This is a genomic window from Micromonospora sp. M42 (genome assembly GCF_000568915.1).
Taxonomy (GTDB): Bacteria; Actinomycetota; Actinomycetes; order Mycobacteriales; family Micromonosporaceae; genus Micromonospora; species Micromonospora chalcea.
Map to the genome: position 1 here is coordinate 4,701,274 of NZ_KK037233.1, position 55,389 is coordinate 4,756,662.

The following is a 55,389-nucleotide window of genomic DNA, read 5'->3' on the forward strand; positions in this document are numbered from 1 at the left end:
GCGGCGGGGCGGCGCCACCACCGGCTCGACCGGCGGGGGCGGGGTGGGGGCGGGTCGCCGGACCCGGGGCTGCGCGCCGCCGAAGAGGTCGAGGAAGGGCGAGTCGATGTCGCCGTCGGGGCGTACCGGCTCGCGGGGCGTGATCGGTCGCGGCGGTTGGAAGACACCGACCCGGCTGTGTCCCGGGCTGGTGACGAGCGCGCCGTCCAGGACGACCTCGTCCAGATCCTCGTCCGGTGGGTAGTCGAACGATCGCTGACGGTTACCATTCGGCCCGGCCGGACGCCCGGCCGGGGAACCCGGCGTGGAAGAGCGACTCATGCGACCGCCTCACCCGCGTCGTTCGTCTGCACGGTTGTCGTACGCCCGGTCATGCCAGTTCCTCCCGGATCCTGATCCGGCTCGCGACGAGCCGCGGATCCCGCTGCTCGGTGGCCGGTTCCCGGGTGCGTCGCCAGTCGGTCAGCGCGGTCCGGATCACCATGCGCGCGGGCCGGTCCGGGTCGACGTACCGGAAGATGAACGAGGTCGTCACGATCGCCAGCGAGATCTCCCAGGCGGGGAAGAGCTCGACCTGGAGCGTGAACAGCCAGTGGATGAACATGTAGAGGGGTACGAGCAGCATGAACAGGCCGTACTGGGCGTACGGCAGGTGAACGGGAAGGGTGTACCCGGGCGGCCCCAGGTAGACGAGGCGTGCCCGGTAGATGTCGTCGTCGGTGCGCAGCCGCATCGTCGCCCAGCGTCCTACTCGAAGATCAGGTTGATCAGGTAGTCGCCGACGAAGAAGAGTGTGGCGGCGCCGGCGATGAAGGCCAGGCCGATGATGGCGATGGCCGAGCTGGTCAGCACCTTGGAGATCTCACCCCGGCTGGCCCGGCCGATGAAGATCACCCCGAGGACGGCGAGCAGGATCGGTGCGATCTTGCTGGCGAAGAAGGTGACGACGTTGTCGGTGTCGATGCCCTTCGGAGCCGGCTCGGCGAGTGGAGTCGACGCCAGGGTGTGGAGCGCGTGGTCGACGGCGCTCGACGCCGCTGCCATGAGCTCGATGGCGATCACTGGAAACCTCCCCAAGGTCGCGGCCGGCGGTGCCGCGTTGGTGCAAGTAGGCAAGCCTGGCGGGATGGTGCTCGGCGGACACGGAAGTGGTCAACGCTGTGTCCGTGACCCACCACGCTGGGTGGTGAGTTTTGGGCGGATTCTTCCCGCTTCGGCCCTCCCTCCAGGCTTCGCCATCTCGATGCTGGGCAATTCCAAAGCGTACGGCCCGGCCACCTTTGCGACAAGCCGCGAAGAGTCGACCGTGAATCGCCCGGAAGACCGATCGTACACCTGTTCCAATCCGCATGTCAGGGCTGCTGCGTCGGCGGCTCGCCCGGTCGCCGGAAGCCCCGCCCACGAGCGGTACTGTCGGCTCCGTGACCGATCTGGTACGGGCGGAGACCCCGGTGGTGATGGGCGTCCTGAACGTCACGCCCGACTCCTTCTCCGACGGCGGCAGATACGCCGATTTGGACGCGGCAGTCGCACACGGGGTGCGACTTCGCGCCGACGGCGCCGACCTGATCGACGTGGGCGGCGAGTCCACCCGGCCCGGCGCCGAGCGGGTCGACGCGGAGACGGAGACCGCCCGGGTGCTGCCGGTGGTCCGTGAGCTGAGCGCCGCCGGCATCGTCGTCAGCATCGACACCAGCCGGGCCCGGGTCGCCGAGGCGGTCCTCGCCGCCGGCGCGTACCTGGTGAACGACGTCTCCGGCGGCCTCGCCGACCCGGACATGGCCCGGGTGGTCCGCGACGCCGGCTGTCCGTGGGTGCTCATGCACTGGCGGGGACACTCGCGGGAGATGCGCGAGCTGGCCACGTACACCGACGTGGTGACCGAGGTCCGGGACGAGCTGAGCCGGCGGGTCGACGCCGCGCTCGCCGCCGGAGTGGCCGCCGACCGGATCGTCGTCGACCCAGGTCTGGGCTTCGCGAAGACCGCCGCGCACAACTGGGCGCTCAGCGCCCGCCTGCCCGAGCTGGTCGACCTGGGCTTTCCGGTGCTCTTCGGGGCCAGCCGCAAGTCCTACCTGGGCCGGTTGCTCGCCGACGCGGCGGGCGAGCCGCGGCCCACCGCCGGGCGGGAGGCCGCGACCGTCGCGACGAGCGTGCTCGCCGTCGCGGCCGGCGCCTGGGGGGTACGCGTGCACGACGTCCGCGGCACCGCCGACGCGCTCGCCGTCTGGCAGGCCACCGGCAGCCCCCGTCTCGCCACCGCGACCGGCAGGCGGCCCGCGACCGCGCCGCCGGCCGAAGCGGTCACCCGCAGCCGTCCGGCGGAAGCGGCCACCGGCGCGAGTGGAGGCGACAGGTGACCGACCGGATCGAGCTGACCGGCCTGCGCGCGCACGGCCGGCACGGCGTCTACGACTTCGAGCGCGCCCAGGGGCAGGAGTTCGTGGTCGACGCGGTGCTCGAACTGGACCTGGGCCCGGCCGCCCGCTCCGACGAGGTGACCGACACCGTGCACTACGGGGAACTCGCCGAACGGCTGGTCGCGGTGATCACCGGCGAACCGGTGAACCTCATCGAGACACTCGCCGACCGGCTGCTCGCGGTCTGCCTGGCCGAGCCGCTGGTCGCCGCGGCGACGGTGACCGTGCACAAGCCGGAGGCACCGATCCCGCACGCGTTCCGGGACGTCGCCGTCACGATGAGGCGTACCCGGTGACCCGGGCCGTGCTGTCGATCGGCAGCAACCTGGGCGACCGCCTCGGCCACCTGCGCGGCGCGGTGGCCGCGCTCGGCGACCGGGTCCTGCTGGTCTCCGGTGTCTACGAGACTCCACCGTGGGGGGACGCGGACCAGCCCGCGTACCTGAACGCGGTGGTGATGGTCGCGGACCCGGCGGCGACGCCGGAGGACTGGCTGGCCCGCGCCCGGGCCGCGGAGGCGGCGGCCGGGCGGGCCCGCGACCCGGAGCGGCGGTACGGGCCGCGCACGCTCGACGTGGACGTGATCGCGGTCTGGGACGACGCCGGCCAGCCGGTGCTCCGCGACGACCCCGAGCTGACGGTGCCGCATCCCCGGGCCCACCTGCGCGCGTTCGTGCTGCGCCCGTGGATCGACGTCGAGCCGCACGGCCGGCTGCCCGGGCACGGCTGGCTGACCGATCTGCTCAACGCCGAGCCGCTGGCCGGTGACGCCCTGGAACTGAGCCCACGACCCGATCTGACGCTAGAGTCGGACACATGACCCGCAGGAGCGTGGCCCGGCAGTGGCGAGCTGAGGAGGCGCGGTGAGCACCGACCGCTCCCCGCAGGGGCCCGACCGCTTCCGGATGGGGCCGACCCGGGCCTCCACGCTCGTGGTGGCCGGCCTGGCCGCCGCCGCGGTGGCCTGGCTGCTGATCAGCGGCTTCTACTACGACTTCGCGCCCGACCTGCCCTGGCTGCCGGTGATCACGCTGGCCGGCCTGGCCGTGCTGGAGGGCTACGCGGCGGTGAACACCCGCAGCCGGATCGAGCGGCGGCCCGGCCGCGAGCCGGTGAACCCACTGCTGGTCGCCCGGTTCGTGGTGCTGGCCAAGGCGTCCGCGCTGGCCGGTGCCATCTTCGCCGGCTTCTACGCCGGCCTGACCGGCTGGCTCTTCGTGGAACGGACCAATGCCGCCCAGGGCGATCGGCCCGCCGCGCTCGGCGGTCTGATCGCGTCGCTCGCGCTCGTCGCCGCCGCGCTCTGGCTGGAACGCTCCTGCCGGGTGCCGGAGCAGGAGGACGACGAGGACCGCGAGCCGGGCGACCGCGAGACGCCGCGCGGGCGTCTCTGATCCGGGGTTCCCCACACCCCGGCCCGGCGGTACCGTCCCTGGCGACCGGAGAGCGACGGCCGCCACGGTCCGCCCGCCCGTGGGCCGGACGCGGCCACCTGGGAGGCGCGGGTCTATGGCGTACGACGACGCGGGTCGGACAGCGCCGCCGGAGACATCGTCCGGCGTGCCCGCCGCCGTACTGGAGCACGTCTTCGACGACCCGGCGCACGGCGAGCCCGGCCGGGACCGCATCGCGGTGCACGTGCTCTGGGAGTTCGTGCTGCTCGCCGCGCTGGTCGCGGTGACCTGGCTGCTCTGGCGGGAGAACGCGGACGCGCTGCGCGGCGGCTCCCTGAAGACGCTGCTCGTCGACGTGGCCGCGCTCGGCCTGCTCACCCTGGCCGCCGGCCTGAGCCTGCGGGCCGGCGCGGTGAACCTGGCGGTCGGCCCGGTCGCGCTGGCCGCCGCGCTGCACTTCGCCGAGCAGGGCGACCGCGGCATGCGGGAGGCGCTGCTGCCGGCGCTCGCGGTGGCGGCGGCGGCCGGGCTGGCGCTCGCGCTGGCCGTGGTGGTGCTGCACGTGCCCGGCTGGGCGGCGAGCCTGGCCGGGGCGGCCGGCGTGATCGTCTATCTGGAGCGCCGGAGCGTGCCGGTCGCGGTGCAGAGTGACTACGACCCGCGCCGCAACGCGCTGTACCTCTTCGTGGGCTTCGCCGCGGTGGCCGTCCTCGGTGGCCTGTTCGCCGCGATGATGCCGGTGCGCCGGCTGATCGGCCGGTTCCGGCCGGTCGCCGACCCGGCCCGGCGGCGCGGCGCGGTGGCCGCCACGGTGACCGCGCTGGCGCTGGTCGCGTCCACCGTGCTGGCGGCGCTCGGCGGCGTGCTGATCGCCGCGAACGGGGACGGCGCCGTCGCGCCCGGCACCGGCCTGGACTGGACCGTGCTGGCGGTCGGAACGGTGATGCTCGGCGGCACCAGCGCGTACGGCCGTCGCGGCGGCATCTTCGGCACCCTGCTCGCGGTATGCCTGGTGGTGGTGTTCCTGGCCTGGACCGTGCCGCAGGGCTGGTCGGTCGGCCGGTGGGCGCTGGGCGGCGCCACGCTCGGCGCGGGGCTGCTCGTCACCCGGCTGGTGGAGACGTTCGGCCGGCCCCGCCCGGCGCCGCCGGCGACTGTGGGACCGGTTCCGGTCCGCCCGCTGCGGGACGGCGCGACGAGCGGCGGTTGGGGGATGACCCCGGCGCCCGAGCCCGCCGACACCTGGCCGTCGGTGCTGCCGGTACGCCAGAACGACACCCCGGTGGAGGCCTGGGAGGCCCCGCGCTGGGAGAGTGAGCCCCGGCGCTGGGACGCCGACGAACGCTGACCCGACCGTGGCCGTGCGTCCGGCGCGCCGGAGCTGATCTCGCCGGTTAGGCTCGGCGGCATGAGCGAGACTCCTGCCCCCGGCGGCCGCACCTTCGACGAGCTCGACAAGCTCTCCACCGAGGAGTTGCGCGAGCAGGCGTTCAACCTGGCCCGCGAGCGTCGCGACGTGGGCTTCTTCTGGTCGGTCCTGCGGCACCTGCCCAACGCCGACGAGGCCGCCGCGCTGGACGGCGCGCCGAACTCGATCGGCCCGACCATCGACGAGGCGAACGCGCTCTGGCGCGAGCTGACCGGGCACGGCTACGAGGAGTCCGCGCCGTTGCTGCGCGCCGCCTTCATCGACTACCTGATGAAGCACTGACGTCGATGACGACCCGCCGGCCGGCGACGGCCGGACGGTTGCGCAGGTTTGCCCGGCGCGACCGGCCGGGAACTGACCGTCGCATGGCTCTGGGCAACCGCCCCCGCGCCGTCTCCCGGTACGGCACGGCCGCCGGCACCGGCACCCTCGCCGCGTTCCTGCTGGTCGCCGTCGGCGGCAGTCCGATGTACGTGGACTGGGCGCAGCGCGCCACCGACCCGACCGGGGCGGGCGGCTGGTTCCTGCGGCTGCTGGCCTGGCCGTCCTGGCGGTGGCACGCCGACGAGGGCGTGTTCGCCACCAACCTGCGGGCGATCCTGCTGATCGTGCTGGCCGCTGCGCTGCTCTACCTGCTGCCCGGCCCGCAGGTCGACCGGGTGGCGTCCTCGGGCAGCCAGTTCCTCTCCGGCTGGGGCGCGTACGTGCTCGCCGCCGGGCTCAGCGCCCTGCTCGCCACGCTCCTCGGCCCGCACGGCTCGCTGTTCGCCGCGTTCCAGTCCGCCAGCACCGGCGTCACGTACGGCTTCTTCGCCGGCTGGATCGTCGGGCTGGCCAGCCTGGGCGGCCGGGCCTGAGCTCAGTCCACAGCGCCCAGCGCCAGCACCCGGGTACGGGCGAGCAGGCCCACCGCCCGGCCCTCCTCGGTCACCACGGCGTGCTCCGCGCCGGAGGTGAGCAGCGCGCCGAGCGCGTCGTACGCCGAGTCGCCGAGCGCCACAGTGGGCAGGCCGGCGCCCCCGTCGGCCGGGAGCGGGTCGAGGACGGCGCGGGTCACCGGGGTCACGGCGAGGCGCCGGATGCCCCGGTCGGCGCCGACGAACTCGCGGACGAAGTCCGAGGCGGGTGACCCGAGCAGCGCGGCGGGCGTGTCGTACTGCTCCAGCCGGCCGCCCTCGGAGAGCACCGCGATCCGGTCGCCGAGCCGGACCGCCTCGTCGAGGTCGTGCGTGACCAGCACGATCGTCTTGCGTACCTCGGCCTGCAGGCGCAGGAACTCCTCCTGCAGGCGGGTCCGGACGATCGGGTCCACGGCGGAGAACGGCTCGTCCATCAGCAGCACCACCGGGTCGGCGGCGAGCGCCCGGGCCACCCCGACCCGCTGCCGCTGCCCGCCGGACAGCTCGTGCGGGTACCGCCGGCCGAACTGGGCCGGGTCGAGGCCGACCAGCTCCAGCAACTCGCCGACGCGGGCGCGGGTGCGCTGCTTCGGCCAGCCCAGCAGTCCCGGCACTGTCGCCACGTTCGCCGCGACGGTCTGGTGCGGGAAGAGGCCGACGTTCTGGATGACGTACCCGATGCGGCGGCGCAGCGCCACCGGGTCGACCCGGGTGACGTCGTCGTCGCCGAGCAGGATCCGCCCGCCGGTCGGCTCGATCAGCCGGTTGATCATCCGCAGCACCGTCGACTTGCCGCAGCCGGACGGGCCGATCAGGACCACCAGCTCACCGGCGCCGACCTGCAGGCTCAGCTCGCGTACCGCCTCGGTGCCGTCCGGGTAGCGCTTGCGGATGCGTTCCAGCGTGATCGACGCCGCGCCGTGTCCGGCAGCGTCCCCCGGGGTACCGTCCACCTGTGTCCCTCCACCTGAGCTACCGGGCCGACCCGGGTAATCCGTGGTTCTCCTGGCAGTACGTGCGGGACAACTCTGACACGATCCTGGCCGCGCTGCGTGAGCACACCTGGCTGACCGCCCGGGCCGTGGTGATCGCCGCGCTGGTGGCGCTGCCGCTCGCGGTGCTCGCGTACTGGTTCCGGTCGTTGTCGGCCTCCATCCTTGCGCTGACCGGGGTGCTCTACACCGTCCCGTCGCTGGCGCTGTTCGCCTTCCTCGCGCCCTACCTGGGCATCGGCGCGATCACCGTGCTCACCGTGGTGGCGCTGTACGCGCTGCTGGTCATCGTGCGCAACGCGCTGGCCGGGCTGAACCAGGTGCCGCCGGAGGTGCGGGAGGCCGCCGAGGGCATGGGGTACGGCCGGTGGGGGCGGCTGTTCCGGATCGAGCTGCCGCTGGCGCTGCCCGGCATCCTCACCGGCGTACGGCTGGCGACGGTGTCGACTGTCGCGCTGGTCACGGTGGGTGTGGTGGTCGGCCGGGGCGGGCTCGGCCAGCTCATCTTCGCCGGCTTCCAGAACAACTTCTACAAGGCACAGATCATGACCGGCACGGTGCTGTGCGTGCTGCTGGCGCTGGTGCTGGACCTGGTGCTGGCCGGCGTGGGCCGCCTGCTCACCCCGTGGCTGCGCGGGAGGTCCGCCCGGTGAACCCCGTCGAGCAGGCGGTCGTCTGGCTGAACGACCCGCTGAACTGGACCAATCCCGGCGGCGTGCTGGACCGCCTCGGCGAGCACCTGAGCATGTCCGCCCTGGCGGTGCTGCTCGGATGCCTGGTGGCCTGGCCGATCGGACTCTGGCTCGGGCACAGCGGCCGGGGCGGCGGGCTGGTGCTGCTGGTCTCCAACGTCACGCTGGCGATCCCGACCCTGGCCCTGCTGACCATCCTCCCGCTGACCTTCCTCGGCTTCGGCCGGCCGGCGGTGGTGGTGGCGCTCGCGGTCTTCGCGGTGCCGCCGCTGCTGGCGAACGCGTACACCGGGGTGCGGCAGGCCGACCCGGAGGCGCGGGACGCGGCACATGGGATGGGGCTGTCCGGCGGGCAGGTGCTGCGCCGGGTGGAGCTGCCGCTTGCCGTGCCCTACCTGGCGGCCGGTTTCCGTACCGCGGCCGTGCAGGTGGTGGCCACCGCCGCGCTGGCCTCGTTCGTCAACGGCGGCGGGCTGGGCCAGATCATCCGGGCCGGCTTCGGGCTCGACATCGCCGCCGGCGGCGGCCAGATCATCGCCGGCGGGGTGCTGGTCGCCGGGCTGGCGCTGCTCGTCGAGGGGCTGCTCGCGATCGTGGAGCGGCTCGTCACGCCACGTCCGCTGCGCCCGGTCCGCCGCCGGGCGAACCGCCGCGCGACGGCTGCGACGGCCGGAAGTTGAGCCGCCGGTGACGATCGGGTGACGAAAACCGCTCCGAGTTTGTCGGTCGGGTCCGGAGGATATTGGCTGGAGTCGCGGGTGGCCGTCCGGTTCGCCCGTCGGACACGCGGCCGGCCCGACGGGTCGCGCCGGGACACGGAAGGCGGGCACTCATGCGTGCGCGTACACGACTGGTCGCGGGGGCGTTCGGCGCACTCACCGCGGCCGCTCTCCTCACCGGCTGCGGCGACGCCGGCTCGTCCGGCACCGACGCGCCCGAGCAGGGCGCCTCGGGGGCCGGCTGTGCCCCGGTGGCGGGCGACCAGCTCGTCGTCCTGACCGACGACAAGAAGCTCCAGAACACCGACAACGTCATTCCCGCGATCAACGCGAAGGCGGCCACGCCGCAGCTCGTCGCCGCGCTGGACAAGGTCTCCGCGAAGCTCGACACCCCGAAGCTGATCCAGCTCAACCGGGCGGTCGACGTCGACCGCAAGACGCCGCAGGCGGCGGCGAAGGAGTTCGCGTCCGCCAACGGCGTGACCGACGGGATCGAGAAGGGCCCAGGCGGCCAGATCACCGTCGGCGCCGGCAACTTCAGCGAGAGCCAGACCATCGCCGAGCTCTACAAGATCGCGCTGGAGGCGGCCGGCTACCAGGTCAAGGTGCAGACGATCGGCAACCGGGAGCTGTACGGCCCGGCCCTGGAGAAGGGGCAGATCCAGGTCGTCCCGGAGTACGCCGCCACCATGGCGGAGTTCCTCAACACCAAGGCCAACGGCAAGGACGCCCAGCCCGTCTCCTCACCGGAGCTGGACAAGACGGTCGCCGCGCTGAAGACCGAGGGCGACAAGGCCGGCCTGGTCTTCGGCCAGCCGTCCCAGGCGCAGGACCAGAACGCGTTCGCGGTGACCAAGGCGTTCGCCGACAAGTACGGCGTGTCCACGCTCTCCGAGCTGGCCGCGAAGTGCTCCGGGCAGGCCACCGTGCTCGCCGGTCCGCCGGAGTGCCCGCAGCGGCCGAAGTGCCAGGCCGGTCTGGTCGAGGTCTACGACTTCAAGGCGGGCTCGTTCAGTTCGCTGGACGCGGGCGGCCCGCAGACCAAGAACGCGCTGAAGACCGGCGCCGCGAGCGTCGGCCTGGTCTTCTCCTCCGACGCCGCGCTGGCCACGAGCTGACGCGCCGCGGCCGGCCGGCGCCACTCGCGCCGGCCGGCCGCGCACCCCGGGCGGTTGCCTGCTCAGCAGGCCCGCACATCGAGTCACGCCGACCCGTTCCCCTCAGGTGGAACTCTCGGTACTGTGCTCAGCCATGCCCGCCTCGGTCGCTCCTGCCGACAAGCGCAACCCCACCCCGCTGACAGCCCTGTTCTGGGCCGGTGTGGGGCTGGCGCCGCTGGCCGCGCTCATCCTGCTGATCGCCGACGGCAACGGCTCGCTCCGGTTCGGCGCGGTCCTGGCGATCCTCGCCGTCGTGCTGATCGGCCTGTCCATCGCGCTGCGGCCGGAGGGCGGTTCGGGCGGCGCGGCGTCCGAGGAGTTGCGCGAGGAGCTGGAGCAGCTCCGGCGGGAGCTGCGGGCCGAGATAGTGGCCGCCGCTCAACGCGGCAACCAGGCGCTGGACCAGGCACGCCGGGCGGAGGAGGCGGCCGGGGCGGTGCGGCATCGGCTCGACGCGGCGGCCGCCGGACTGGCCTCCGCGCCCGCCCAGGATCGCCCGAGCGGCGCGGCCCGGGTGCCGGCCGCCGGGGCGTACGAGGCGGATCGGGGTCACCCGGCCGGTCGCGACGAGGACGAACCGGCTCGTCCGGCGTACTCCGGTGGCCGCTACGGCGGCGAGCCCGACGGCGAACCGCCGCGGGCGGGCCGCCACGACGCCGAGCCGGCGCGGGCGGCGGTACGCCCGCCGGACCGGCCCGGGAGCGGCGTGTACGGGTCGGCGCGCGTGTCCGATCCGACCGCCCGGCCGGAGTCCCGCCCGGTGGGCGTGGTCCACCACACCGAGACCGTGCACGTCACCACCCGGCACACCATCGTCGGCGGTGGCGCCGAGCCGACCGGCTCCCGGTACGGCGGATTCCCCGGCGGCTGGTCGGACGAGGACCGCTCCCGGGGCGGCGACCCGGCCGATCACCGGGGCGCGGGGCAGCGTGAGCGGGGCCGCGAGGACCGGGCCGACGCGGGACGGACCGGCACGGACGACAGCGGCTGGGGTGCTCCGGCGGGTGGCGAGCGCTCCGGGTACGGCCGCCGGGTCGGGAGTGCGCGGGACGACGGCTTCGGGCCGGGTGACGGGCACTCGCCTGCCGACGCCGGACGCGCGGGCGCCGAGCATCCGTGGGCGGGCGTCGGCGGGGAGCAGGGCTGGTCCGTGGGTGGCCGTTGGTCGGACGACCAGGGCCGGGCGGCGGCCCAGGAGCAGCGACAGTGGTCGGGCGACGACCGGGCCGGCTGGGCGCCGGGCGGCGCGGCCGACGTTCCGGCCTGGCCACCGGCCGCGCGGCACAGCGAACCCGCCGCGCGGCACAGCGAACCGGCCGTCCGGCACAGCGAACCGGGCGCGTCCGGGGCCCTGGACGCGCGGGAAGGCCGGGACCGGGCGGACGGCGATCACTGGTCCGAGCTGCGTGCGGGTAACCGCTGGGCGGCGGTTCGCGACGACGACGCGGGCCGGGAGATCCGCCTCGGGGAGCGACGGGCCGCGATGCACGCCGACAGCGCCGGCACGGAGTACCGGATCGAGGACCGATGGGCGTCGGTGCGCGGCGGCAGGGCGGACGCGGGTGGGCCGGGTGACGGCCACCCGGCGTTGCCGGCCGGCGGGGTGCCGGTGCCGGACGAGTGGCGGCCGCCGACCCAGCGCAGCGGCCAGCCGGAGTGGCGCCAGCCGCCCCCGGAGTGGCGTCAGCCCGAATCGGCGCGCCGCGAGCCCGAGCCCGAGCCCGAGCCGCAGTGGCGTCAGCCGGAACCGCAGTGGCGTCCGGCCGAGCCGGAGTGGCGTCAGCCGGAACCGCAGTGGCGTCAGCCGGAACCGGAATGGCGAGGCTCGGAGCGCGGCGCCCACGGCCAGCAGCGGGACACCGCCGACCGCTGGCGCTGAGCGTCCGGGACGGCCGTCACTTGTCGATGTCGCCGACCACGAAGAACATCGAGCCGAGGATGGCGATCAGGTCGGGCACCAGGCAACCGGGCAGCAGCGACGACAGCGCCTGCACGTTCGCGTACGAGGCGGTGCGCAGCTTCATCCGCCACGGCGTCTTCTCGCCCCGGGACACCAGGTAGTAGCCGTTGATGCCGAGCGGGTTCTCGGTCCAGGCGTACGTGTGCCCCTCCGGCGCCTTCAGCACCTTCGGCAGCCGCGTGTTCACCGGCCCGCTGATCCGGTCCACCCGGTCCAGGCACTGCTCGGCGAGGTCGAGCGAGACGTACACCTGGTCGAGCAGCACCTCGAAGCGGGCGTGACAGTCCCCGGCGGTCTTCGTCACCACGGGCACGTCGAGCTGGTCGTAGGCCAGGTACGGCTCGTCGCGACGCAGGTCGAGGTCGAGCCCGGAGGCGCGGGCGACCGGCCCGGACGCGCCGAACGCGGCGGCGTCGGCGGCGGAGAGCACGCCGACCCCGACGGTACGGGCCAGGAAGATGTCGTTGCGCCGGATCAGGTTGTCCAGGTCGGGCATCCGGCGGCGTACCTCGGCGACGGCGGCGCGGGCGCGCCCGGTCCAGCCGGACGGCACCTCCTCCTTCAGGCCGCCGACCCGGTTGAACATGTAGTGGATCCGGCCGCCGGAGACCTCCTCCATCACCGCCTGGATGGTCTCCCGTTCCCGGAACGCGTAGAACATCGGCGTGATCGCGCCGATCTCCAGCGGGTACGAGCCGAGGAACATCAGGTGGTTGAGCACCCGGTTCAGCTCGGCCAGCGCCATCCGCAGCCAGGTGGCGCGTTCCGGCACCTCCATGCCCATCAGCCGCTCGACCGCGAGCACCACGCCCAGCTCGTTGGAGAACGCCGACAGCCAGTCGTGCCGGTTCGCCAGCACGATGATCTGCCGGTAGTCGCGTACCTCGAAGAGCTTCTCCGCTCCCCGGTGCATGTAGCCGACGATCGGTTCGGCGGCGACCACCCGCTCGCCGTCGAGCACCAGCTTCAGCCGCAGCACGCCGTGCGTCGAGGGGTGCTGCGGCCCGATGTTGAGCACCATGTCGGTGCCGAGCTGCTCACCGCCCGCGCCGGTGCCGACTGTGAGCTCGCGGAGGTCGGCGGCGTCCGTGGTCATGCCCGTCATCGTGCCACGACCGCGTCGAGCGTGACGCCGACCGGCTGCCGCAGCCACAGGTGCCCGCCGAGCCCGGCCGGGTCGGTCAGCTCGGCCGCCGCCGACGCCGCGGCGAGCGCCCGCAGGTAGCCGGCCGGGTCGCGGGAGGCCAGGCTCAGCGGCGGTCGCCCGCCGTCGGCCCCGAGCGCCCGCAGCGCCTCCCGCTGAGAGACCACTGAGTACGCGCACCGCGCGACCCGCTCACCGGCGGAGGCGACCGAGTCCATGGCGACGTGCGCCGTCACGTCGCACGACCCGTCCGGAACCGGCGGCACCTGCCGCCCACCCCGATACCCGGTCAACGTCCCGTCCAGGGGACGCGAGTCCCGCAGATGCCCGTAGTCCACCGCAAGCGCCAGCCCCCGCGCCACCTTCCCGACGGCCCCCGCCCAGGCCAGATCCCGCCCCACCCCGATCTCCGCCCGCCCACCGCTGCTGCCGCCCCCACCAACGGCGTTGATCAAGGAGTTTGTGTCCTGATCCGAGCTCTCCACGTCCGCAAACTCCTTGATCAACGGGGCGTTGCGCGGGAGGGCCGGGGGCCACCAGTGGGTCAGCCAGGTGGTTTCGGTGGGGGACGGGGGCGGGCCCAGCGTCTCCTCGCCGGTTCTCGGGTTCACCAGGAGGAGGCGCCAGCCTGCCTGGGTGTGGACCGCCACGTCCACCGGGACGTTGTCCAGCCATTCGGTGGCCAGGAGCAGGCCGGTGATGCCGTCGGGGATGTCGGTTCGCCAGTCGATCTCCGGAGGCAGGTCCGGCGGGCGGGTGGCTCGTTCCACTGCCACCGGGTGGATCCGGGCGGACAGCTCGGGTGCGGCCCGGGCCAGCAGGGCCCGGAGCAGTTCGCCCCGGCCCGCGCCCACGTCCACCACGTCCAGCCGGTCCGGGTGGCCCAGCGCCGCGTCCACCGCTTCGAGTTGCCGCAGCAGGCAGGCGGCGAAGACGGGTGAGGCGTGCACGCTCGTGCGGAAGTGCGCGGCTGGGCCGGCGCCGGAGACGAAGAACCCGTCCGGCCCGTACAACGCCTGCTCCATCGCGTCGCGCCAGCGCAGCGGGGTGGTCACCCGCCGACCCTACGGGACGTACCCGAAAGTGCGGTTTGCCCGCCACCGCAGCGGCCTCTTCGGGCGGCCGGTGAAGGTTTTCACACCTTCTTGTTTCCGGTCTGTCACCCGGGCGCATACTTGCCATCGACCGGTACCCCCTTCGAGGACTGGATCGCCGCCATGAGCGCACCGCTGCGCCACCGGGCCACCGCTGCCCCGCTCGTCTTCCCGCGTACCCTCGCCGTCGGCGTGCTCGGCGCCGGCCGGGTCGGCGCCACGCTGGGCGCGGCTCTCGCCGCCGCCGGCCACCGCGTGGTCGCCGCGTCCGGCGCCTCGGGCGCGACAGGGGCCCGGCTGGCGCTGTGCTGCCCGAGACCCCGCACCGCTCCGCGTCCGAGGCGGCGCGTGCCGCCACCCACCTGCTGATCGTCGCCGTCCCCGACGACGCGCTCGCGGGCGTGATCGCCGACCTGGCCGCGAGCGGCGCGCTGCGCCCCGGCCAGGTGGTGGCGCACACGTCCGGCGCGCACGGGCTGGCCGTGCTGGCCCCGGCCGCCGAGGCCGGCGCCCGGCCGCTCGCGCTGCACCCGGCGATGACCTTCACCGGTACGCCGGACGACCTTGTCCCGCCTGCCCGGCATCTCGTACGGCGTGACCGCCCCGGCCGAGCTGCGCGCGTTCGCGGCCCCGGCTGGTGGCCGACCTGGGCGGTGTGCCGGAGTGGGTCGGCGAGACCGACCGGCCGCTCTACCACGCGGCGCTCGCGCACGGCGCGAACCACCTGGTGACGCTGGTCAACGAGGCGTCGGACCGGCTGCGTGACGCCGGCGTGGAGCGGCCGGAGAAAGTGCTCGCCCCGCTGCTGCGGGCCGCGCTGGAGAACGCGCTGCGGTTGGGCGACGACGCGCTGACCGGCCCGGTGTCGCGGGGCGACGCGGGCACCGTACGCCGGCATCTGGACCGGCTGGCGCGGACCGCGCCGGAATCCGTACCCGCGTATCTGGCGTTGGCACGACGGACGGCGGACCGCGCCGTCGCGGTCGGCCGCCTGCGCCCGGCGGACGCGGCCGCCCTCCGGGACGTGCTGGACGGAATCGAGGTGGCGGCCTGATGGCCGAGGTGCTGCACACGCGCAAGGAGCTGGCGGCCGCCCGCGAGGCGATGACCGGCACGGTCGGCGTGGTGATGACCATGGGCGCGCTGCACGCCGGGCACGAGATGCTGCTGCGGGCCGCCCGCGAGCGGGCCGACCACGTCATCGTGACGATCTTCGTGAACCCGCTGCAGTTCGGCCCGAACGAGGACTTCGACCGCTACCCGCGCACGCTCGACACGGACCTGGAGATCTGCCGCCGGGTGGGGGTGGACGCGGTGTTCGCGCCGCCGGTGGCCGAGATGTACCCGGAGGGGCAGCCGACGGTACGGCTGAACCCGGGGCCGCTCGGCGAGGACCTGGAGGGTCTGAGCCGTCCCGGCTTCTTCCACGGCGTGCTCACGGTGGTCATGAAGCTGCTCCAGCTCACGCAGCCCGACCTGGCCTTCTTCGGCGAGAAGGACTACCAGCAGCTCACCCTGGTGCGCCGGATGGTCCGCGACCTCGACGTGCCGACCGAGATCGTCGGCGTGCCGACCGTACGCGAGCCGGACGGCCTGGCCCTGTCCAGCCGCAACCGTTACCTGTCGGCGGCGGAGCGGGAGGCGGCGCTGAGCCTGTCCGTAGCGCTGCGGGCCGGGGCGGCGGCGGCCGAGCGGGGCGAGGACGCGGGCGCGGTGCTCGCGGCCGCCCACCGGGCCTTCGACAACCCGGCCGCCCGCCTCGACTACCTGGTGCTCACCGACACCGAGCTGGAGCCCGGCCCGGTCACCGGCCCGGCCCGGCTGCTGATCGCGGCCTGGGTCGGCGCCACCCGCCTGATCGACAACACGGCGATCCACCTCGCGCCGCGTCCCTGACCCCACCACGAATGCGGAAAGGCACCCCGATGTTCCGGACCATGCTCAAGTCGAAGATCCATCGCGCCACCGTGACCCAGGCCGACCTGCACTACGTCGGCTCGGTGACTGTGGACGAGGATCTGCTCGACGCGGCGGACCTGCTCCCCGGCGAGCAGGTGGCGATCGTGGACATCACGAACGGCGCGCGGCTGGAGACGTACGTGATCCCGGGGCGGCGGGGCAGCGGCGTGATCGGCATCAACGGCGCCGCCGCGCACCTGGTGCACCCCGGTGACCTGGTCATCCTCATCTCGTACGGGCAGATGGACGACGCCGAGGCCCGCACGTACCACCCGAAGGTGGTCCACGTCGACGCCGACAACAGGGTCGTGGACCTGACCGCCGACCCGGCCACGGCCGCCCCCGGCACCGCAGGCGCCCCCGTCCCCAACCCCCTCGCCGCCTCTCCCCGTTGATCTTGCAGTCGCGGCCCCTCCGCCACCCCTTTTGGGCGGTTTGTCGAGGCGGTTAGTGCAAGATCGACGGGGCGGAAGAGCGGGGAACGCGGTCTGTCACCGGAAGGTCATTTTCGGCTACCCTGGGCGGACCGTCGGGGATCGACGGTCGTCGGCTGGGGGAGGCCGCGATGCGCCGTGCGATGAGCTTCCTGGTCGCCGCGATGGTCGCGAGCGCCGCTCTGACCGGCTGCGCCGGCACCGGCGGCCTGGACGGCGACCTCGCCGACGACTGGCCTGCGATGGCCGCACCCGGGCCGTTCACCCCGGCCGCAGAGGTCTGCCAGGTCGCCGACTTCATCCCGAGCGTCGGCCTGTCCGCGTACGCGCCGGTCGGCTGCGAACTGCCGCACCGGGTGGAGACCGTGCACGTCGGGGCGTTCACCGCCGACCGGCCCGCCCCGCCGGCGCTCGCCTCACCGGAGATGCGTACCGCGTTCGCCGACTGCGACAAACGGGCCAGCGGGTACGTGGGTGACGACTGGCGCGCCGGACGCCTCCGGCTGGCGGTGGCGGTGCCGACCGCCCTCGGCTGGACGGCCGGCTCCCGCTGGTACCGGTGCGACCTGACCGAGCTGACCACGGTCGAGGCGGCGGCCACCGTGGTCACCCGTACCGGCAGCCTGCGCGACGCGCTCAAGCCGCCCTCCCCGCTGCGGCTGGGCTGCCAGCGCACCACCCGGGAGGCGGGCCGGGTGCAGCGGCTCACCCCGGTCGACTGCGCTGTCGCGCACGACGCCGAGTTCGTCGGCGTGTGGGCCGCGCCGGACCGCCCGTACCCGAAGAAGCCGGAGGACTGGGTTCCCCTCTACGACGGCTGCTTCGCCGTGATCGCCCGCTACACCGGGGTGCCCGCCGACGCGTTCCTGCGCTACCGCAGCGACGTGGTGGTCCGCCCGCCCGCCGCCGGTCGCTGGGCGGTCGGCGACCGGGGCGTGCGCTGCTACCTGTGGCTCAGCGACCGTACGGTGACCACCTCGCTCAAGGGCGCCGGACCGGCTGCCCTGCCGCGCCGGACGAGGTAGCCGAGGGCACTCGTCACGCCCCCCGCGCCCGAGCCGAGTTCGCTTCGGGTTGACTGTGCTCATGGACCTACCCACCGTCGACCTGCCGACGCTGCCCCGGCTGCTCGCCGCGCCCGCCCCCGGGTGGGTGGAGACGACAGACGTGATCGTGGTCGGCTCCGGCGTGGCCGGGCTGACCGCCGCGCTGCACCTGCGCGAGGCGGGTCTGCACGTCACTGTGGTCACCAAGGTCGACATGGACGAGGGTTCGACGCGCTGGGCGCAGGGCGGCATCGCCGCCGTACTGGACCCGGCGGACACGCCGGACGCGCACGCGTACGACACCGAGGTGGCCGGCGTCGGCCTCTGCGACCCGGCGGCGGTCCGCGCGCTCGTGGCCGAGGGCCCGACCCGGCTGCGCGAGCTGATGCGGATCGGGGCGGAGTTCGACCGCAACGCGGACGGGTCGCTGATGCTGACCCGGGAGGGCGGCCACCGCGCCGACCGGATCGTGCACGCCGGCGGTGACGCCACCGGCGCGGAGGTGCAGCGGGCGCTGCACGACGCGGTACGCCGCGACCCGTGGATCCGGCTGGTCGAGCACGCGCTGGTGCTGGACCTGCTGCGCGCCCCCGGCGACGGGCCGGGCGGGCTCGGCCCGGCCTGCGGCATCACGCTGCACGTGCTCGGCGAGGGCAGCGAGGACGGCGTCGGCGCGATCCTCGGCCGCGCGGTCGTGCTGGCCACCGGCGGGATGGGGCAGATCTTCGCCGCCACCACCAACCCGGCGGTCTCCACCGGCGACGGGGTGGCACTGGCGCTGCGCGCCGGCGCGGCCGTCACCGACGTGGAGTTCGTGCAGTTCCACCCGACCGCGCTGATCGTGCCGCCCGGCGGGCCGGGCGCGGGGCTGGCCCAGCAGCCGCTGGTCTCCGAGGCGCTGCGCGGCGAGGGCGCGCACCTGGTCGACGGCGACGGCAAGCGGTTCATGGTGGGCCAGCACGAACTGGCCGAGCTGGCGCCCCGGGACGTGGTCGCCAAGGGCATCCACCGGGTGCTGCTCGCGTCCGGCGCGGACCACGTGTTCCTGGACGCCCGGCACCTCGGCGGTGACTTCCTGGCCCGGCGGTTCCCCACCATCGTCGCGTCCTGCCTGGCCATCGGCGTGGACCCGGCGACCGACCTGATCCCGGTCGCGCCGGCCGCCCACTACGCCTCCGGCGGCGTCCGGACCGACCTGCGCGGCCGTACCTCAATCCCCGGCCTGTACGCCTGCGGCGAGGTCGCCTGCACCGGCGTGCACGGCGCGAACCGGCTGGCCAGCAACTCGCTGCTGGAAGGGCTGGTCTTCTCCCGCCGGATCGCCGAGGACATCGCCGCCGGGCTGCCCGAGCAGGCCCGCCCGGCGGAGACCGGCGCCTGGATCGGCGGCCCGGGCGCGCTGGTGCCGGCGTCCGGCACGGCGGAACTGCAACGGGCGATGACGCGGGGCGCGGGAGTGCTCCGGTCGGCGCGGACGCTGGAGGCCACCGCCGCCGCGCTCACCGGGCTGGGCGCGGGGCGGGGCGTGCCGCGTACCGCCGACTGGGAGGCGACGAACCTGCTCACCGTGGCGTCGACGCTGGTCGCGGCCGCGTACGCCCGGCAGGAGACGCGGGGCTGTCACTGGCGGGAGGACTTCCCGACGGCCGACGAGCGGTGGCTGGGCCACCTGGTGGCCGAGGTGGGTACGGACGGCCGGGTGGCCGAGCGCTGGGAGGAGAAGCACTCATGAGGGAGTCGACGGAGCAGGCGCTGCGCGACGGTGGCCTGGACCCGGAGCGGGTCCGGCGGATCATCCTGGACACGCTGCACGAGGACCTCGGACCCGACTTCCTCGACGTCACGAGCGTGGCCACCATCCCCGACGAGCAGCAGGACACGGCCGATCTGGTGGCGCGCGCCGACGGCGTGGTGGCCGGGCTGCCGGTGGCCGCCGCCGTGTTCGAGCTGGTCGCCGACGTGACCGGCGCCGGGCGTACGGTCGAGGTCGAGCTGGTGGCCCACGACGGGCAGCGGGTGGCGCGCGGCGACGTGCTGGCCACTGTGACCGGCCCGACCCGGCTGCTGCTGACCGCCGAGCGGACGGCGCTGAACCTGCTGTCCCGCATGTCCGGCGTGGCGACGCACACCCGGGCCTGGGCCGACGAGCTGGCCGGTACGAAGGCGACGGTGCTGGACACCCGCAAGACCACGCCGGGTCTGCGGGCGCTGGAGAAGTACGCGGTCCGGGCCGGTGGCGGCACCAACAAGCGGATGGGCCTGTACGACGTCGCCATGATCAAGGACAACCACAAGGTCGCCGCGGGCGGGATCAGCGCCGCGTTCCGCCGGGTCCGGGAGGCGTTCCCCGACGTCCCGGTGCAGGTCGAGGTGGACACGCCGGCCGAGGCGGTGGAGGCGGTGGAGGCGGGCGCGAAGTTCCTGCTGCTGGACAACATGACCCCGGCACAGCTGCGCGAGGTGGTGGCGTCGGTGGGCGACCGGGCGGAGCTGGAGGCCACCGGCGGGCTGACGCTGCCGATGGCCGCCGAGTACGGCGCGACCGGCGTCGACTTCCTCTCCGTCGGCGCGCTCACCCACTCCTCGCCGATCCTGGACATCGCCCTCGACCTGCGCGACGTCTAGGCTGCCGCTGTGCTGCTCTGCATCGACATCGGAAACACGAACACCGTGCTGGCGACCTTCGACGGCGACAAGCTGGTGCACTCGTGGCGCATCAAGACCGACGCCCGCTCCACCGCGGACGAACTGGGGCTGATGTTCCGCGGGCTGCTCGCCGGTGACGCTGTGGAGATCACCGGGGTGGCCGCCTGCTCGACAGTGCCGGCCGCGCTGCGCTCGTTGCGCACCATGCTCGACAGGTACTACGCCGACCTGCCCAGCGTGATCGTCGAGCCCGGCGTCCGCACCGGCGTCCAGCTCGCCATCGACAACCCGAAGGAGGTGGGCGCGGACCGCGTGGTGAACACGCTTGCCGCGTACACGCTCTACGGCGGGCCGTCGATCGTGGTGGACTTCGGCACCACCACCAACTTCGACGTGATCAGCAGCCGGGGGGAGTTCCTCGGCGGGGCGTTCGCGCCGGGCATCGAGATCTCCTTCGACGCGCTGGCCGCCCGCGCGGCGCAGTTGCGCAAGGTGGAGGCGACCCGCCCGCGCTCGGTGATCGGCAAGAACACCGTCGAGTGTCTCCAGGCCGGGCTCTACTTCGGCTTCGCCGGTCAGGTGGACCGCATCGTCGAGCGGATGTCCGAGGAGCTGGGCGGGGTCAAGGCGGTCATCGCCACCGGCGGCCTGGCGTCGCTGGTGCTCGGCGAGTGCCACACCATCACCCACCACGAGCCGATGATCACGCTGATCGGCCTGCGGATGGTCTACGACCGCAACACCTGAGGTGCAAGGAAGGGCCCCCTGTTAACGCCTCCGGTAGAGGAGGGGCCCCTTTTTAACGCCGCCGGGCCCGGAGCACCATCGTGCGGTAGGGCAGCTCGACCGTCTCCCGGCCGGCCAGGTCGGGGTGGGTGGCGAACAGCTCCGCCAGCTCCGCGTCCACCCGTCGCCGCTCGTCCGCGTCGGCGGTCAGCCAGAACGAGCGGGTGTGCAGCATGCTCACCACCTCGTCCGGCGTGAGCGTGGTCGCGTGGGCGAACTCGCCGATCTCGACAGCGGTGAAGGCGGCGCCGAAGTCCGCGTACCGCTGCGTCACGTCGCCCGCGTTGTCCCCGAGGTGCGCGATCCGGGTCAGCTCCGCCACCCACCCGACCCGCTCGTCCCGGATGTTCCAGACCGGCGCGAACGTGCCGCTCGGGCGCAGGACGCGCGCGGCCTCGGCGTGCGCCCGCTCCCTGTCGAACCAGTGGTAGGCCTGCCCGACCAGCACCGCGTCCACCGACCCGTCCGGCAGCGGCACGGCCTCGGCGCTGCCCGCGAGCGCCGTCGTGCCCGGCGTGGCGGCGGCCAGTTGCGCCCGCATCCCCGGATCCGGTTCCACGGGTACGACCTGAGCCACCGTCCCGTCCGCGGTGAGCGCCAGCAGTCCCCGGGTGAGGATGCCGGTGCCCGCGCCGAGGTCGACCACCCGGGCGTCGTGCAGCCCGTCCAGTGCCCAGCGCAACGCGGCCCGGGGATAACGGGGACGGAACCGGTCGTACTCGGCCGCGGCGGCGCCGAACGAGAGCGCCGCAGTGGGGTCGGTCATGACGGGCAGGTTATCCCGTAACGGCCGCCAGGCCGCTTGAGTACGCTCATGTGCTGACCCCGCCGATGTTCCCAAGGCCTGAGGAAGCGTGCCGTGACCGAGCAGAACGCCCTGCCAGCAGACCCCGCCGACGACCTTCCCGAGCAGATGAAGGTCCGCCGGGAGAAGCGGGACCGGATGCTCGCCGAGGGCACCGAGCCGTACCCGGTGGGCTTCCCGCGCACCACCACGCTCGCGCAGCTGCGCGAGCGCTACGCCGACCTGCCCACCGACACCGCCACCGGCGACCGCGCCTCGGTCACCGGCCGGGTGATCTTCATTCGCAACACCGGCAAGCTCTGCTTCGCGACGCTTCGCGACGGTGACGGCACCGAACTCCAGGCGATGCTCTCGCTGGACCGGGTCGGGCCGGAGCGGCTGGCGGACTGGAAGCGCCTCGTCGACCTCGGCGACCACGTCGGCGTGACCGGCGAGGTGATCACCAGCCGGCGCGGCGAGCTGTCCGTGCTGGCCGAGGAATGGGCGGTCACCGCCAAGGCGCTGCGCCCGCTGCCGGTGGCGCACAAGCCGCTGAGCGAGGAGTCCCGGGTCCGCCAGCGCTACGTGGACCTGGTGGTCCGCCCGCAGGCCCGGCAGATGGTCCGCACCCGGGCCACCGCCGTCCGCAGCCTGCGGGACACGCTGCACGGGCAGGACTTCATCGAGGTCGAGACCCCGATGCTGCAACTGCTGCACGGTGGCGCGGCGGCCCGCCCATTCGTGACCCACAGCAATGCGCTCGACACGGATCTGTATCTGCGAATCGCGCCGGAACTGTTTCTCAAGCGCGCGGTGGTCGGTGGCGTCGACCGCGTCTTCGAGATCAACCGTAACTTCCGTAATGAGGGCATCGACTCTTCGCACTCGCCGGAGTTCGCGATGCTGGAGGCGTACCAGGCGTACGGCGACTACGACACGATGGCCGAGCTGACCCGAAATCTCGTACAGCAGGCCGCGATCGCGGTCGCCGGATCGACCGTGGTGACCCACGCCGACGGGCGTGAGTTCGATCTGGGCGGCGAGTGGCGCTCGGTGACACTGTTCGGTGTCCTTTCCGAAGCGCTCGGTGAGGAGGTCACCGTCCGCACCGAAAGGGCACGGCTGGTCGAGTACGCGGACAAGGTCGGTCTCTCCGTAGACCCGAAGTGGGGACCGGGCAAGCTGGCCGAGGAGTTGTTCGAGGAACTCGTGGTGCCGTCGCTTCAGGCGCCCACGTTCGTCCGCGACTACCCGGAGGAGACCAGCCCGCTGACCCGGGCCCACCGCAGTGAGCCGGGCCTGGCCGAGAAGTGGGACCTGTACGTGCTGGGATTCGAGCTGGGTACCGCGTACTCGGAGCTGGTCGACCCGGTCGTGCAGCGGGATCGGCTGGTCGCCCAGGCGCAGCTCGCGGCGCGCGGCGACGACGAGGCGATGCGGCTGGACGAGGATTTTCTCCGAGCGATGGAGTATGGAATGCCGCCGTCCGGTGGCATGGGAATGGGAATCGACCGCCTGCTGATGGCGCTGACCGGGCTGGGAATTCGGGAAACGATCCTGTTCCCGTTGGTCCGGCCGGAGTAGGCGCTCCCGCAAAGCTTCTCCGGCTCGTTACCCCGTCCTATTGACGGAACAAGCGCCGGACGGGTTATTGTGCTCTTGCGAGTATTGCAGGAGCAGCACCCTGCTCGAAAGGAATGTGGGACGTGGCCAAGCAGATCATTCACAAGCTGGTCGATGACCTGGACGGCGGGGACGCTGACGAGACCGTCAAGTTCGCGCTCGACGGCGTGCAGTACGAGATCGACCTCTCCGCATCCAACGCGGAGAAATTGCGTGACGTATTCGCGCCGTACATCGCGAACGGAACGAAGGTCGGTCGCGGGGGTGTGGTCGTGGGTGGCCGGGCCGCTCGGGGCCGGGGCGGCGCGACCGCCGACCGCGAGCAGAACCGGGCCATCCGCGAGTGGGCCAAGAAGGCCGGCAAGGACATCTCCGACCGGGGCCGGATCCCGCAGGAGATCGTGGACGAGTACCACGCGAAGGCGGGGCACTGACCCCACCTTCGTCACGGGCGACGCGACGCCGGACCGGAGTGCGACTCCGGCCCGGCGTCGCCGTTTCCGCCCCGTTGTCACGGTCGCGGCCGGCGTCCCGCCGAGTTGCGGATGTCCGATCCGCCTGGCGGCGAGGCGGAGTGGGGTGGGAAGAAATCTCCACCCGGGGAAGTTGTCCACAGGCGGTGGAGATTCCGTCCACAGGTTGTGGACAACCGCGGCGGGTGTGTGACGCCGCCCAGGTCTGCTCGGCCGGCCCTCTGCCGCCGGTCGAATTTCGCTCTGCGCGTACAGGCAGGGGTCCCGGAACACCTCCTGAGCGTGGACGGTTGTCTGAAACGACGTCGGAACGAGCATTCGCGGGGCCACACGACCTCAGCGGAGACGGTCCGCGGCGATAGAGTAAGGAGGCACGGACGCCCGTCCCGGACGTCCGCGCACCGGCCCCGCCGAGATCTGACCATCAAGGCGCACGGCACGTGAGGAGCACGAGGGCATGTTCGAGCGGTTCACCGACCGAGCGCGACGGGTTGTCGTCCTGGCCCAGGAAGAGGCCCGGATGCTCAACCACAACTACATCGGTACGGAGCACATCCTGTTGGGCCTGATCCATGAGGGTGAGGGTGTCGCGGCAAAGGCCCTGGAGAGCCTCGGCATCTCCCTGGAGGGTGTGCGTCAGCAGGTCGAGGAGATCATCGGCCAGGGCCAGCAGGCGCCGAGCGGGCACATCCCGTTCACGCCGCGGGCGAAGAAGGTGTTGGAGCTGTCGCTGCGTGAGGCGTTGCAGCTGGGCCACAACTACATCGGCACCGAGCACATCCTGTTGGGCCTGATCCGTGAGGGTGAGGGCGTCGCCGCGCAGGTCCTGGTGAAGCTGGGCGCGGACCTGAACCGGGTGCGTCAGCAGGTGATCCAGCTGCTGTCGGGGTATCAGGGTAAGGAGCCGGCCGCTGCGGGTGCGGCGCCGGGTGAGGCCGCGCCGTCGACCAGTCTGGTGTTGGATCAGTTCGGCCGGAACCTGACCCAGGCTGCCCGGGAGGGCAAGCTCGACCCGGTGATCGGGCGGGAGAAGGAGATCGAGCGGGTCATGCAGGTGCTGTCCCGCCGTACGAAGAACAACCCGGTGCTGATCGGTGAGCCCGGCGTCGGTAAGACCGCCGTGGTGGAGGGGCTGTCGCAGAAGATCATCAAGGGTGAGGTGCCGGAGACGCTGAAGGACAAGCAGCTCTACACGCTCGACCTCGGTGCCCTGGTGGCCGGTTCCCGCTACCGCGGTGACTTCGAGGAGCGGCTGAAGAAGGTGCTCAAGGAGATCCGCACCCGCGGTGACATCATCCTGTTCATCGACGAGATCCACACGCTCGTCGGTGCGGGCGCGGCCGAGGGCGCGATCGACGCCGCCAGCATTTTGAAGCCGATGCTGGCCCGGGGTGAGCTGCAGACCATCGGCGCCACCACGCTGGATGAGTACCGCAAGCACCTGGAGAAGGACGCCGCTCTGGAGCGTCGTTTCCAGCCGATCCAGGTGGGTGAGCCGTCGCTGGCCCACACCATCGAGATCCTCAAGGGCCTGCGGGACCGCTACGAGGCGCACCACCGCGTGTCCATCACCGACGCCGCCCTGGTCGCCGCCGCGACGCTGGCCGACCGGTACATCTCCGACCGGTTCCTGCCGGACAAGGCGATCGACCTGATCGACGAGGCGGGCGCTCGGATGCGGATCCGTCGGATGACCGCGCCGCCGGACCTGCGGGACTTCGACGAGCGCATCGCCCAGGTGCGCCGCGACAAGGAGTCCGCGATCGACGCGCAGGACTTCGAGCGGGCCGCGCAGCTGCGGGACACCGAGAAGCAGCTGCTGGGCCAGAAGGCGCAGCGGGAGAAGGAGTGGAAGGCCGGTGACCTGGACGTCGTCAGCGAGGTCGACGACGAGCAGATCGCCGAGGTCCTCGGTAACTGGACCGGTATCCCGGTCTACAAGCTGACCGAGGAGGAAACCTCGCGCCTGCTGCGCATGGAGGACGAGCTGCACAAGCGCGTCATCGGCCAGGAGGACGCGGTCAAGGCGGTCTCGAAGGCGATCCGGCGTACCCGGGCCGGGTTGAAGGACCCGAAGCGCCCGTCCGGGTCGTTCATCTTCGCCGGCCCGTCCGGCGTCGGTAAGACCGAGCTGTCCAAGGCCCTGGCGGAGTTCCTGTTCGGCAGCGAGGACGCCCTCATCCAGCTGGACATGTCGGAGTTCCACGACCGGTACACGGTGTCCCGGCTCGTCGGTGCCCCTCCCGGCTACGTCGGCTACGACGAGGGCGGGCAGCTGACCGAGAAGGTACGCCGCCGGCCGTTCTCGGTGGTCCTCTTCGACGAGATCGAGAAGGCCCACCCGGACGTGTTCAACACGCTCCTGCAGATCCTGGAGGACGGGCGCCTCACCGACGGTCAGGGCCGGATCGTGGACTTCAAGAACACGGTCATCATCCTGACCACCAACCTCGGCACCCGCGACGTCGCCAAAGCCGTCTCCCTCGGCTTCCAGGCGTCGGAGGACTCCGAGTCGAACTACGACCGGATGAAGCAGAAGGTCAACGACGAACTCAAGCAGCACTTCCGGCCCGAGTTCCTCAACCGGATCGACGACACCATCGTCTTCCACCAGCTGCGCGAGACCGAGATCCTCTCGATCGTCGACATCATGATCCAGCGCATCGAAACCCAGCTCCGCAACAAGGACATGGGCCTGGAACTGACCGACAACGCCAAGAAGTACCTCGCGAAGAAGGGCTTCGACCCCGTCCTCGGCGCACGGCCACTACGCCGCACGATCCAGCGCGACATCGAAGACAACCTGTCCGAACGGATCCTGTTCAACGAGCTGACACCGGGTCAGATCGTGGTCGTGGACTGCGAGGGCGACCCGGAGGACATCGACAAGTCCAAGCTCGTCTTCCGGGGCGCGGACCGGCCGGACGCCGTGCCGGACGCGGTCCCGGCGGACCTCGGCGGCACCGCCGCCACCGGCGCGGACGACGCCGCGTAAGGTTCGCACAGTTCGAGGGCGACGGCCCCGGTAGGCGAAAGCCACCGGGGCCGTCGCCTTTCCGTGCCCACCCACCACGCCCTCCTCGCCCCAGCCCTGCCGTGGTCGATCATGAGGTTGACCGCACTTGGCGCCCGATTTGTCGCCGCTAACTTCATGATCAACGGGGCGAGCCGAGGGCGGGCGGAGGCGGGGTCGGGGTGGGAGGGGTGGGGTGGGGGCGGTCAGGGGAGGGGGACGGCGGGGCCGTCGCCGGCCAGGCGGAACGACTCCTCGCCCACCGGTTCCACCAGGCCGTCCATGACCAGGCCGGCCAGCGCTCGCGCCCGCTGCACGTCGTCGTGCCAGACCTGGTCCAGCCGCTGATGCGGCACCGGCCCGGTGGACTCCCGCAGCACGGCGAGCAGCAGCCCGCGTACCTGCCGGTCGGTGCCGGCGTAGCGCTGCGGGCGGCGCGTCGGTCCCGTGGGGGCCGCCTGGCCGGACGCCCGCCAGGCGCAGCTCGACTCGACGGGGCAGATCGCGCAGCGCGGGGCGCGGGCGGTGCAGACGACCGCCCCGAGTTCCATGAACGCGGCGCTCGCCAGCGCGGCGGCGGCCGGCTCGATCGGCAGCAGTTCCTCGGTGGCGACCAGGTCGGCCGGGCGGGTCGTCGGACCGGCGTCGGGTTCACCGGCGATCGCCCGGCACACAACCCGCCGGACATTCGTGTCCACCACGGGGTGCCGCTGCCCGTACGCGAAAGCGGCGACCGCGCGAGCCGTGTACGTGCCGACGCCGGGCAGCGCCAGCAGATGATCGAGCCGGTCGGGTACCACGCCGCCGTGCCGCTCCACGACGGCCACCGCGCATTCGCGCAGGCGTACCGCCCGGCGGGGGTAGCCGAGCCGTCCCCACATCCGGATCGCCTCGGCCGGGGTGTCCTCGGCGAGCGCGCGCGGATCCGGCCAGCGGGCCAGCCACGCCTCCCAGGCGGGCACCACCCGGACCACCGGCGTCTGCTGGAGCATGACCTCGCTGACCAGGATCGCCCAGGCGCCGATGCCCGGCTTGCGCCAGGGCAGGTCGCGGGCGTTGCGCTCGTACCACCGGCTGACCTGGGTGGCGAATGTGGGCTCGGACATCGCGCCGCCGATCATGTCACGGCTGTCTTTCCCGCAGGTTGGGCGGGGCGGGTGGCCGGGCGCGATCGATCATGGGCGACGGGGCAGAATGTCCGAATGAACGAGCTCGCGATCACCGTCATCGGCCGGGACCGGCCGGGCATCGTGGCCGACGTCGCGGAGGTCCTCGCCCGGCTCGGCGCGAACCTCACCGACTCGACTATGACCCGGCTGCGTGGACACTTCGCGATGACCCTGATCTGCGTGGGCCCGGCCGCTGCCGACGTCGAGGCCGCGCTGGCCCCGCTCGCCGCCGACGGACATCTGCTGGCCACCGTACGCGCGGTCACGCCGGACGGCGGCAGCGAGCCCACCGGGGAGCCGTACGTGCTGGCGGTGCACGGCGCCGACCGGATGGGCATCGTGGCGGCGATGACCCGGGTGCTCACCGACGCGGGCGGGAACGTGACCGACCTGAGCACGCGGTTGACCGGTTCGCTCTACGTGGTGGTCGCCGAGGTCGAGCTGCCGCCGGGCGTCTCCGACGAGGTGGCCGGCCGGCTCACCCGCGTCGCGGCGGAGCTGGGTGTCGGGGTAAGCCTCCGCCCGGCGGACACGGATCTGCTGTGACCGGGCCGGAGTACGCGGGCCTGGGCGGCTGGACCCCGGAGAAGCTCGGCGTCCCCGGCGAGGTACGTCCGGTGGTCACCGCCCCGGAGCCGGTGCTGAGCCAACCCGGCCCGGAGGTCGACCCGACGTCTGCCGAGGTGGTACGCCTCGCCGCCGACCTGGTGGCCACGATGCGGGTCTCGCCCGGCTGTGTGGGTCTGGCGGCGCCGCAGGTGGGGGTGAGCGCGCAGGTGTTCGCGGTGGACGTCACCGGGCACCCGAAGGCGGTCACCGTGCACGGCACGTTCGTGCTCTGCAACGCGCGGGTGGTGGAGGCGAGCCGGTGGAAGGCCGGCCGGGAGGGCTGCATGTCGGTGCCGGACCTGACCGGCGACGTGAAGCGGGCCAGCCGGCTGGTGGTCGAGGGCGTGCTGCCGGGCACCGGGGAGCCGGTCCGGCTGGTGACCGACGGTTTCGAGGCGCGCGCGCTCCAGCACGAGATCGACCACTGTGCCGGGTTGCTCTTCCTCGACCGGGTGGCCGGCGCGCACGCGATCTACCAGCGCAAGGTCTACCTCTGACGGTGGTGGCGGCTATCCGGTGTGGACGGAGGCGGCCGTACGGCGGCGGGTTCCCGGCGCGTCGGACCGGCGAGCCGTGCGCCGCGCGGCTACGGTAGGCGCATCATGCGTCTGACGGTCGGCCCCCTGCCCCCTGCCGTGTACTGGCGGCGTCGTGCCGTCGTGCTCGGAGCGGGCCTGCTCTTCCTGATTGTCCTGCTCTACTCGTGCACCGGCACGGACCGCAACACCGGCGCGCCGGGCACGGACCCGTCGCCGACCGGTTCCGCCGGGGCTGAGCCGGCCCCGTCCGGCTCGGTGCTGACCCCGCAGTCGGGCAGCCCGTCACCGACGGCCGGTGACGCGGGCGGCGGCAGCACCGGCGGTAACACCGGCGGCGGTACGGGCGACGGCGGCGGCAACACCGGTGGCGGCGCGAACAACGGCGGCGGCACCGGTAACGGCGGCGCGAACGGGCAGCCGGTCTCGGACGACGGCAACTGCACCGACTCGGAGCTGCTGGTGACGCCGGTCGCGGTGCCGGCCACCGCCCAGCGGGGCACTGTGGTCACGCTGCGCCTCAAGGTCAAGAACGTGTCGAACCGGACGTGCAGCCGGGACGTGGGCGCCGATCTGCAGGAGCTGTACATCAAGGCGGGCGCGGAGAAGATCTGGTCCTCGGACACGTGCGGCACCGGCAAGGGCTCGGACCCGCAGTCGTTCACGCCGAACTTCGAGCGCTCCTACGAGCTGGGCTGGAACGGCCGGGTGGACAACCGGTGCGCCAACGGGCTCGCGAACGGTGAGTTCGCGGCGATCGGCGCGTACCAGGTGTTCGCCCGCGTCGGCACCAAGATCAGCGAGCCGGTGAAGCTGACCATCACCGGCTGAGCGGTCGGTCAGACGTACCGTTCGAGGATGGATGCCTCGGCGAGCCGGGACAGGCCCTCGCGGACCCCACGGGCGCGTGCGTCGCCCACGCCCTCGACGGCCTGGAGGTCTTCCACTGTCGCGCCGAGCAGCCGCTGGAGGCTGCCGAAGTGCACCACCAGCCGGTCGACCACGGCGACCGGCAGCCGGGGCACCTTGGCGAGCAGGCGGAACCCGCGCGGGCTGACCGCCGCGTCGAGCGCGTCGGAGGCGGACGGGTAGCCGATCGCCTTGGCGACAGCCACGAGATCGATCAGCTCGGTGGCGCTGAGCAGGTCGAGTTCGACGAGCGCCTCGTCCAGGGTGCGTGACTTGCGGCCGACCGGCAGGTAGTCGCGGATGACCAGGGTGCGGTCGGCGTCCACGCCGGCCATCAGCTCGTCGAGCTGAAGGGCCAGCAGACGGCCGTCGGTGCCCAGCTCCACCACGTAACCGGCGATCTCGTCGGCGATGCGGCGGACCATCTCCAGCCGCTGCACCACAGCCACCGCGTCGCGGACGGTGACCAGATCCTCGATCTCCAGCGCGGAGAGCGTGCCGGAGACCTCGTCCAGCCGCAGCTTGTAGCGCTCCAGCGTGGCCAGCGCCTGGTTGGCGCGGGACAGGATGGCCGCGGAGTCGTCCAGCACGTGCCGCTGGCCGTTGACGTAGAGGCTGATGATCCGCATCGACTGGCTGACCGAGATGACCGGGTAGCCGGTCTGCCGGGCCACCCGCTCGGCGGTGCGGTGCCGGGTGCCGGACTCCTCGGTCGGGATCGACGGGTCGGGCATCAGGTGCACGCCGGCCTGCACGATCCGGGTGCCGTCGCTGGAGAGGACGACAGCGCCGTCCATCTTGCACAGCTCCCGGACCCGGGTGGCGGAGAACTCCACGTCCATCGGGAAGCCGCCGGTGCAGATCTGCTCGACCACCTTGTCGTAGCCGAGCACGATCAGCGCGCCGGTGCGGCCGCGCAGGATCCGCTCCAGGCCGTCCCGCAGGGCGGTGCCGGGAGCCATCAGGGCGAGGTTGGCGCGCAGCGGGTCGCCACCGGCCCCGCCGCCGACGCTTCCGTTGACGCTCACGCTGATGGCACGAGCGGGGTTGCCGCTCACGGCGCCGGTACGGGCGTGCGGCGTCGCCGTTGCGGGCTTGGTGGCATCGCGGTCGATCGGCACGGGCACAGTCTACGGACTGCCGTGCGGTGGGTGCTCTCGTGGTTACTGTGATGTGTCACGATGCCCGGCTCGGGCGGCTCTTCACGGGCTGCGCCGTGTGTCCGGGAACGCCCGGCGGATCCCACCGTGTCACTCCGCCGATGCGCGGGCGGCGGCCTGGAGGGCGGCCCGCACGTCAGTGACCTCGATCACGCGCATGTTCTCCGGCCCGGCGCCGCTGCTCTCCGGCCCGCACCCGGGCGGCACGAGGGCCAGCCGGAAGCCCAGCCGGGCCGCCTCGGACAGCCGGCGGGGCACCGCGCCGACCCGGCGTACCTCGCCGGTGAGCCCGACCTCGCCGATGGCCACCAGATGCGGGTTGAGCGCCAGGTTGAGCCCGCCGGAGGCGACCGCGAGCGCCACCGCCAGGTCGGCCGCCGGCTCGACCACCCGGATGCCGCCGACAGTGGCGGCGAAGACCTCCCGGTCGTGCAGCGTGAGCCGCTCGGTCCGGCGCTGGAGCACCGCGAGAACCATGGCGAGCCGGGCGCTGTCGAGGCCGGAGACGGTACGCCGGGGCGAACCGGCGACGGTGGCCCCGATCAGCGCCTGCACCTCCGTCACCAGCGCCCGGCGCCCCTCCATCGCCACCGTCACGCAGGTGCCCGGCACCGGCTCGGAGTAGCGGGTCAGGAACAGGCCGGACGGGTCGGCCAGGCTGCTGATGCCGCCCTCGTGCATCTCGAAGCAGCCCACCTCGTCGGCCGCGCCGAAGCGGTTCTTCACGCCGCGCACCATGCGCAGCGAGGAGTGCTTGTCGCCCTCGAAGTGCAGCACCACGTCGACCAGGTGTTCCAGCACCCGGGGGCCGGCCACCTGGCCGTCCTTGGTGACGTGGCCGACCAGCACGGTGGCGATGCCGCGCTCCTTGGCGACCGCGACCAGGGCGGCGGTGACCGCGCGGACCTGGGTGACGCCGCCGGGCACGCCCTCGGTGCCGGTGGTGGAGATGGTCTGCACCGAGTCGAGCACCAGCAGGCCGGGCTTGACCGCGTCGAGGTGGCCGAGCACCGCCGACAGGTCGCTCTCGGCGGCCAGGTAGAGCTGGTCGTGCAGGGTGCCCATCCGCTCGGCGCGCAGCCGCACCTGGCTGACCGACTCCTCGCCGCTGACCACCAGCGACGGGCTGCCGGCCCCGGCGGCCCACTGCTGGGCCACGTCGAGCAGCAGCGTCGACTTGCCCACGCCCGGCTCACCGGCGAGCAGCACCACGGCGCCGGGAACGAGGCCGCCGCCGAGCACCCGGTCGAGCTCGCTGACGCCGGTGGCCCGGGCGCGGGCGGGCGCGGCGCTGATGGTGGCGATCGGCCGGGCCGGCTCGGCCGGCATCCGCGAGCTGACCACCTGGCCGGAGACCAGCGGGCCGGTGATCGTGGACTCGACCACCGAGCCCCACTCGCCGCACTCGGGGCACCGGCCCACCCACTTCGGGGGCTGGTGACCGCAGGCGTCGCACTCGTAGGCCGGACGGGGCTCACGGGCGGCGCGACCGCGGCCGGCGCCGGCACGGGAGGGGGTCGATCGGGGCGTGGTCACCACAGGACGCTAACCGGCCCGTACGACGAAAGCCCACCGGAAACGGCGACACCGCCGGCGTGGCGCTGGCCACGGCGGCGGTGCCGACGGAAGGAGGACGGGGGTCAGTGGCCGCCCTCGACGCCACCGTCCTCGGCCCCGTGCTCACGCGGGTTGACGATCTTGGACGGGGTGGGCTCCGCGGTCAGCGGGATGCCGATCGGCGCCGGGGTCGTGATGACCTTGCCGTCGCCGAAGTCGAAGGTCAGGTTGACCTGCTGGCCGACGAGCAGCTTCTGGTTCAGGCCGACGAGCTGGAGGAACCGCGGGTTGTCGGCGTTGAGCTGGGCGTAGCTGAGCGCCGGGATCTCGATCCGGGCCGGCTGACCGGCGGGCGCGGACCCGGTCTCGCTCGGCGACGGGCTGGCCGACGGCGACTCGGACGTCCCCAGCGACTGGCTCGGCGACGCGCTCGGATCGCTCGCGGTCGGCGAGGCGGTGCCCGGCTCGGTGGGTGAACCGGTCGGGGTGGCGGCGCCGCTCTCGCCCGCGCCGGAACCGGTGAGCACGATCTCCCGGGCGCTGTCGGTGGTGACCGTCACGGTCACCGGCTTCTCGCTGTCGTTGTAGATCACCACGTTGACCGGCGCGTTCGACCCCGCCTCGTAGCCCTTCGGCCCCGGCGTCCGCACGTAGAGACCGCGCACCTTGTACAGGTTGTCGGAGGTCTGGACGTTGACGCCCTGTACCGACGGGATCTTGTTGGCGGTCTCGGAAATCTGCCCGGTGCCGCACCCGGACAGCAGCAGGCTCGCCGCCGCCGTGCCGGCCAGCAGCAGGGCCGGCCCCCGGGAACCCCTGATCGAGCGCGTCACGTCGGTCCTCCTCGTCACGATCCCCGCCCGGTCGACCACCGGGCACGGGGTGGCCATACCCGCGCAGACCGCGCTCCAGGGTAGTTGGAGCTGATCGAGGCCCGCACGCGGACCCGGCAATGCCACCCGGCGAGGGAGACCGTCAGACCACCCGGCCGCTCGTCACCAGCAGCAGCACATCGATGAGCGCCACCACCAGCACCGCCCGGAAGGCGCTGGCCGAGCGTCCGGCGGCGGCGCGTCCCGCGTACCAGCCGAGGGCCGGCACGGCGACGGCGGCGGCGACGGCCGACAGCCCGGCCCACGACGGCGGTCCCGGCGGGCCGAAGACCAGCGCGACGGTGGACGCCAGGAGCAGCCCGGCGGCGGCGAGCCGGCTGCCGGCGGGGCCCAGCCGGTGCGGCAGGCCGCGCACCCCGGTCCGGGCGTCGTCGGCCAGGTCGGGCAGCACGTTCGCGAAGTGCGCGCCGGCGCCCAGCAGCGCGGCGGCGGCCACCAGCCAGGCCGGCGGCGCGGGCGAGCCGGGCAGCGCCAGCACCACGAACGCGGGCAGCGCGCCGAAACGAGACCGCGTAGGGCAGCACCGACACCGCCGTCGACTTCAGCGGCCGGTTGTAGAGCAGCGCGGAGACCAGGCCCAGCGTGGCGCAGGCCGCCGCGGCCGGGCCGCCGGCCAGCGCCAGCAGCGGGGTGGCGACGGCGGCGACCACGACGGCCCGGGCCAGCGCCGGCCGGCTGACCGCGCCGGTGGTCACCGGTTTGTCGGTACGCCCCACCGCGGCGTCCCGCTCGGCGTCGATCAGATCGTTGCTCCAGCCGACAGCGAGCTGGCTGGCCAGCACCGTCAGCGCCACCGCCGCGACGCCGGCCGCGGAGTGCCCGGCGCCGGCGGCGAGCAGCGCGGCGACCACGGTGACCGCCGCAGCGGGTTCCGGATGGCTCGCCTTGACCAGCCCTAACACCCGTGTCGACATAAGGGAAGTCTGGTCGTTACCGGGCAGTCGTGCCACGCTCGACGCATGCCTGACGTGCCCGGGGTGTCCACTCCGCACCGGGTGCTGCCGCCGAACGACCCCCGGCAGTACGACGATCTGGCCGACGAGTGGTGGCGGCCGGACGGCGCGTTCGCGATGCTGCACTGGCTGGCGCGCGCGCGCGGCGCTGGTGCCACCGGCGTCCACGCCGGACGATCTGCTCGTCGATCTGGGCTGCGGCGCCGGGCTGCTGGCCCCGCACCTGGCCGGCAAGGGCTACCGCCACGTCGGGGTGGACCTGACCCGCTCCGCGCTGGACCAGGCCGCCGACCACGGGGTGACAGCGGTCCAGGGCGACGCGACGGCGGTGCCGCTGACCGACGGCTGCGCGGCGGTGGTCTCCGCCGGAGAGGTGCTGGAGCACGTGCCGGACTGGCGGCGCGCGGTCGCCGAGGCGTGCCGGCTGCTGCGGCCCGGCGGCCTGCTGGTGCTGGACACGCTGAACGACACGCTGCTGGCCCGGCTGGTCGCGGTGGAGCTGGGCGAACGGCTGCCCACAGTGCCGCGCGGCATCCACGACCCCCGGTTGTTCGTCGACGCCCGCGCGCTCGTCGCCGAGTGCGCCCGGCACGGCGTGTCGCTCGAGGTACGCGGGGTCCGCCCGGAGTTGGGCGGCACGCTTGCCTGGTTGCTGCGCCGTATGCGCGGCGGCGACCGTCCGGCGAGGACCGAGCCGCGCATGGTGCCGACCCGGTCGGCGGCGGTGCTGTACCAGGGCTGGGGGCGCCGGGGCGGGTAGCCGGGGCCGCCCGGGGTAAAGGGACGCCGAGAAGGGGGCGACATGACTGTGCACGCGCTGGAGGCGGCCCGCCGGTTGGCGCCGCGACTGGCCGCCCGCGCGGCCGGGCACGACCGCGACGGCTCGTTCCCCGTGGAAGACTTCGCGGACCTGCGGGCGGCCGGGCTGTTCGGGCTGATGGTGCCGCCCGAGCTGGGTGGCGCGGGCGCGAGCTTCGCCGAGTACGCGGCGGTCGCCACCGAGCTGGCCCGGGGCAACGGCGCGACCGCGCTGGTGTTCAACATGCACGCCTCGGTCACCGGCGCGCTGGGCGCGGTCACCGAGGAACTGGCCGAGGCGCTCGGCGTACCGGATGAGGCGCTTGCGGCGCGGGACCGGCTGCTGCGCGCGGCGGCCGACGGCGCCTGGTACGCGGTGGCGATGAGCGAACGCGGCGCCGGCGCCCGGCTGTCGCAGCTCAGCACCGTCTACGAGCCGGTCGAGGGCGGCTGGCACATCAAGGGCAGCAAGACGTTCTGCTCCGGCGCCGGCCACCCGGACGGCTACCTGGTGGCTGCCCGCAGCGCCGCCGACCAGTCGGTGGTGTCGCAGTTCCTGGTCCCGGCCGGGGACGGGATCACCGTGGAGCCCACCTGGGACTCGCTCGGCATGCGGGCCACCTCGTCGCACGACGTGCACCTGGACGTGACGGTTCCGGCCGACCGGCTGCTCGGCGGCGTCGAGGGGCTGGCTCTGGTGGTCGCGCAGCTCATGCCGCACTGGCTGGTGGCGAGCTACGCGGCGGTCTACGTGGGCGTGGCCCGGGCCGCGATCGACGCGGCCGCCGAGCACCTCAACGCCCGCAACCTCGCCGGGCTGCCCGCGGTGCGGGCCCGCCTGGGCCGGGCGGACGCGGCCACCGCCGCCGCCGAACTGGTGGTCGCCGAGGCGGCCCGCCGGGTCGACGAGGCGCCCGGCGACGCCGAGACGAACCGCTGGGTGTGGCGGGCCAAGCTGCTGGCCGGCACCACCGCCGCCGAGGTCGCGGCCTCGATGCTGGAGGCGGCCGGCACCTCGGCGACCCGGCGCGGGCATCCGCTGGAGCGGCTCTACCGGGACGCCCGCTGCGGTTCGCTGCACCCGGCCACGTCCGACGTGTGCGCCGACTGGCTCGGCATCGCCGCGCTCGGCGGCGACCCGGACCGGGACAGCGCGCTCCCTCGTTGGTGAAGCGCGAGGAGCGAGCCGGTTTTGCGAGCCCCGCAGTCGCGAACGAAAGGCTGCCGGGTGACCAGGGTTGGTGCGAGAGATGAGGGAGGGGTGGGGGACGTGGGCATGCCGGTGATCGCGGGCCTGGGTACGGCGCATCCGCCGGGCGCGGACCAGGACGAGCTGTGGACGGGTTTCTTCGCGGGGCACTTCCAGGGGAACACCCGGGCGCTGGCGCAGCGGATCTTCGCGAACTCGGGCGTCACCCGGCGGCAGGCGGCGGTCAACCCGCTGCTGGAGGACGTCTCGGAGTGGCCGACCGAGCGCCGGATGCGCCGCTACCAGGTCGAGGCGCTGCCGCTGGGCAAGGAGGCGGTCAGCCGGGCGCTCACCGCCGCCGGCCTGGACGCCGCCGACATCGGGATGTTCATCGTCTGCTCCTGCACCGGGTACGCCACCCCGGGCCTGGACATCCTGCTCGCCCGGGACCTCGGCATGTCGCCGAGCACCCAGCGCATGTTCGTCGGGCACATGGGCTGCTACGCGGCCCTGCCCGGGCTGGGCGCGGCGAGCGACTTCGTCACCGCCCGGGGGCGTCCCGCGCTGCTGCTCTGCGCGGAGCTGACCAGCCTGCACATCCAGCCGCCGGGCGCCCGGGTGGACACCCAGCAGATCGTCTCCCACGCGCTGTTCTCGGACGCCGCGGTCGCCGCCGTGGTCGTCCCCGGCGGCCGGGGGTACGCGCTGCGCGAGGTCACCTCGGTCACCGACACCTCCACGGCCGACCACATGACGTGGGACGTCACCGACACCGGCTTCCGGATGGGGCTGTCGCCAAAGGTGCCGCAGGTCCTCTCCCGGCACGTGCGGACCCTGGTCGACGAGCTGCTGGCACGGCACGGGTGCGAACGCTCCGACGTGGACGGCTGGGCGGTGCACCCGGGCGGGCCGCGGATCCTCAACGTGGTGGAGCGTGAGCTGGCGCTGCCGCCGGACGGGCTCGCCGCCTCCCGGGGGACGCTCGCCGAGCACGGCAACTGTTCGTCCCCGACGACGCTGCTGATCCTGGACCGGCTGTGGCGTACGGAGCCGTCGCCGCCGCGCTGGGTGGTGATGCTCGCGTTCGGGCCGGGGCTGACGCTCTACGCGGCGCTGCTGGAACGCGTGGGCTGACGGGTCGCCCCGGTCGCGCCGCGCCGATACGCTGCCCGCATGGCCTCCGAGGAGCGGGACGGGCGGGCGTTGCTGGCCGGCCTGACCGTCCTGGCGCTGTTGCTCGGCTCGGCCTGGTGGCGGTCGGCGGCCCCGCAGCCCGGCCCGGCCACGTCGGCCGCGCCCGCGAGCGTGGATCTGGCCCCGCGCAACTGGCGGGTCGACCCGTCGACGGGCGCAGCGCGTCCGGTGCCACGCGCCGGGCGCGAAGCGGCGTTGGACAACCGCCGCGTGCCGCGTGCCGAGCCGGACCGCTCGGTGGTGATACGGGTGGAGGACGACGGCACGACGCGTCTGCTCCAGGTGTCGCACGTCGTGTGGCGGGAGAGGTCCCGGCTGACGCCGGGCGGGCCGCCTGTCGTCCGGCAGGTACGGCCTACGCGGGGCGACAACTACCGGCTGTCGGTGAGCTGCGCCGGTGACGGGCTGGTCGTCGTACTCGTCTCCGGCCTCGGGGACGACGAGTTCCGGCGGGCGCTGCGCTGCGGCGGGCAGCTGGACGTGCCGGTGGTGGGCGGCAGTGGCGAGCTGGTGCAGATGCGGTTCGTCGCGATAAGGGGCCGGGCCGACCTGGACGCCCGGCTCGAGGCGCTCTACTGACCGTCGGTCAGCCGGCCAGCCGGGCCAGGTCGGCCCGGTAGTCCGACAGCGGGCCCAGCTCCGGCACCACCCGCACCAGCGCGCCCTGCCGGTCCACCAGCAGCGCCGGGGCGATGCCGGGCTGGGCGGACAGGTGCAGGTAGGAGCGCAGCCCGCCGGCCGGGTCGCCGAGTGGGCGTACCCCCGGGACGCTCGCCGAGCCGGCCCGCCGGCCCGCGGTCACGGTGACCACCGTGACGCCGGGCGGGGCGGCTCCGGCCGCCGCGGTGACCTGCTCGGCGCAGGCGCAGGCGTCGGTCAGGATGATCATGGCGGGCAGCATGCTGCGCAGCGGCACCGGCACGTCGTCTGCGCCGACCAGGTCCAGCGCGGGAAGCGGGCCGACCGGTTGCGGCGCTGCGCCGCCGCCGTGGGGGAGCACTGTCGGTGCGCCGGACCGGGTGGCGCGTGGCCAGGTGACCGCCGCGAGGCCGGCGAGTGTGATCAGCACCGATACGAGCAGGATCAGCGCCGGTAGTCCGAGGCGGAGCGAGCCGGTGCGGCGGCCGGCGGCCGTTCGTGCCCGCCGTAGCTCCCGGCGGACCTGCCGGGCCTCGTCGGCGAGCGCCGAGGCGTCGTCCGGGACGACCACGCGGCCCCACTCCGGGGGCAGGCCCGGGAGCCCGTCCGGCGGCCCCTGGCCGTCAGCGTCAGGCACGCCCATCGGACCCCCAGGAACGTCTCGGTGAGCGGACGTCGCGTCCTCTCCCAGCGTCCCGCACCGGCCGCCGTAACGCCACACCTGGGCGCGGACGGACTTGCGGAGCTACCATGGAAGGAGCGCATTGCCCTAGATCTGGACGCTCCCGTCACCCCTTACCGGGTTGTCACGTGATCCTCACGGAGCGTGTCGAAACCATCGGTTTGGCCGCCTGTCAAGCTGAAGAAATACCTCTCACAGGGCCCCTGAGCTGCGCCAACGGTCAGGACAGCGGTGAGACATCGGTGCCTGAGCGTGTTACCCTAGACACAGCGAAAGGGGTTTCGAACCTATGGTTTTCAGTGTCGGCGAGACCGTTGTTTACCCCCACCACGGGGCCGCACTCATCGAGGCAATCGAGACTCGGGTCATCAAGGGCGAGCCCAAGCAATACCTCGTCCTGAGGGTCGCACAGGGTGACCTGACGGTCCGGGTTCCCGCCGAGAACGCCGAGATCGTGGGTGTGCGCGAGGTGGTTGGCGAAGAGGGCCTGGGCAAGGTCTTCGACGTGCTCCGTGCACCACACACCGAGGAGCCGACCAACTGGTCGCGGCGTTACAAGGCGAATCTGGAGAAGCTGGCCTCCGGTAACCCGCTGAAGGTGGCCGAGGTCGTCCGCGACCTGTGGCGCCGGGAGCGGGAGCGGGGCCTGTCGGCGGGCGAGAAGCGGATGCTCGCCAAGGCTCGTGACATTCTCGTCGGCGAGGTCGCGCTGGCCGAGAAGAGCACCAAGGACGAGGCCGAGACGCTGCTCGACAAGGTGCTGACCGAGGCCTGATCCACACCTCTGCCTCTACCCACCCCGCAGCGAACGAATCCGAGGACCGCGACGTGACCGCGCAGCTCAATCCGCGCGGTGACGTCGCGGTCCTCGTTCCTGCGGCCGGTGCCGGCGTACGCCTCGGACCCGGCGCCCCCAAGGCGCTCCGCCCGCTCGCCGGTGAACCACTGCTCGTGCACGCCGTCCGCCGGGTCGCCGCCGCGCCCTCTGTGCACACGATCGTGGTGGCCGCACCGGCCACCGAGGTCGAGGCGGTACGCGCGATGCTGGCGCCCGTGGCGCCGGTGACAGTGGTGCCCGGTGGCGCCGAGCGTCAGGCGTCGGTGGCGGCGGCTCTCGCAGCGGTGCCCGCCGGTCCGGAGATCGTCCTGGTGCACGACGCCGCCCGTGCGCTCACCCCGCCGGGCCTGGTCGAGTCGGTGGCGGCGGCGGTCCGCTACGGGCACGACGCGGTGATCCCGGTGCTGCCGGTGGTCGACACCGTCAAGGAGGTCGACGCGGCCGAGCGGGTGCTCGGCACCGTCGACCGGTCCGCGTTGCGGGCGGTCCAGACGCCGCAGGGCTTCCGCCGCTCGGTACTGCTCGCGGCCCACCGGTCGGCGGGTGACGCGCTCACCGACGACGCCGGGCTGGTCGAGAAGCAGGGGATCGCGGTCACCTGCGTACCCGGCTCCGAGCTGGCCCTGAAGATCACCCGCCCGTTCGACCTGTCCCTGGCCGAACACCTGCTGTCCACCGGCGCCTGACGTACTCCTCACAGGTCGGCGGTGGATCGAGCCCGGCGCAGGCGGTCTCGGACGACATACCGCTGACCCTGGGTGAAGGCGCTACCTCTGCCTCGGCTGTGATGCGGGATGGGCGTCGGTAGCGTCAGGGTGGCCAGCCGAACCTGGCGCGGTGAGGCCGAATACCTGATAGCGCCCTTCGGTCCACCCCTGCTTGCGGCTGACCTCGATGATGTCGGCGAGGAGGGCGTCGCGCCGTTCGCCCGTCGCTCGGAGCCGGTTCACCTCACCGACTGTCCAATCGACGTTGTCGAGCCGAAAGAGAATCTTGGGCACCTCTGGAAGGATCTGGCGCTGAGAGTAGAAGGCCAGATGATCCACAGGTTGAAATGATCTGCCCGCCTGGCAGACGTACGCTCGCGTCGACTGATAGAGCCCCCATGCGTTCCTGGCGGGGACCACCACGGTGTCGTTGCGGGCGGCTGGGCGCAGTCGGTGCACCTCGGTCACCCGCTCGATCCTCCTGAGCCAGCGTGCGGCGTCCGGGTCCGCCCACGCGACGACATCGATCATCTGGCTGAGGCGGAACGGCACGTCGGTGGCGAGAAGCGAATCATGATGAGCCAGCCGATTGCGGAACACCCGGAGCGCATTCATGGCGCTGGCGACATCGTGGCGCTTGCCGGACGAGTAGGGGAAGGCACGGTGCAGGGCCTCCCGCCAGAGTTGCTCGTGCTCCGAACCCAACATCGAGACCCAGAAGCCGAAGCTCAAGCCCGCGATGATCTGGTCGCGGGTTTCCTTCTGGGAGTGCTCTCGACGCAAGCGCGCGCGGACCTCGGAGACGTTTCGATCGATTCCATCCTGCACCTGGCGCTTACCGCTGACCGTCAGAAGGAACCATGGGATACCGCGGCCCGGCTCGTTGAGGTGCGCCCTCATCTCCCGATCTATCGCGTTGCGGGTGACGACCTCGACGTAGTGAAACGCCTCGAACGACGCGCCCGTCAGGGCGACGCTCCACTCGTAAAGCTCACAGGCCTTGCTCTCGTCGCCACCGGCGGCAGCCAGATAGGGATGGAACCTGCCGAGGGAGATCCAGTGATGCACGGTTCGCGCATGGGGGTGTGGCGTCACGGGCTGGATGCTAAGCGTGACGATCGCGGCGGATTGTCCGGCGCGCCGACGGCAAGAAAGAGCCCCAGGCGCATGCGCGAGGCAGAGGCGACACTGGGGCGTACAGAAACCAAGCTAACCACAGCCCGGGCGGCCGTCAAGGCGCAGCGCGTACCCTCTGGTCATGATCGTTCCTCGGGTGGCCGTCGGCACCGACGTGCACGCGTTCGCGGCCGGGCGGCCCTGCTGGGTCGCGGGCCTGCACTGGCCGGACCAGGACGGCCTGGCCGGTCACTCCGACGCCGACGTGGCGGCGCACGCCGCCTGCAACGCGCTGCTCTCCGCCGCCGGCCTGGGTGACCTGGGCGCGAACTTCGGCGTGGACCAGCCGGAGTGGGCCGGTGCCTCCGGGGTGGCGCTGCTGACCGAGAGCGCGCGCCGGGTACGGGCGGCGGGCTTCCGGATCGGCAACGTGTCGGTGCAGGTCGTCGGCAACCGCCCCAAGATCGGGCCGCGCCGGGAGGAAGCGCAGCGGGTGCTCTCCGAGGCGGTCGGCGCGCCGGTGACCGTGTCCGCTGCGACCACCGACGGCCTCGGCTTCACCGGGCGTGGGGAAGGGCTGGCCGGGATCGCGGTGGCCCTGGTCTACGAGGCCCCGGCCGACTGACGCGGTGACCGGGGACGCCGGTCACCGCGTCACCCGATCAGTCGACGTCGGTGCAGACGTTGTGGGTCGTGCCGTGGAGCATCGTGATGGTCTTGTCGTAGGTGGGGGAGAACTCCACCCGGAACTGGCCGTCGACGATCCACAGCCCCTTCGGCAGCGTGCCGGCGTTCTCCCGGAAGCCGAGGAGCACCGGCCCGGTCACGTACCAGGTCATCGAGCCGTCGGTGCGGTAGTCGACGAGCGAGGTGCCGCTCGCGTCAGCGGTGGACGTGGCGCCGGTCTCCAGGTTCGTCACCCGGTTGATCAGGGCGCCGGTGAACAGTTCCCGCTTCGGTGCGCCGTCCGGATACGTGGCGAGCGTCAACTTGCGCACCTCGTCCACGATCGGCTCCACGCGTACCGCGAACTCGCACCGCGCGCCGGCGGGCAACTCGAACGGCGCCTGCGGGGCCGGCTCCCAGGCGCCGACGCCGTGGTGCCGGTCCGGCGCGGCGGTCGCCGAGCCGGGTAGCGCCGCGACAACCACTGCCACAACCGCCGCCACCGCGACGCTCATCCTGAAACGCATGTCCGCTCTCCATCTCGTCGGTGGTCAGGGCGGTCAGGATCGCCGGGCCGGCTCACCACTTGCTGACCGCACTGCGCGGAGACGTTCCGAGCGGGCGGACCGGACGACCGGACGGCTGACCATGCGATCACCGCCGCACGGCAACCTCCGGCCCGGATCGACCGGTCCTGTTCGGTATGGAGTTCCGCCTGCTCGGGCCGTTCGAGGCCCGCCACGACGGTCGGCCGGTCGAGGTCGGCAGCCGACGCCAGGAGCGATGCCTGCTCGGGATGCTGTTGCTCGACGTGGGGCGCGTGGTGCCGACCGACCGCCTCGTCGACCTGCTCTGGAACGGCCGGCCGCCGGCCGCCGCCCGGGGCGTGGTGCAGACGTACGTCGGGCGGCTGCGGGGCTCGCTCCACGCGTACGGAGTGCGGATCAGCACCCGGGGCGAGGGCTACGTGGTCGAGGAGGACGGGCACCGGGTCGACGTCGACGAGTTCGCCGAACTGGTCCGGAGGGCCGGGCGAGCCGCCGATCCCGCCGAGCGGGTGCGGTCGCTCGACCGGGCGCTGGCTCTCTGGCGCGGGCCGTTGCTCGCCGACGCGGCGGACGACGAGCTGCGGCACCGGCTGCACGGCACTGTCGAGGAGCTGCGCCTGGTGGCCGTGGAGCTACGGGCCGAGGCGCAGCTCGCGCTGGGCCAGCACACGCGGGCGATCGCCGAACTGCTGCCGCTGGCCGCCGAGCACCCGACGCGGGAACACCTCGTGGCGGTCCTGATGACCGCCCTGTACCGGGGTGCCCGGCGGGCCGACGCGCTGCGCCTCTACCGCGCCACGCGGGACCTGCTCGTGGCCGACTTCGGTGTCGAGCCGGGCCCCCGGCTCCGCGAGGTGCAGCGGCGGGTGCTCGCGGGCGACGACCGCCTGGACCGGGTCGGCCGGCCGATGCACGAGATCCGGGTGAACGACGAGAGCCTGCCGTGGAGCGTGGGCGGCCACCCGGCCCTGGACTTCTGCAACACCCTCGCCGGTTGGGGGCGCGAGTCCCCGTTGCCCGGCGCCGAGTGGCTGCGCGGCTATCGCACCCTTGCTGTCTGGGCCGGCCATGTCGGGCTGGTGGACGAGGTGTCGATGAACCGTCTGCTTCACCTCGCCCGGCGCGATCCCGGCACGGCGGAGGTGGTGCTCGACGAGGCCCGTACGCTCCGCGCCGCGCTCTACGCCAGCCTGGTCGACCCGGACGACGGCCCGGCCTTCGAAGCGGTCGCCCGGGCCGCCGAGGCCGCCGCCCGTACGCTCGCGTTCCGGCGCGCGGTCGACGGACGCGGTCGCTGGTGGCCGGACCTCGCCGCCGGCCTTCGGGTGCCGGTGCACGCCGCCGCGTTCAGCGGCGCGCAACTGCTCGCCGATCCGGCCCGGTTCACCGTGCGGGCCTGCCCGGACCGGAGCTGCGGGTGGTTGTTCCTGGACGAGAGCGGGCTGCGCCGGTGGTGCAGCCTCGGGACGTGTGGCGGCCGGGCGGGCGTCGCCTGCCGGAGTTCCTGACGACGGGAGCTGTCGGCAGCTGGTGGGCCGGGGCGGATACGCTCGCCGGGATGCCGAGTGACGCCGCACCCGACCAGTCCGCCGCCGACGGCTACCTGCAACGCGCCCATCTCCTCGCCGAGCTGGGCCGCTACGACGAGGGCGTCGGCGAACTCACCGCGCTGCTCGCGGACGAGCCCGGGCACCTGCCCGCGTTGACCATGCTGGCCCGGATGCACCTGGCCGCCGGGCGTCCGGCGGAGGCGCTGGCCGTCGCCGAGACGGCCGTGACCCCAGTTCCGGACGCCGTGACAGCCGACGGCGAAACGTCCGCCGTCGAGCCGCCCACTGCCGCTGAGACGTCCGGGACGCGTGCCGCCGAAGCGGCCGGGGGTGTCCTGCCGGTGCTCGTGGCCCGTGGCTTCGCGCTGCTCGACCTCGAACGCTGGAAGCCCGCAGCGGCCACCGCCGACGAGATCCTGGCGCACGGTCCGGGCGACGCGTACGCGCAGCGCAGCGCCGCCGCCATTCTCTCCGCGTCGCGCAACGGGCAGGCGGCGCTGGACGCGGCGTGGCGGGGTGTCGAGCTGGCCCCGGAGGAGCCGGAGGCGCACCTGGTGCTGGGCCTGGTCGCGGTGCGGCTGCAACTGTTCGACCTGGCCGAGCGGGCCTACCGGGAGGCGCTGCGGCTGGACCCGGAGCTGGGCGAGGCGGGGCAGGACGTGGGCGTGGCCCGGCTGGAGCGACGCCGCTACGCCGAGACGCTGGAGCACCTGACCGCGCTGGCGGACCTGCCGGTGGCCCGGCCCGACCCGGTCCGGACCGTGGACGACGGGATCCGGCGGCTCCTGCTGTCGGTGGCCGGCTGGTCGCTGCTCGCGAGCCTGCTGGCCGGCGTCCTGGCCCCGGCCTCGTCCGGCGCGTCCCGGCTGTTCGCGGCGCTGTCGGTGGCCGGCGTGGCGGTGCTGCTGCGGCGTCCGGCGACGTGGCGGCCCGGCCTGCGGGAGGCGATGTCGCGCGGCCTGGCCGTGCCGGTCTGGGCGGCCGCCGCCGCGGTGCTGCTGCTTCTCGTGTACGCGCTGGTCGGCAGCCCGTGGCCGCTGGCCGGGGTGGTGACCGCGTCGGTGGTGGCCGGACTCACCGCGTTCGCTCGCCGGTGAGAGGGTAGGAGGACCGGAAACACCGGCTCAAGGAATGCGGGGACCCGTGCTCACCGTCAATGCCTACGCGGCGACGTCCGCGACCGAACCGCTCGTCCCGACCACCATCGAGCGGCGGGATCTCGGCCCGGACGACGTTCTCATCGACATCAAGTTCTCCGGCATCTGTCACTCCGACATCCACACCGCGCGCAGCGAGTGGGGCCCGACCCGCTACCCGATCGTGGTCGGCCACGAGATCGCGGGCGTGGTGCGTGAGGTCGGCTCGGCGGTCACGAAGTTCGCCGTCGGCGACCGGGTCGGCGTCGGCTGCCTGGTCGACTCCTGCCGGGAGTGCGACAACTGCCGCAAAGGGCTGGAGCAGTACTGCCTGAAGGGCAGCACCGGCACGTACGGCGGGGTGGGGCGGGACGGCAAGCCGACCCAGGGCGGCTACTCGCAGGCCATCGTGGTCACCGAGGACTTCGTGCTGCGCATCCCGGACGGCATCGAGCTGGACGCCGCCGCGCCGCTGCTCTGCGCCGGCATCACCACGTACTCGCCGCTGCGGCACTGGAACGCCGGGCCGGGCACCCGGGTTGCGGTGATCGGCATGGGCGGCCTCGGCCACATGGCCGTGAAGCTGGCCCACCCGATGGGCGCCGAGGTGACTGTGCTGTCGCAGTCGCTGAAGAAGCGGGAGGACGGGCTGCGGCTCGGTGCCGACCACTACTACGCCACCTCGGACGAGGAGACGTTCCGTGAGCTGGCCAACTCGTTCGACCTGATCATCAACACGGTCAGCGCGACCCTCGACATGGACGCGTACCTGCGGCTGCTCGCGGTGGACGGGACGCTGGTCAACGTGGGCGCGCCCGAGGATTCGCTGTCGGTGCACGCGTTCTCGCTGATCCCGGCCCGCCGTTCGTTCGCCGGGTCGAACATCGGCGGCATCGCGGAGACCCAGGAGATGCTCGACTTCTGCGCCGAGCACGGGCTGGGCGCCGAGATCGAGGTCATTGGAGCCGAGAAGATCAACGAGGCGTACGAGCGGGTGCTCGCCTCCGACGTGCGCTACCGCTTCGTCATCGACGCGTCCACGTTCTGACGACCGCGTGCGAAGGGGCCGCGTCCGTGCCGGGCGCGGCCCCTTTTCGCGTACGTCAGGGCTTGCGTGCCCAGGTCCAGGCGTAGCCGTCGTCCTCGCAGTCGGCGGCCGCGTCGCAGAGGTCGAGCGGGCGGAACGTGTCCACCATGACCGCCAGCTCGTCGAAGAACTCCGCGCCGATCGAGCGTTCGGCCGCGCCCGGCTGGGGGCCGTGGGTGAAGCCGGACGGGTGCAGCGAGATCGAGCCCTGCTCGATGCCGGAGCCGCGCCGGGCCTCGTAGTTGCCGCCGGTGTAGAACAGCATCTCGTCGGAGTCGACGTTGTGGTGGTTGTACGGCACCGGGATGGCGGCCGGGTGGTAGTCCACCTTGCGCGGCACGAACGAGCAGATCACGAAGTTCGGGCCCTGGAACGTCTGGTGCACGGGCGGCGGCTGGTGGATCCGCCCGGTGATCGGCTCGAAGTCGTGGATGGAGAACGCCCACGGGTACATGTGCCCGTCCCAGCCGACCACGTCGAACGGGTGGTTGGCGTAGACGTACCTCGTCCACCCGCGGCGGTGCTTGACGAGCACCTCCACCTCCTCGCCGTCGACGAGCAGCGGCGTGTCCGGTCCGCGGACGTCGCGCTCGCAGTAGGGCGCGTGCTCCAGGAACTGTCCGCGTACGGAGAGGTAGCGCTTGGGCGGGCCGATGTGGCCGGACGCCTCGACGGCGAGCAGCCGGGTCGGTTCGTCGCCGGTGGGCACCAGGCGGTGGATGGTCGAGGTGGGGATGACGACGTAGTCGCCGGCGACCGCGTCGAGCACGCCGAACGGCGACTCCACCCGCATCGACCCGGCCTCCAGGTAGAGGCAGTGGTCGCCGGTGGCGTCGCGGAACAGCGGTGACGGGCGGTCGGCGAGCACGTACGCGATGCGTACGTCGTCGTTGGCGAGCAGGTACTGCCGGCCGAGCACCGGGTCCGCGCCGGTGCCGTCGAGCTTGTGGGTGCGCAGGTGACGCGGCTTGAGCGGCAGGTTCGGCACGCGGGTGACGGTGGGCGGGGCGAACTCCTCGGCGGCGAGGATCGCGGTCGGCGCGTGCCGGTGGTAGAGCAGCGACGAGTCGGAGGAGAAGCCCTCCTGGCCGACCAGTTCCTCCGCGTAGAGCGTGCCGTCGGGCTGGCGGAACTGGGTGTGGCGCTTGCGCGGCACGTCGCCGACGCTGCGGTAGTACGGCATTTCGCCTCCCGATATGTCCCGTTCTCCGGCCGGTGGCGTCCGATAATCGGACGCTGTTGTCCGTTCCTCGTAGCGTCCCGTACATTCTTGTCTCGTGTCAACGCAGGTGCCCCGCCTCCTCTCCGGCCTGGTGGACGACGCCGCGGTCTTTCCGCCCGGAAACGCCGCGCTGCCCGACGCGGTGACCGCGCACCGCACCCACCGCGCCGCCTGGTACACCGACATGGTCGGCCCGCTGCTGCTGCCCGCCTCGGAGATCCAGCGCGGGTCGCTGCGCGGCCTGGTGGACCCGGCCGAAGGGCTGGTCATCGGGCTGATCGGCGACACCGGCCTGGACCAGCTCCCGCAGGCGCTGGACGCGCTCGCGCCCGACGGGGTGACCGCCCGGCAGATCGAGGCGCCGGTGGCCAAACGCGGTGAGGACCCGCAACCCGGGCTGTCCGAACTGGTCGCGCTCGCCGACCGGCTCGACGGCACCGCCGTCTACGCGGAGATCCCGCTGACCTTCGGGCTGATGGGCGCGCTCGACACGCTCGCCGAGGCGCGCGCGGGCGGGCTGCCGGTGGCGGCCAAGTTCCGTACCGGCGGGCTCGCCGCCGAGCTGTTCCCCACCCCGGTCGAGCTGGCCGCGGTGATCTGCGCCTGCCGGGACCGTAAGCTGCCGTTCAAGCTCACCGCCGGGCTGCACCACGCGGTCCGGCACCGCGACCCGGAGACCGGCTTCAACCACCACGGTTTCGTCAACGTGCTGGGCGCCACGCTCGCCGCGGTCGGGGGCGCCGAGGTGGACGGCGTGGCCGAGCTGCTCGCCGCCACCGACCCGGTCCGTGTGGTCGAGCCGGCGCGGGCGCACCGCGACGCCGAGCGCCCGCTCTGGGTCGGGTACGGCTCGTGCAGCATCTCCGAACCACTTACCGATCTGATCCGGCTGGGGCTGGTGAACGGAGGCTTCGAGGCATGACCGAACGCACCGAGCGGAGCGAGGGCCGTGAGGGCGTGCCCAGTCTGCACGGCATGACCGAACGCACCGAGCGGAGCGAGGGCCGTGAGGGCGTGCCCGGCCGGCACGGTATGACCTGGGTACCAGGGGCGGCGGGGTCGCCGTACGGGGTGACGAACCTGCCGTACGGCGTGTTCCGGCACGGCGAGGGCGAGCCGCGTATCGGCGTCCGCATCGGTGACTTCGCGCTGGACCTGGCCGGCGCGGAGGCCGCCGGTCTGGTGCTGGCCGGCGGGGCGCTGGGCCGGCCGACGCTCAACGCCTTCATGGCGCTCGGCCGCCCGCAGTGGACGGCGGTCCGGCAGCGGGTCGTCGAGCTGCTCACCGAACCGGAGCACCGGGCGGCGGTCGAGCCGCTGCTGGTGCCGCTGCGCGAGGTCGAGATGGCGCTGCCGTTCGAGGTGGCCGACTACGTCGACTTCTACTCCTCGGAGCACCACGCCTCGAACGTCGGGCAGATCTTCCGGCCCGGCCAGCCGCCGCTGCTGCCGAACTGGAAGCACGTGCCGATCGGCTACCACGGCCGGGCCGGCACCGTGGTCGTCTCCGGCACCCCGGTGATCCGCCCGACCGGGCAGCGCGCCAGCGCGCAGGGCCCGACCACCGGCGCGTCGGTACGGCTGGACATCGAGGCCGAGGTGGGCTTCGTGGTGGGCGTACCGAGCCGGCTGGGCGAGCGGGTGCCGGTGGCCGACTTCGCCGACCACGTCTTCGGTGTGGTGCTCGTCAACGACTGGTCGGCCCGGGACATCCAGGCGTGGGAGTACCAGCCGCTCGGGCCGTTCCTCGGCAAGTCGTTCGCCACGTCCGTCTCGGCCTGGGTGACGCCGCTGGAGGCGCTCGCCGATGCGTTCGTACCCGCGCCGGACCAGGACCCGCCGGTGCAGGACTATCTGCGCGACACGCCGCACCTCGGGTTGGACCTGACGTTGTCGGTGCAGTGGAACGGCGAGCGGGTCGCCGAGCCGCCGTTCGCCGGCATGTACTGGACCCCGGCGCAGCAGCTCGCCCACCTCACCGTCAACGGCGCGTCGCTGCGTACCGGTGATCTCTACGCCTCCGGCACCGTCTCCGGTCCGGAGCGCGGCCAGGTCGGGTCGTTCCTGGAGCTGACCTGGGGCGGGTCCGAGCCGGTCAAGTTCGCCGACGGCAGCGAGCGGACGTTCCTGGAGGACGGCGACACGGTGACGATCACCGCCACCGCGCCCGGCCCGGACGGCACCACTGTCGCGCTGGGCGAGGTCACCGGGACGATCCTCCCGGCCCGCTGAGTTCTGCCATCCCGAACGGCCCCGGTCGCACCCGATGTGCGACCGGGGCCGTTTCCTTCCGCGTTTATCGCTCCGGATCACGTACGCCCCGGACGGCGGCTCCCGGCCGGAACGGAGCCGCCGATGGTGCCGGGTCGGGGGGCGTACCCGGGTAGCCGAACAGGAAGGACGAGCATGACCGAGTTGACCGGCGCCGTCTGGCGCACCAGCAGCCGCTCGAACGATCAGGGCCTCTGCGTCGAGGTGGCGACGAACGTGGTCGCCGCGCACGGCGTGGTGGGCGTACGCGACTCCAAGGACCCGGACGGCCCGGCGCTCGCGGTGAGCCCCCCGGGCTGGGCCGCGTTCGTCACCGCGCTGCGGGGCGGTTCGTTCCGCGGCTGACCGTCAGTGCCACACCCCGGTGCCCCGACGATCGGGGCACCGGCGGTGGAAATGTCACAGCGAGGCTCCCCGTTTCCGGTCACGGCCCGTACCGTGTACGACACGGGAGGTGCCATGTCGACGGTCACGGTGTCCGCATTCATCGAAGCGCAGGCCGCCGACCTGTGGCGCCTGCTGACCGACCTCCCGGCCCGCGCCGACTGGCTCTCGGCGGTGAGCGCGGTCGAGGTCCTCGGCGGCGGCGGGTTCGGGCCCGGCTCGACCTGGCGGGAGACCCGCGTCCGGCCGGACGGCGGCGCCGAACCGGAGGAGTTCGAAGTGATCGAGGCGGTCGCCCCGAGCCGGCTGGTGCTCGGCTCGCGCGGCGCCGGCGCGGACTACCGCATCACCTGGACGCTGCGCACCGTCGAGCGGCGACGCCGCGGCTGCACCGAGGTCACGGTCGAGCAGGAGGCGGCGCCGACCCGCCCGTACGGCCGGGTGTTGGCCCTGATCCTCGGCGGCCTGGCCGCCCGCGCGGTGGAGGGCGCGCTCCGACGCGACCTGGCCGACCTGGCGCTGGCCGCCGGACCGGCCCGGTCCTCCGAGGCCGCCTGAGCCGACCTGGCCGCTCGCCGCGCCCGGCCCGGACCTGGCCGGTAGGGTGCCGGGTCGGAGGTGACGGATGGCGAAGGCCGCGAGGCGGCGGGCCGTGGTGGCGCTGGTGGCGGTACTCGCCGTCGCGGCGACGGTCGCCGTGGTGGTCCGGGTGCTGGCGCCGGCCGAGGTCGAGACCGTCGCCCGGGAGCCGTACCCGGCGGCGCCCGCGCCGACCGCCGGGGTGATCGGGCGGCTGCCGGTGGCGCCGCTCGTCGTCGACGGCCGGCTGCGCGTCTACGCGGGCGCCCGTCAGGTGTACGCGGACCAGCCGGTCACCGGGCGGCACCGGGTCACCCCGTTCTGGTCGTACCGTCGCTGGCCGGCCACGTTGACCGCGGTGCTCGCCCAGGACACCACTGTGGTCAGCCGCTGGTCCGACGGGAAGCTGGTGGCACTGGACGCGCGTACCGGACGGGTCGCCTGGCGGGCCGACGGCCCGGAGCCGGGGCCGGTGCCGGAGCCGAGGCGGACCTACGCCGGCACGGTCTGGGACCCGGCCGGGCTGCACGTCGCTCGTGCCGCCGGCCGATCCGTGCTGGTGTCGGCGGGTCCCGGCGGGGTCGGCGGGTACGACCTCGCCGACGGGCGCCGGCTCTGGCGCGCCGACCTGCCCCGCGACTGCCGGGCCGACGTGGGTACGACAGCCAGCGGCGAAGTGGTCGGGGTGGACAGCTGCGAGGGGCCGCCCGTGGTCGAGCTGCGGGACGCGGCGACCGGCACGGTGCGGACCCGCTGGCGTCCCCCGGACGCGCCGGATCAGCTCGTGGTCACGCCGGTCGGCTGCCCGCACGGGCACTCCGGCTGCCGCGGGTTGCGCACCGCCGGGCCGGGCGGTGCGGGCGGCAAGGGCTGGCTGGTGACCGACCCGGGCGAGCCGAGCGCCGCGCCGGGCCTGGACGCGATGGACACGGTGCTGGACGGCGAGCGGGTGGTGGACACGTCCGGCCCGGTGGTGGTCGGGCGTTCGGCGCGTACCGGCGCGGAGCTGTGGCGCAGGGCGGACATCCACCCGGCCCGGGTGCTCGCGACCGAGCCGGGGCGGGTGCACCTGCTGACCGACCGGCGGGAGCTGGTCACTGTCGACCCGCTCACCGGCGCGACCCGGTCCAGTTTCGTGCTCGACGTCGGGCGGGACGGGATCGGCTGGCGGCCGGGCCGGGCGTACGCGGTGGACGGCTACGTCGCCGTGGAACGGCTGCGGGAGAGCGCCACGCCGGAGGACGACGACCAGGGCTACTTCCTGATGGCCGAGCCGGTGCTGCTCGCCGCCACCTGACCGGCGGTTCGGCCTGCAAAACGGACAAAAGCCACTATTGTTGTCGGATGAGACGCCCAGGGCCGGTCCGTAGGGGGTTGACGGACCGGCCCCGGGCGCGCCCCGGTCAGGCCAGGGCGGACTCGGCCACCGCCAGGAACGCGTCGTTCTCGGCCGGGGTGCCGATGGTGACCCGGACGCCGTCGCCCGGGAACGGGCGGACGATCACGCCGCGCGCCTCGCACGCCCGGCCGAACTCCACCGCCCGCTCGCCGAGCGGCAGCCAGACGAAGTTGGCCTGGCTCTCCGGCACGTCCGGGACGAACTTGCGCAGCGCCTCGGTGACCCGGTCCCGCTCGGCCACTACCAGCGCGCAGCGCCGCTCCACCTCGTCGGCCTGCGCCAGCGCGGCCAGCGCGCCGGCCTGGGCGGCCATGCTGGTGGAGAACGGCGTGACCACCTTGCGCACGGCGGCGGCCACCTCCGGCGCCGCGACCAGCCAGCCGATCCGCAGGCCGGCCAGGCCCCACGCCTTGGACAGCGTGCGCAGCACCGCCACGTTCGGCCGGTCCAGGTAGGTCAGGCCGTCCGGCACCTCCGGGTCGGTGACGAACTCCCGGTACGCCTCGTCGATCACCACGAGCACGTCGTCCGGCACCGCGTCGAGGAAGCGGTCCAGCTCCGCCCGGCGCACCGCCGTACCGGTCGGGTTGTTCGGGTTGCAGACCAGGATCATCCGGGTCCGGTCGGTCACCGCCGCCGCCATCGCGGTGAGGTCGTGACCGTGGCCGGCGTCGTTCGGCACCCGCACGCTGGTCGCGCCGCTGGTCGCCGCGATGATCGGGTACGCCTCGAAGGAGCGCCACGAGTAGAGCAGCTCGTCACCGGGCAGGCAGGTGGCGCGGACCAGGTGCTCGGCCAGCGCCACCGAGCCGCAGCCGGTGGCGATCCGGTCGGCGTCCACGCCGTACCGCTCGGCGAGCGCCTGACGCAGCGCCACCACGCCCATGTCCGGGTAGCGGTGCGAACCCGCCACCGCCTCGGCGACCGCCTCCACCACGCCGGGCAGCGGGCCGTAGGGCACCTCGTTGCTGGCCAGCTTGATCGCCTCGGGCAAACCCAGCTCCCGCGCCAGGTCGGCCGGGCTGCGGCCGGGCACGTAGTTGGGCAACGCGTCCAGGTCGGCGCGGGTGAGCCGCAGCGGAGGCTGGTGGCGTCCGGTCTCGGTCATGGGGTGTCTCCCGGGGTGTCGGCGCGGTCGCGCGGGGTGGTACGGGGGTCGGGCCGCTTACGGGGAAGCTGGACCACCACCGTCTGCGCCCGCTTGTCGTGCAGGGCCTGGCGCAGCGGCTGGTCGAACAGGGGCGAGACCGCGTCGATGAGCTGCAGCAGCAGACCGAGCCCGCAGCAGTACCAGAGCAGCGTGGGCAGGCCGAGCGTGCTCCAGCGCCGGGTGGCCCGGCCGAAGCCGAGCGGCTGGTCCGCCTCGACCGGCAGCGCGCGTACGCCCATCAGCCGCTTGCCGAACGTCTGCCCGCGCGCCGCCATCGACGGCACCTCGTAGGCGTACCAGAGCGCGGTGGCGATCACCAGGATGGCGATCTGGAGGCCGCCGGCCTGGTCGTCGATCTGGGGCAGCCCCTCGGTGGAGGTGTCACCGTTCATCGCGCGGCGCACCGACTCACGCAGGTACGGCGCGACGGCCTCGAAGTAGCGCCAGACGAACCAGCCGTTCACCACCGCGTTGAGCAGGAACACCACGCCGAAGTCGATCAGGCGGGCGACCAGCCGCGCGCCGTACGAGGCGAGCGGCAGCCCGTGCGGGCGCGGAATCGGCTGCGCGCCCGGCCAGTGCGGGTACGGCCAGCCCGGCGGCGGTCCCTGCGGCGCCGGCCCGGCCTGACCGGGCTGCCGCGGCCACGGGCCGCCCGGCCCCGGCTGTCCGGGCTGTCCCGGCTGCCCCGGCTGTCCCGGCCAGGGACCGGGCTGTCCGGGCCAGGGGCCGGCCTGACCCGGCTGGCCCGGCCACGGTCCGCCCGGCTGGGCGGGCGCGCCGGACGACGGGGCGACCTCGGACCCGCTACCCGTCCCGGCACCGGGCGTCGCGGCGGCGGCCGGCTCGGGTTCGGCGGGCGGTGGACCGTCGGGCGGGGTGACGTCGACCGGGATCGGCGCGCCGATCCAGCCCTCGCCGTCCCACCAGCGGCGGGTCTCCGGGTCGGCGGGGTCGACGTACCATCCAGGTTCCAAGCTCACAGCGCCGTCCTTGTTCCCGACTGCGGGGCTCGCAGGCCCGGCTCACTCCTCGCGCTCACAGTGCTCCCCTCAGTTCGCGACTGCGGGGCTCGCAGGCCCGGCTCACTCCTCGCGCTCACGGGCCAACCTTAACGACGACCGTTCCGGCGAACTTGTCGTGGAGGCACTGCTGCCAGGGCTTGTCCCACAGTTGCCAGAAACCGTCGAGGTAGTTGAGGAACGGCACGAACATCCCGCCGGCGAACTCGACGGCCCAGCGCTTGCCGAGCATGCCCCGGCTCAGCGCGGCGTCCGGCTGCACCGGCACGATCCGCAGCTTCATCACCTTCTTGCCCAGCGTCTGGCCGGTCCGGCGGGCGTACTCGACGTGGTAGACCCAGTAGAAGACGAGCATCAGCAGCAGGACCCCGAGCTCGGCGGCGAGCAGCGGCAGGAACACGCCGGTCCAGAGTTCGGCCGGCTCGGGACCGTTCGGGCCCGCCTGCTCGATCTCGTCGATCATCCGGACGAAGACGAGGGCGAAGACCGGCAGGAACAGCACCATCGTCACCGCCATCGCGACGGCGGTGTCGATCAGGTAGGCGAGCAGCCGGTCACCGAAGCTCGCCAGCGGCTGCCCGTTCGGCGCTACCGGGGGCGGGACGGGCCTCGGGGCGTACCCCGGTGGGGGGTAACCGGGCGGCGGGTAGCCGGGCGGGCCGGCGTACCCCGGAGGAACGTGCTGCGCGGGCACCGCGGGCCCGGTGGGCGGCGCGAAGCCGCCGCCCGCGGGTGCAGGCCCGGCAGGCGGCGGCGTCG

The 55,389-nt window shown here is 73.5% G+C and carries 55 protein-coding genes and 3 pseudogenes (1 of these 58 only partly in view); 39 read left to right on the forward strand and 19 right to left on the reverse strand.

The features are described from left to right. The 3 genes from MCBG_RS33145 to MCBG_RS21620 all read right to left on the reverse strand — a co-directional run. Positions 1 to 321, reverse strand: a 321-nt coding sequence (locus MCBG_RS33145) for a hypothetical protein (protein WP_043327894.1), incomplete at its 3' end; no start/stop codon positions are given. A gap of 49 nt (positions 322 to 370) precedes the next feature. Beyond that, positions 371 to 733, reverse strand: a complete 363-nt coding sequence (locus tag MCBG_RS21615) for a hypothetical protein (protein ID WP_013288977.1) — start codon at positions 731 to 733, stop codon at positions 371 to 373. Between the two features lie 14 nt (positions 734 to 747). Beyond that, positions 748 to 1,062, reverse strand: a complete 315-nt coding sequence (locus tag MCBG_RS21620; RefSeq protein ID WP_043327895.1) for a hypothetical protein — start codon at positions 1,060 to 1,062, stop codon at positions 748 to 750. Between the two features lie 359 nt (positions 1,063 to 1,421). Here MCBG_RS21620 and folP point away from each other — a divergent pair, with 359 nt between their 5' ends. From folP to MCBG_RS21655, 7 genes are all read left to right on the forward strand, one after another. After that, entirely contained in the window at positions 1,422 to 2,360 is a 939-nt protein-coding gene (folP, locus tag MCBG_RS21625; RefSeq protein ID WP_084789677.1) for a dihydropteroate synthase, read from the forward strand. Continuing rightward, positions 2,357 to 2,716 (forward strand): dihydroneopterin aldolase, encoded by a 360-nt coding sequence (folB, locus tag MCBG_RS21630; RefSeq protein ID WP_043327897.1) that lies wholly within the window; start codon positions 2,357 to 2,359, stop codon positions 2,714 to 2,716. Before folP ends, folB begins: the two co-directional genes overlap by 4 nt. Continuing rightward, entirely contained in the window at positions 2,713 to 3,240 is a 528-nt protein-coding gene (gene folK, locus MCBG_RS21635) for a 2-amino-4-hydroxy-6-hydroxymethyldihydropteridine diphosphokinase (RefSeq protein WP_043327898.1), read from the forward strand. The genes folB and folK overlap by 4 nt, the downstream gene beginning before the upstream one ends. An 85-nt stretch (positions 3,241 to 3,325) precedes the next feature. Continuing rightward, positions 3,326 to 3,814 (forward strand): DUF3180 domain-containing protein, encoded by a 489-nt coding sequence (locus MCBG_RS21640; RefSeq protein WP_104114026.1) that lies wholly within the window; start codon positions 3,326 to 3,328, stop codon positions 3,812 to 3,814. Positions 3,815 to 3,929: 115 nt separating this feature from the next. After that, a complete protein-coding gene (locus tag MCBG_RS21645) occupies positions 3,930 to 5,162 on the forward strand; it encodes an ABC transporter permease (RefSeq protein ID WP_043327900.1) in 1,233 nt (410 codons plus the stop codon). A 60-nt stretch (positions 5,163 to 5,222) separates the two neighbouring features. Continuing rightward, a complete protein-coding gene (locus MCBG_RS21650) occupies positions 5,223 to 5,525 on the forward strand; it encodes a hypothetical protein (RefSeq protein WP_030502043.1) in 303 nt (100 codons plus the stop codon). Between the two features lie 83 nt (positions 5,526 to 5,608). Beyond that, entirely contained in the window at positions 5,609 to 6,100 is a 492-nt protein-coding gene (locus MCBG_RS21655) for a hypothetical protein (RefSeq protein WP_043327901.1), read from the forward strand. Between the two features lie 2 nt (positions 6,101 to 6,102). Here MCBG_RS21655 and MCBG_RS21660 read toward each other — a convergent pair whose 3' ends face one another. Beyond that, positions 6,103 to 7,095, reverse strand: a complete 993-nt coding sequence (locus MCBG_RS21660; RefSeq protein ID WP_043327902.1) for an ABC transporter ATP-binding protein — start codon at positions 7,093 to 7,095, stop codon at positions 6,103 to 6,105. Positions 7,096 to 7,097: 2 nt separating this feature from the next. On the opposite strand from MCBG_RS21660, the gene MCBG_RS21665 reads away from it, so the two are divergent. The 4 genes from MCBG_RS21665 to MCBG_RS21680 all read left to right on the forward strand — a co-directional run bounded on the left by MCBG_RS21665 (position 7,098) and on the right by MCBG_RS21680 (position 11,584). After that, on the forward strand, positions 7,098 to 7,787 hold the full coding sequence (locus MCBG_RS21665; RefSeq protein ID WP_043327903.1) for an ABC transporter permease: 690 nt from the start codon (positions 7,098 to 7,100) through the stop codon (positions 7,785 to 7,787). Then, a complete protein-coding gene (locus MCBG_RS21670; RefSeq protein ID WP_051611574.1) occupies positions 7,784 to 8,506 on the forward strand; it encodes an ABC transporter permease in 723 nt (240 codons plus the stop codon). Before MCBG_RS21665 ends, MCBG_RS21670 begins: the two co-directional genes overlap by 4 nt. Positions 8,507 to 8,658: 152 nt before the next feature. After that, on the forward strand, positions 8,659 to 9,663 hold the full coding sequence (locus MCBG_RS21675) for a glycine betaine ABC transporter substrate-binding protein (protein WP_043327905.1): 1,005 nt from the start codon (positions 8,659 to 8,661) through the stop codon (positions 9,661 to 9,663). Positions 9,664 to 9,796: 133 nt separating this feature from the next. Continuing rightward, positions 9,797 to 11,584 carry a hypothetical protein gene (locus MCBG_RS21680; RefSeq protein ID WP_043327906.1) on the forward strand — a complete coding sequence of 596 codons (1,788 nt, stop codon included), beginning with the start codon at positions 9,797 to 9,799 and terminating at the stop codon, positions 11,582 to 11,584. Between the two features lie 16 nt (positions 11,585 to 11,600). Here MCBG_RS21680 and MCBG_RS21685 read toward each other — a convergent pair whose 3' ends face one another. Both MCBG_RS21685 and MCBG_RS21690 read right to left on the reverse strand, forming a co-directional pair. Continuing rightward, positions 11,601 to 12,770, reverse strand: coding sequence for an NADH-quinone oxidoreductase subunit D (locus MCBG_RS21685; RefSeq protein ID WP_181373820.1), 1,170 nt, complete (start codon positions 12,768 to 12,770; stop codon positions 11,601 to 11,603). Then, positions 12,767 to 13,834 carry an SAM-dependent methyltransferase gene (locus MCBG_RS21690; RefSeq protein ID WP_051611576.1) on the reverse strand — a complete coding sequence of 356 codons (1,068 nt, stop codon included), beginning with the start codon at positions 13,832 to 13,834 and terminating at the stop codon, positions 12,767 to 12,769. Before MCBG_RS21690 ends, MCBG_RS21685 begins: the two co-directional genes overlap by 4 nt. Before the next feature lie 192 nt (positions 13,835 to 14,026). On the opposite strand from MCBG_RS21690, the pseudogene MCBG_RS21695 reads away from it, so the two are divergent. The 7 genes and pseudogenes from MCBG_RS21695 (at position 14,027) to MCBG_RS21725 (ending at position 20,735) form a co-directional block, all read left to right on the forward strand. Next, a pseudogene (locus MCBG_RS21695) lies at positions 14,027 to 14,957 on the forward strand (Rossmann-like and DUF2520 domain-containing protein). Beyond that, positions 14,957 to 15,799, forward strand: coding sequence for a pantoate--beta-alanine ligase (panC, locus tag MCBG_RS21700; protein ID WP_043327909.1), 843 nt, complete (start codon positions 14,957 to 14,959; stop codon positions 15,797 to 15,799). The pseudogene MCBG_RS21695 and the gene panC overlap by 1 nt, the downstream one beginning before the upstream one ends. A gap of 29 nt (positions 15,800 to 15,828) precedes the next feature. Next, positions 15,829 to 16,257: an aspartate 1-decarboxylase gene (gene panD, locus MCBG_RS21705; RefSeq protein ID WP_043327910.1), complete on the forward strand. Its 429-nt coding sequence runs from the start codon at positions 15,829 to 15,831 to the stop codon at positions 16,255 to 16,257. 170 nt (positions 16,258 to 16,427) lie between these two features. Beyond that, positions 16,428 to 17,321: a septum formation family protein gene (locus tag MCBG_RS21710; RefSeq protein ID WP_043327911.1), complete on the forward strand. Its 894-nt coding sequence runs from the start codon at positions 16,428 to 16,430 to the stop codon at positions 17,319 to 17,321. Positions 17,322 to 17,382: 61 nt separating this feature from the next. Then, positions 17,383 to 19,074, forward strand: coding sequence for an L-aspartate oxidase (locus tag MCBG_RS21715; RefSeq protein WP_043327912.1), 1,692 nt, complete (start codon positions 17,383 to 17,385; stop codon positions 19,072 to 19,074). Then, on the forward strand, positions 19,071 to 19,967 hold the full coding sequence (nadC, locus tag MCBG_RS21720) for a carboxylating nicotinate-nucleotide diphosphorylase (protein ID WP_043327913.1): 897 nt from the start codon (positions 19,071 to 19,073) through the stop codon (positions 19,965 to 19,967). The genes MCBG_RS21715 and nadC overlap by 4 nt, the downstream gene beginning before the upstream one ends. Positions 19,968 to 19,976: 9 nt before the next feature. Next, a complete protein-coding gene (locus MCBG_RS21725; RefSeq protein WP_030504826.1) occupies positions 19,977 to 20,735 on the forward strand; it encodes a type III pantothenate kinase in 759 nt (252 codons plus the stop codon). A gap of 52 nt (positions 20,736 to 20,787) precedes the next feature. Here the strand turns inward: MCBG_RS21725 and MCBG_RS21730 are convergent, their stop codons facing one another. Further along, positions 20,788 to 21,540, reverse strand: a complete 753-nt coding sequence (locus MCBG_RS21730) for a class I SAM-dependent methyltransferase (RefSeq protein ID WP_043327914.1) — start codon at positions 21,538 to 21,540, stop codon at positions 20,788 to 20,790. Between the two features lie 93 nt (positions 21,541 to 21,633). Here MCBG_RS21730 and lysS point away from each other — a divergent pair, with 93 nt between their 5' ends. From lysS to MCBG_RS21745, 3 genes are all read left to right on the forward strand, one after another. Continuing rightward, positions 21,634 to 23,142 carry a lysine--tRNA ligase gene (gene lysS, locus MCBG_RS21735; protein WP_043327915.1) on the forward strand — a complete coding sequence of 503 codons (1,509 nt, stop codon included), beginning with the start codon at positions 21,634 to 21,636 and terminating at the stop codon, positions 23,140 to 23,142. A 122-nt stretch (positions 23,143 to 23,264) separates the two neighbouring features. Then, the gene (locus tag MCBG_RS21740; protein WP_166457523.1) at positions 23,265 to 23,615 is read left to right on the forward strand and encodes a histone-like nucleoid-structuring protein Lsr2; all 351 of its coding nucleotides are present in this window, start codon (positions 23,265 to 23,267) and stop codon (positions 23,613 to 23,615) included. A 496-nt stretch (positions 23,616 to 24,111) separates the two neighbouring features. Then, positions 24,112 to 26,649 (forward strand): ATP-dependent Clp protease ATP-binding subunit, encoded by a 2,538-nt coding sequence (locus MCBG_RS21745; protein ID WP_043327916.1) that lies wholly within the window; start codon positions 24,112 to 24,114, stop codon positions 26,647 to 26,649. A gap of 224 nt (positions 26,650 to 26,873) precedes the next feature. Here MCBG_RS21745 and MCBG_RS21750 read toward each other — a convergent pair whose 3' ends face one another. Then, positions 26,874 to 27,773, reverse strand: coding sequence for an HhH-GPD family protein (locus MCBG_RS21750; RefSeq protein WP_043330863.1), 900 nt, complete (start codon positions 27,771 to 27,773; stop codon positions 26,874 to 26,876). 96 nt (positions 27,774 to 27,869) lie between these two features. Between MCBG_RS21750 and MCBG_RS21755 the strand changes: the two genes are divergently transcribed. The 3 genes from MCBG_RS21755 (at position 27,870) to MCBG_RS21765 (ending at position 29,812) form a co-directional block, all read left to right on the forward strand. Beyond that, positions 27,870 to 28,382 (forward strand): glycine cleavage system transcriptional repressor, encoded by a 513-nt coding sequence (locus MCBG_RS21755; protein WP_013288949.1) that lies wholly within the window; start codon positions 27,870 to 27,872, stop codon positions 28,380 to 28,382. Then, on the forward strand, positions 28,379 to 28,942 hold the full coding sequence (locus MCBG_RS21760; protein WP_043327917.1) for a peptide deformylase: 564 nt from the start codon (positions 28,379 to 28,381) through the stop codon (positions 28,940 to 28,942). The genes MCBG_RS21755 and MCBG_RS21760 overlap by 4 nt, the downstream gene beginning before the upstream one ends. Before the next feature lie 105 nt (positions 28,943 to 29,047). Then, complete coding sequence (locus MCBG_RS21765; protein WP_043327918.1) at positions 29,048 to 29,812, forward strand: hypothetical protein; 765 nt, start codon at positions 29,048 to 29,050, stop codon at positions 29,810 to 29,812. 8 nt (positions 29,813 to 29,820) lie between these two features. Here MCBG_RS21765 and disA read toward each other — a convergent pair whose 3' ends face one another. From disA to MCBG_RS21785, 4 genes and pseudogenes are all read right to left on the reverse strand, one after another. Continuing rightward, positions 29,821 to 31,011 (reverse strand): DNA integrity scanning diadenylate cyclase DisA, encoded by a 1,191-nt coding sequence (disA, locus tag MCBG_RS21770; protein WP_030502855.1) that lies wholly within the window; start codon positions 31,009 to 31,011, stop codon positions 29,821 to 29,823. Between the two features lie 129 nt (positions 31,012 to 31,140). Then, positions 31,141 to 32,586, reverse strand: a complete 1,446-nt coding sequence (radA, locus tag MCBG_RS21775; protein WP_043330865.1) for a DNA repair protein RadA — start codon at positions 32,584 to 32,586, stop codon at positions 31,141 to 31,143. A 104-nt stretch (positions 32,587 to 32,690) separates the two neighbouring features. Continuing rightward, positions 32,691 to 33,440, reverse strand: coding sequence for a hypothetical protein (locus MCBG_RS21780; RefSeq protein WP_043330867.1), 750 nt, complete (start codon positions 33,438 to 33,440; stop codon positions 32,691 to 32,693). Between the two features lie 142 nt (positions 33,441 to 33,582). After that, positions 33,583 to 34,414 (reverse strand): annotated as a pseudogene (locus tag MCBG_RS21785) (UbiA family prenyltransferase). Between the two features lie 45 nt (positions 34,415 to 34,459). On the opposite strand from MCBG_RS21785, the pseudogene MCBG_RS21790 reads away from it, so the two are divergent. The 4 genes and pseudogenes from MCBG_RS21790 to MCBG_RS21805 all read left to right on the forward strand — a co-directional run bounded on the left by MCBG_RS21790 (position 34,460) and on the right by MCBG_RS21805 (position 38,213). Further along, a pseudogene (locus MCBG_RS21790) lies at positions 34,460 to 35,213 on the forward strand (methyltransferase domain-containing protein). Positions 35,214 to 35,255: 42 nt separating this feature from the next. Further along, complete coding sequence (locus tag MCBG_RS21795; protein WP_043327919.1) at positions 35,256 to 36,422, forward strand: acyl-CoA dehydrogenase family protein; 1,167 nt, start codon at positions 35,256 to 35,258, stop codon at positions 36,420 to 36,422. 105 nt (positions 36,423 to 36,527) lie between these two features. Beyond that, positions 36,528 to 37,574, forward strand: a complete 1,047-nt coding sequence (locus tag MCBG_RS21800) for a type III polyketide synthase (RefSeq protein WP_205798899.1) — start codon at positions 36,528 to 36,530, stop codon at positions 37,572 to 37,574. Positions 37,575 to 37,613: 39 nt separating this feature from the next. Continuing rightward, the gene (locus tag MCBG_RS21805) at positions 37,614 to 38,213 is read left to right on the forward strand and encodes a hypothetical protein (protein WP_043327921.1); all 600 of its coding nucleotides are present in this window, start codon (positions 37,614 to 37,616) and stop codon (positions 38,211 to 38,213) included. A gap of 7 nt (positions 38,214 to 38,220) precedes the next feature. On the opposite strand, the gene MCBG_RS21810 is transcribed toward MCBG_RS21805, so the two are convergent. Next, positions 38,221 to 38,916 (reverse strand): hypothetical protein, encoded by a 696-nt coding sequence (locus MCBG_RS21810; RefSeq protein ID WP_043327922.1) that lies wholly within the window; start codon positions 38,914 to 38,916, stop codon positions 38,221 to 38,223. 328 nt (positions 38,917 to 39,244) lie between these two features. Here MCBG_RS21810 and MCBG_RS21815 point away from each other — a divergent pair, with 328 nt between their 5' ends. After that, positions 39,245 to 39,730 (forward strand): CarD family transcriptional regulator, encoded by a 486-nt coding sequence (locus MCBG_RS21815; RefSeq protein ID WP_007073334.1) that lies wholly within the window; start codon positions 39,245 to 39,247, stop codon positions 39,728 to 39,730. A 53-nt stretch (positions 39,731 to 39,783) separates the two neighbouring features. Beyond that, the gene (ispD, locus tag MCBG_RS21820) at positions 39,784 to 40,479 is read left to right on the forward strand and encodes a 2-C-methyl-D-erythritol 4-phosphate cytidylyltransferase (RefSeq protein ID WP_043327924.1); all 696 of its coding nucleotides are present in this window, start codon (positions 39,784 to 39,786) and stop codon (positions 40,477 to 40,479) included. Between the two features lie 81 nt (positions 40,480 to 40,560). On the opposite strand, the gene MCBG_RS21825 is transcribed toward ispD, so the two are convergent. Then, positions 40,561 to 41,595, reverse strand: a complete 1,035-nt coding sequence (locus MCBG_RS21825) for a hypothetical protein (protein ID WP_198033312.1) — start codon at positions 41,593 to 41,595, stop codon at positions 40,561 to 40,563. Between the two features lie 163 nt (positions 41,596 to 41,758). Here MCBG_RS21825 and ispF point away from each other — a divergent pair, with 163 nt between their 5' ends. After that, the gene (gene ispF, locus MCBG_RS21830; protein WP_043327925.1) at positions 41,759 to 42,241 is read left to right on the forward strand and encodes a 2-C-methyl-D-erythritol 2,4-cyclodiphosphate synthase; all 483 of its coding nucleotides are present in this window, start codon (positions 41,759 to 41,761) and stop codon (positions 42,239 to 42,241) included. Between the two features lie 37 nt (positions 42,242 to 42,278). Here the strand turns inward: ispF and MCBG_RS21835 are convergent, their stop codons facing one another. Beyond that, complete coding sequence (locus MCBG_RS21835; RefSeq protein WP_043327926.1) at positions 42,279 to 42,809, reverse strand: hypothetical protein; 531 nt, start codon at positions 42,807 to 42,809, stop codon at positions 42,279 to 42,281. Positions 42,810 to 42,985: 176 nt separating this feature from the next. On the opposite strand from MCBG_RS21835, the gene MCBG_RS21840 reads away from it, so the two are divergent. The 3 genes from MCBG_RS21840 to MCBG_RS21850 are packed head-to-tail and all read left to right on the forward strand — an operon-like array spanning position 42,986 to position 46,564. Beyond that, positions 42,986 to 44,338 carry a BTAD domain-containing putative transcriptional regulator gene (locus MCBG_RS21840; RefSeq protein WP_043327927.1) on the forward strand — a complete coding sequence of 451 codons (1,353 nt, stop codon included), beginning with the start codon at positions 42,986 to 42,988 and terminating at the stop codon, positions 44,336 to 44,338. A 50-nt stretch (positions 44,339 to 44,388) separates the two neighbouring features. Continuing rightward, on the forward strand, positions 44,389 to 45,477 hold the full coding sequence (locus MCBG_RS21845; protein WP_043330868.1) for a tetratricopeptide repeat protein: 1,089 nt from the start codon (positions 44,389 to 44,391) through the stop codon (positions 45,475 to 45,477). Positions 45,478 to 45,523: 46 nt separating this feature from the next. Beyond that, positions 45,524 to 46,564, forward strand: coding sequence for an NAD(P)-dependent alcohol dehydrogenase (locus MCBG_RS21850; protein ID WP_043327928.1), 1,041 nt, complete (start codon positions 45,524 to 45,526; stop codon positions 46,562 to 46,564). Positions 46,565 to 46,619: 55 nt separating this feature from the next. On the opposite strand, the gene MCBG_RS21855 is transcribed toward MCBG_RS21850, so the two are convergent. Then, a complete protein-coding gene (locus tag MCBG_RS21855; protein WP_043327929.1) occupies positions 46,620 to 47,786 on the reverse strand; it encodes a homogentisate 1,2-dioxygenase in 1,167 nt (388 codons plus the stop codon). 94 nt (positions 47,787 to 47,880) lie between these two features. Here MCBG_RS21855 and MCBG_RS21860 point away from each other — a divergent pair, with 94 nt between their 5' ends. The 5 genes from MCBG_RS21860 (at position 47,881) to MCBG_RS21880 (ending at position 52,356) form a co-directional block, all read left to right on the forward strand. Continuing rightward, on the forward strand, positions 47,881 to 48,747 hold the full coding sequence (locus MCBG_RS21860; RefSeq protein WP_043327930.1) for a hypothetical protein: 867 nt from the start codon (positions 47,881 to 47,883) through the stop codon (positions 48,745 to 48,747). Positions 48,748 to 48,857: 110 nt separating this feature from the next. Beyond that, complete coding sequence (fahA, locus tag MCBG_RS21865; protein WP_043330870.1) at positions 48,858 to 50,057, forward strand: fumarylacetoacetase; 1,200 nt, start codon at positions 48,858 to 48,860, stop codon at positions 50,055 to 50,057. A 174-nt stretch (positions 50,058 to 50,231) separates the two neighbouring features. Then, positions 50,232 to 50,441, forward strand: coding sequence for a DUF397 domain-containing protein (locus MCBG_RS21870; protein WP_043327931.1), 210 nt, complete (start codon positions 50,232 to 50,234; stop codon positions 50,439 to 50,441). 114 nt (positions 50,442 to 50,555) lie between these two features. Continuing rightward, positions 50,556 to 51,038, forward strand: coding sequence for an SRPBCC family protein (locus tag MCBG_RS21875; protein WP_043327932.1), 483 nt, complete (start codon positions 50,556 to 50,558; stop codon positions 51,036 to 51,038). 67 nt (positions 51,039 to 51,105) lie between these two features. Continuing rightward, a complete protein-coding gene (locus tag MCBG_RS21880; protein WP_043327933.1) occupies positions 51,106 to 52,356 on the forward strand; it encodes an outer membrane protein assembly factor BamB family protein in 1,251 nt (416 codons plus the stop codon). Between the two features lie 106 nt (positions 52,357 to 52,462). Here MCBG_RS21880 and hisC read toward each other — a convergent pair whose 3' ends face one another. From hisC to MCBG_RS21895, 3 genes are all read right to left on the reverse strand, one after another. Further along, complete coding sequence (gene hisC, locus MCBG_RS21885) at positions 52,463 to 53,566, reverse strand: histidinol-phosphate transaminase (RefSeq protein ID WP_043327934.1); 1,104 nt, start codon at positions 53,564 to 53,566, stop codon at positions 52,463 to 52,465. Further along, positions 53,563 to 54,591, reverse strand: coding sequence for an RDD family protein (locus tag MCBG_RS21890; protein WP_043327935.1), 1,029 nt, complete (start codon positions 54,589 to 54,591; stop codon positions 53,563 to 53,565). Before MCBG_RS21890 ends, hisC begins: the two co-directional genes overlap by 4 nt. Before the next feature lie 115 nt (positions 54,592 to 54,706). After that, positions 54,707 to 55,389 carry the 3' portion of an RDD family protein gene (locus tag MCBG_RS21895; protein ID WP_043327936.1) on the reverse strand. 22 nt of this gene lie beyond the right edge of the window, so 683 of the gene's 705 nt are visible here — the last part of the coding sequence; its start codon lies beyond the right edge, outside the window; it ends in the stop codon at positions 54,707 to 54,709.

Bases quoted from the DNA above. Each gene is read 5' to 3' on its own strand.
- MCBG_RS21615 (WP_013288977.1), bottom strand. From the start codon at position 733: ATGCGGCTGCGCACCGACGACGACATCTACCGGGCACGCCTCGTCTAC.
- hisC (WP_043327934.1), bottom strand. From the start codon at position 53,566: ATGACCGAGACCGGACGCCACCAGCCTCCGCTGCGGCTCACCCGCGCC.
- MCBG_RS21845 (WP_043330868.1), top strand. From the start codon at position 44,389: ATGCCGAGTGACGCCGCACCCGACCAGTCCGCCGCCGACGGCTACCTG.
- MCBG_RS21745 (WP_043327916.1), top strand. From the start codon at position 24,112: ATGTTCGAGCGGTTCACCGACCGAGCGCGACGGGTTGTCGTCCTGGCC.
- MCBG_RS21810 (WP_043327922.1), bottom strand. From the start codon at position 38,916: ATGGGCGTGCCTGACGCTGACGGCCAGGGGCCGCCGGACGGGCTCCCG.
- MCBG_RS21680 (WP_043327906.1), top strand. From the start codon at position 9,797: ATGCCCGCCTCGGTCGCTCCTGCCGACAAGCGCAACCCCACCCCGCTG.
- MCBG_RS21855 (WP_043327929.1), bottom strand. From the start codon at position 47,786: ATGCCGTACTACCGCAGCGTCGGCGACGTGCCGCGCAAGCGCCACACC.
- ispF (WP_043327925.1), top strand. From the start codon at position 41,759: ATGATCGTTCCTCGGGTGGCCGTCGGCACCGACGTGCACGCGTTCGCG.
- MCBG_RS21715 (WP_043327912.1), top strand. From the start codon at position 17,383: ATGGACCTACCCACCGTCGACCTGCCGACGCTGCCCCGGCTGCTCGCC.
- MCBG_RS21805 (WP_043327921.1), top strand. From the start codon at position 37,614: ATGGCCTCCGAGGAGCGGGACGGGCGGGCGTTGCTGGCCGGCCTGACC.
- MCBG_RS21880 (WP_043327933.1), top strand. From the start codon at position 51,106: ATGGCGAAGGCCGCGAGGCGGCGGGCCGTGGTGGCGCTGGTGGCGGTA.
- MCBG_RS21755 (WP_013288949.1), top strand. From the start codon at position 27,870: ATGAACGAGCTCGCGATCACCGTCATCGGCCGGGACCGGCCGGGCATC.
- MCBG_RS21650 (WP_030502043.1), top strand. From the start codon at position 5,223: ATGAGCGAGACTCCTGCCCCCGGCGGCCGCACCTTCGACGAGCTCGAC.
- MCBG_RS21675 (WP_043327905.1), top strand. From the start codon at position 8,659: ATGCGTGCGCGTACACGACTGGTCGCGGGGGCGTTCGGCGCACTCACC.
- MCBG_RS21640 (WP_104114026.1), top strand. From the start codon at position 3,326: ATGGGGCCGACCCGGGCCTCCACGCTCGTGGTGGCCGGCCTGGCCGCC.
- MCBG_RS21835 (WP_043327926.1), bottom strand. From the start codon at position 42,809: ATGCGTTTCAGGATGAGCGTCGCGGTGGCGGCGGTTGTGGCAGTGGTT.
- panD (WP_043327910.1), top strand. From the start codon at position 15,829: ATGTTCCGGACCATGCTCAAGTCGAAGATCCATCGCGCCACCGTGACC.
- MCBG_RS21690 (WP_051611576.1), bottom strand. From the start codon at position 13,834: ATGGAGCAGGCGTTGTACGGGCCGGACGGGTTCTTCGTCTCCGGCGCC.
- MCBG_RS21870 (WP_043327931.1), top strand. From the start codon at position 50,232: ATGACCGAGTTGACCGGCGCCGTCTGGCGCACCAGCAGCCGCTCGAAC.
- MCBG_RS21840 (WP_043327927.1), top strand. From the start codon at position 42,986: ATGGAGTTCCGCCTGCTCGGGCCGTTCGAGGCCCGCCACGACGGTCGG.
- panC (WP_043327909.1), top strand. From the start codon at position 14,957: ATGGCCGAGGTGCTGCACACGCGCAAGGAGCTGGCGGCCGCCCGCGAG.
- MCBG_RS21655 (WP_043327901.1), top strand. From the start codon at position 5,609: ATGGCTCTGGGCAACCGCCCCCGCGCCGTCTCCCGGTACGGCACGGCC.
- MCBG_RS21795 (WP_043327919.1), top strand. From the start codon at position 35,256: ATGACTGTGCACGCGCTGGAGGCGGCCCGCCGGTTGGCGCCGCGACTG.
- MCBG_RS21750 (WP_043330863.1), bottom strand. From the start codon at position 27,773: ATGTCCGAGCCCACATTCGCCACCCAGGTCAGCCGGTGGTACGAGCGC.
- MCBG_RS21730 (WP_043327914.1), bottom strand. From the start codon at position 21,540: ATGACCGACCCCACTGCGGCGCTCTCGTTCGGCGCCGCCGCGGCCGAG.
- MCBG_RS21815 (WP_007073334.1), top strand. From the start codon at position 39,245: ATGGTTTTCAGTGTCGGCGAGACCGTTGTTTACCCCCACCACGGGGCC.
- MCBG_RS21765 (WP_043327918.1), top strand. From the start codon at position 29,048: ATGCGTCTGACGGTCGGCCCCCTGCCCCCTGCCGTGTACTGGCGGCGT.
- MCBG_RS21685 (WP_181373820.1), bottom strand. From the start codon at position 12,770: ATGACGGGCATGACCACGGACGCCGCCGACCTCCGCGAGCTCACAGTC.
- nadC (WP_043327913.1), top strand. From the start codon at position 19,071: ATGAGGGAGTCGACGGAGCAGGCGCTGCGCGACGGTGGCCTGGACCCG.
- MCBG_RS21800 (WP_205798899.1), top strand. From the start codon at position 36,528: ATGCCGGTGATCGCGGGCCTGGGTACGGCGCATCCGCCGGGCGCGGAC.
- MCBG_RS21875 (WP_043327932.1), top strand. From the start codon at position 50,556: ATGTCGACGGTCACGGTGTCCGCATTCATCGAAGCGCAGGCCGCCGAC.
- fahA (WP_043330870.1), top strand. From the start codon at position 48,858: ATGACCTGGGTACCAGGGGCGGCGGGGTCGCCGTACGGGGTGACGAAC.
- MCBG_RS21645 (WP_043327900.1), top strand. From the start codon at position 3,930: ATGGCGTACGACGACGCGGGTCGGACAGCGCCGCCGGAGACATCGTCC.
- MCBG_RS21710 (WP_043327911.1), top strand. From the start codon at position 16,428: ATGCGCCGTGCGATGAGCTTCCTGGTCGCCGCGATGGTCGCGAGCGCC.